The organism is Methanocaldococcus lauensis (assembly GCF_902827225.1).
GTDB lineage: Archaea > AGJL01 > Methanococci > Methanococcales > Methanocaldococcaceae > Methanocaldococcus > Methanocaldococcus lauensis.
Genome location: NZ_LR792632.1, coordinates 629,296 through 686,966, shown reverse-complemented (window position 1 = coordinate 686,966; position 57,671 = coordinate 629,296). Strand labels below are relative to the sequence as shown.

The following is a 57,671-nucleotide window of genomic DNA, read 5'->3' as shown; positions in this document are numbered from 1 at the left end:
GTTGAATTCCAATACTTCTTAACTCTTTAACGCTATGCTGTGTTGGCTTTGTTTTTAACTCACCAGCCGCTTTTATGTATGGCAAAAGAGAGACATGAATGTATAAAACATTTTCTTTGCCAACATCTTTTTTAAACTGTCTAATAGCCTCTAAGAAAGGCAAACTCTCAATATCTCCAACAGTTCCTCCAATCTCAACAATTGTAATGTCATAATTTTCTCCAAGTTTTTTAATCCAATCTTTTATTTCGTTAGTTATGTGAGGAATAACTTGAACAGTTTTCCCTAAATACTCTCCTCTTCTTTCTTTTGTTAAAACGCTCCAATAGATTTTACCCGTTGTTATATTATTATGTTTAGTTAAATTTTCATCAATAAACCTCTCATAATGTCCCAAATCTAAATCTGTCTCTCCACCATCTTCAGTTACAAAAACTTCTCCATGCTCATAAGGAGACATTGTTCCAGCGTCAATTTGTAAATAAGGATCTATCTTAACCATATTTACCTTAAAACCTCTTGCTTTCAACAATCTGCCCAAAGAAGCCGCTGTAATTCCCTTCCCCAAAGATGATATAACTCCCCCTGTGATAAATATAAACTTCATTTTTTCACCATACATAGTGTTATCATTTATAAACTACAAGGATGTATAAAGCCTCCTTTAATCATTAAATCAGCTAAGGTTATTGCCACTACAGATTCTGCAACTGGAATTATTCTTGGAACTATAATTGGGTCATGCCTTCCTTTAATTTCAATTTCAGTATTTTCTAATGTTTTTAAATTTATAGTTCTTTGCTTTTTACCTATTGAAGGAGTTGGTTTTACAGCAATCCTTATAACAATTGGGGTCCCACAACTAATTCCTCCTAATATTCCTCCACAGTTGTTAGTTCTAAATCTTATATTTTTGTCTTCATCAAAATACATCTCATCATTCATCTCACTTCCATACATCTCTGCAGATTCAAAACCTCTTCCAATCTCAACTCCTTTAACTGCATTTATACTCATTAAACCTCTTGCCAACTCTCCATTTAGCTTATTAAATACTGGATTTCCAACACCAGCAGGAACATTTACTACTATTATTTCTACAACTCCACCAACACTGTCTTTATTTTTCATGGCGTTTAAAACATATTCTTCCATCTCTTTTTCATTCATTGAAGGACATCTTAGTGGATTACCCTCAATTTTTTCTATCAAACTTTCAAGAGATTTTTCATCTTCAAATATATCTGGATTTTTGTAATAATTAAAATCTCCTTCTATTTTTCCAATTTTTATTGTATAACCAATGATTTTTATATTATATGTGTAAGAAAGTAATTTTTTTGCAATTGCTCCACCTATGACATGCCCAATTGTCACTCTTCCACTGGCTCTACCTCCTCCTCTATAATCATAATTTCTATATTTTAATCTATAGGTTAAATCTGCATGCCCAGGTCTTGGAGTGTCCTTTATCAATGAATAATCCTTTGGTCTTGCATTTTTATTATAGACAATTGCACATATTGGCGTTCCAGTAGTTTTTCCCTCAAAAATTCCAGATAAGATTTCCACAAGGTCTTTTTCTTTTCTTGGTGTTGAAAATATACTACTTCCTGGCTTTCTCCTATTAAGCTCTTTTTGAATATCTTCTTCAGATAATGGTAAATTTGCAGGACAGCCATCAACAACAGCTCCAACTGCCTTTCCGTGACTCTCGCCAAAAACTGTAACTCTAAACATATCTCCATAGGTGTTCATTAAAATCACCAAAATTTTAATAAAGACAAGATTTTTCCATAAAATATAAACTAACCTAACATAAAAATTTTAACATAAAAAATAAGTTAATTATGTATTTAAAATAAAAAATATTAAATTAAATACTAAACTAAATAAAAAATAAAAAAGTTTTATTTTATCTGTAAAGAACTGATAAATGACTTGGCTCCTCTTGAACTTTACCTTTTTTCTTTTCCATAATCTTTTCAACAGCTTTTTTAAAGTCCTCCATAGTTACATAATCTCTAAGTTCCCTTATAGCATTCATCCCTGCCTCTGTACAAATTGCCTTTAATTCAGCCCCTACACATCCTTCTGTCATTTTTGCTATCTCCTCTAAATTAACATCTTTAGCTAAATTCATTCTTCTTGTGTGTATCTTCAATATCTCTAACCTACCTTTTTCATCTGGTGGAGGAACTTCAATAATTCTATCAAATCTTCCAGGCCTTAATATTGCTGGGTCTAAAATGTCCAATCTATTTGTAGCTCCTATTATCTTAACATCTCCTCTTGCGTCAAAACCATCCATCTCTGCCAATAACTGCATTAAGGTTCTTTGAACTTCTCTATCTCCACCAGTTAAGGCATCAGTTCTCTTTGCGGCGATAGCATCTATTTCATCAATGAATATTATTGAAGGTGCCTTCTCTTTTGCTAATTTGAATATATCTTTAACTAATGAAGCTCCTTCTCCAATAAACTTTTTAACCAATTCAGAGCCAACAACTCTTATAAATGTTGCATTGGTTTCTGTTGCTACTGCCTTAGCCAATAATGTCTTACCAGTTCCAGGTGGTCCGTAAAGTAAAATACCTTTTGGTGGTTCAATTCCAACTTTTTCAAATAGTTCAGGATGTTTCATTGGAAGTTCTACAACTTCTCTAACTTCTTGTATTTGTTTATCTAAACCTCCAATATCTTCATATTTGACATTAGGTCTTTCATCAACTTCCATAGCCCTTGCTCTGTAATCTTTATTTTCTGGAAGAACATCAACGACAGTCAATGTCTGTTGATTTAGACATACTCTTTTTCCTGGAGTTATATCATCTGGATTTACGAAGTGTGAAACATTTACTAAGAAACTTGGACCTGTTGAACTTTTAACAATTACCTTTCTCTCTCCAACTTTATCAACTACAGTCCCAACTATTAATGGAGGAACTCTCATTCTGTCTAATTCTCTTCTTAAAATTTCATTTTCTTTCATTAACTGTAAATTCTCTCTTTCAAGTTCTTTTTTCTCTAATTCTAATTTTAAAATTTTACTCTCTAATTCAGCAACTGTTGCTTTATTTTTTAAATCACTTTCAATTATATTCTCACTTAATGGTTTTTCTTTGATTTTTTCTTCTTTAAATTCATCAAAAGATTTTTTTTCTTTATTTAATTCTAAAAATTCTTCAAAAACCATTATTATCACCAAATCAGAATAATCATTATTTTTAATATTTTTATTATTATTTTTGTAAATATAATTAATTATAATATGTATGGTATAATAATATTATATTTGTATGGGTTGTGATGCTATATATAATTACTTATATACTGTAGCTCCATATTTATATTTAAATCTATTGTATATATTAATTAATTTGATTGCTTGATGATATGACAACTCTTCACCTAAAGCGGAGGATTTAGGAGAGGGAGCTTAAGCTCATCTCTATGGGTAGCTAAGCCCACTATCCTTACCGTAGCGAAGCGAGGGCTACGAAATCCGTAAGGATTTCGTTTAATCCCCATTCGGGATTTGGGACTACGCTAAATAATATATTCCTCGCACCATTAACATCTGCATTAATAACCATTTTACATTCAGACAGAACAAAAATATAAACCTCTGTATTTCCTATTTGATTTCTTTATTACTTTACAAACACTGCATTTTTGAGATGTATAACTTTCATCCACCAACTCCACTGATATTCCTTCTTCTTCAGCTTTATAAGTTACTCTATGTATTAGTTTTCTGAACGGAATTTTATGAAATTTTTCGTTATTTTTTCTACCTATGTCTATATTTGGAAAATTATTCGTCAGATTTCCTATAACAATCCTTTGAAACATCCTTTTCTTTCGCTAAATTTACAACTGAATATAGTCATTAACATAATTCCTTTCCTTCACGGCTAACTTTGATAATCGCTTGCAAGTCTTCAAACCTTGTTCTGCAATTTGTGATTTAGACAACAAAATTTTTCCATCTAATGAAATCTAAAAGATCTCATCTGAATTCATTAAAGTAGAGTCCCTTAGCATCAATTTATAGTAATATAATTTATATAGTTTGACTTAAATATTTTTACGTATTAAATATAGTATAAACATCACGCAAGATTTAAATATCCAAAAAATATGGCGATATATTTAAATCTTCTTCAAATAAATATCAAACAAATAAAAATTTTTATTATAATGAGGTGGTATAAATGATTGTTATCTTAGACAACGGTGGGCAGTATGTTCATAGAATACATAGAAGTTTAAAATACATAGGAGTACCCTCAAAAATACTCCCAAATACAACGCCATTAGAGGAGATTGAACAAAATAAAGAAATAAAAGGAATTATATTGAGTGGAGGGCCAGATATTGAAAAGGCAAAGAATTGTATTGACATAGCGTTAAATGCAAAACTTCCCATTTTAGGAATCTGTTTAGGACATCAATTAATTGCTAAGGCATATGGTGGAGAAGTTGGGAGGGCTGAGGCTGAAGAATATGCATTAACAAAAGTTTATGTTGATAAGGAAAATGATTTATTTAAAAATGTTCCAAAAGAGTTCAATGCTTGGGCATCTCATAAAGATGACGTTAAAAAAATCCCAAAGGATTTTGAAATTTTAGCTCATTCTGATATATGTAAAGTTGAGGCAATGAAGCATAAATCAAAACCAATTTACGGAGTTCAATTTCATCCTGAAGTGGCACACACAGAATATGGCAGTGAAATTTTGAAAAACTTTTGTAGAGTTTGTGGCTATAAATTTTTATAAATTTTTATAACAAAATTTATATATTAACAATAACATAAAATTTAATAATTCAAATCTTTTTGGTGAAATTTATGTCATTATTACTAATTGTTGTTGGTTTAATCATAATATTGGTTATTTTGGGTATAATAATCTATAGTATCTTAATATATAACAGATTCCAGACGTTAAAAAATGGAGCTGAGGCTACATTAGGGCAGATAAGGGTATCTTTAAAAAAGAGATTGGATATGATTAACCAACTCGTTGAAAGTGTAAAAAGTTATGCAAGCTTTGAGAAGGAGACATTAACAAAAATAACTGAATTAAGGAGTAGTGTTTTGAAGGCAAATACAACAGAGGATATTCAAAATATTGAGAGAGAATCAAGAAATATTTTGGGAAATATTTTAGTTGCAGTAGAAAACTATCCAGAGTTAAAGACATCTGAGACAGTTAAAGAACTAATGAATGCTATAAGAGAGATAGAGGATGAAATTGCAAGACATAGATACACATACAACAATATAGTTCAAGAATACAATACAAAAATTGATTTATTCCCTTCAAATATTGTGGCAAATATATTTGGATTTAGAAAGATGGATTACTTACAGTTTGAAGAAGATATATATGAAAGACCTAAAATTAACTTTTAAATTTTTAATTTTGGGGGATTTTTATGAGTGAAGAAAAGAAAATGATTATTTTTTGTATTGTTATTTTTATTGTTGGAGTTTTAGGTGTCTTTTTAGTTAATTTAAATATAACGGGATATTCTGATGTTTATGTTAAGAATTATGAGGCAAATCTATATATTAGCAAAAATTTAACCTTAGAAGAAAAATATACTTATGAAATTTTGTCAAATGGAAAATATAGAATGCTATACAGAGATTGGAAAGTTCCATTAACTTATAATGAGAGCTTAGAGATTCCTTATGTAAGGGTTTTAAATCTTTCAGCATCGTCAAAAAATATGGTTGGATATGTTGTGGATTATAAAAGAGATGTTTTTGTATTTGGAAATGTGGATAGGTGGATAATTTCTAACCTATATAACCTTGTATATGAATATTATATTAGAAATGAAGTTGGATTTTACAACCCTAATTATTACAGTGTTGGAATTTATAAAACAAAGTATAAATTTTACATATATCCTCCAATTGAAACAGATAATAAAGTTTGTCATATAAATTTACTACTCGCAGATGAGCATCTACCATATAAAAATGTTAAAATAAACATAATTGATGAAAATAAAAGTATATTAAATTTATTTGTTTATCCTTCCACATACAATGTTTATAAAACAAGTTTTGGATATACAATTGAAGGTAGTAGCCCAAAAGATGAGCCAATTGAAGTTGAGTTCCTTTTAAAGCCATATTCCGTTAATGGATTCTTAAATTATATAGAAGGAGTTAAAGAAAAAACAATATCTGCATATAATAGATATTTAATGATATACAACATATCACTGGTTATAAAATATCTTTTAATTGCTTTAATATTAACCTTTCCTTTAATCGCCTATATTATCTATCAAAAATATGGAAAGGAGAAATTTTATGTTGTTCCAGAGTATTTAAGTTATGTTCCAAACAAAAATAGAAAGCCGTGGGTTGTTAATCTTATATTTAATGGAGAAGTAGGTAATTTTGATAAAAATGGTTTTTATGCTACATTGTTGGATTTGCATAATAGAGGATACATAAAAATAATGAAAGATGATGAAGATGTAAAAATAAAAATTCTAAATAAAAACTTAAATGACTTAGATGAGTATGAAAGAGTTGTTATGGGATTTTTAATTAAATATGCAAAAGATGATATATTCAATCCAAAAGAAATTGAAAAAATAGCAGAGAATATAGATGATAAAGATAGAATTAAAATGTTATGGAATGATGTTAATAGAGTTATGAAAAATCCTCCACTGTCATCAACTTTAACAAAACAGTTCTTGGATACTTCTGGAAAGGATATAATATGGATATTGTTGGGAGTTTTTGTATTATTAACAATAGTTCTATATTTGATTTCTATGCAGTTTTCTAAATATTATCCTGTATTTAGAGATATTCCTTACTTACCAATTATATTAATTATACAAACTATATTACTATTATTTACGCCAAAATCTCTATTTGGAAGGTGGAAAAATAATTACTATAAAGAAAAACTCGAATGGGATGCATTTAAAAAATTTTTATCTGACTTAGCAATGATTAAAAAGTATTCTCCAGAAGATATTTCAATCTGGAAAGAGTGGTTAATATATGGAACTGCTTTAGGGGTGGGGAATAAAGTTGTAGAGGCAATGAAATCATTAAATATAAATATTCCAGAAACAGAAATTGCTCCAGCGGTTTATATTGCCTATGGTTCAATGTATCATTCTGTAAATAGTGCTTATACTACAACTATTGCAAGTTCCTCTTCTGGTTCGTTTGGCGGTGGCTTTGGAGCTGGAGGAGGTTTTGGTGGCGGTGGAGGAGGAGCAAGATAAATAGAGGGAAATTATGGAAAAAAAGGTTATTATAGTTGGAGCAGGTCCAGGAGACCCAGAGTTGATAACAGTAAAAGGTAAAAAGGCCATAGAAGAGGCAGATGTTATTATCTATGCTGGCTCATTAGTTAATAAAGAACTTTTAAAATATAATAAAAAAAACGCTGAAATATATAATAGTGCAAATATGGATTTGGAGAATATTATTAATGTAATGGTTAAAGCAGTTGAACAAGGAAAAAAAGTTGTTAGATTGCATACTGGAGACCCATCTATTTATGGAGCTATAAAGGAGCAGATTGATGAACTATCAAAATATGGGATAGATGTTGAAATAATTCCAGGGGTTAGTTCCTTATTTGCAGCAACTGCATCATTGAAGGTTGAACTAACACTTCCTGAAGTTTCTCAAACTGTAATTATTACAAGACCAGAAGGAAGAACCCCAATGCCAGAAAAAGAAAAACTTAGAGATTTAGCTAAACATCAATCAACGATGGCTATTTTTTTAGGAGTTTCAATGATTGATAAAGTCGTTAAAGAGTTAATTGAGGGTGGTTATAAAGAAGATACTCCTGTAGCAGTAGTTTATCACGCATCGTGGGAGGATGAAAAGATTATTAGAGGAACTTTAAAAGATATTGCTGAAAAGGTAAAAAAAGAGGGAATTAATAAAACTGCCTTAATAATCGTTGGAGAAGTTTTAAATCCTAAATATTATGCTTATTCAAAACTCTACGATAAAGAATTTGAGCATGGTTATAGAAAGAAAAAATAATAAATTATTTTTGATATTTGTTTTTAAACTCTTCAATTTTTTCTAATAATATTTTTAAATCAGTTTTTTTAGTAATATCAGTTTCTTTTTCCAAGAGTTCTTTAACTTTTTTTTCAAGGTCTTCTAAACTATCACTACTTTCAATTAACTTTTTAATGAAATCTACATTTTCCATATAAGGTAGAGCGTCATAAATTAACGATAATTTAAAATCAATCTCTTCTCTTTGGCTCATATCTATCCCTTATGGCTATTTCTCTAACTAAGTATGTTATCTGTCTTTCTAATTTATCAATTTTGGCATAAATTCTATAAATTAGGTAAAATAGAACTACTATAGAAATATAGATAATAGCATCTACTCCTCTCCCTACTCCTAAAATCTCTGCAATATAACCAAAAAATTCTGGATATATTAACAATAGAATAATAAAACTCCAAACGAAAATCCAGAATAGCCCTTCATTGATATTAATATTTCTTCTTTTTAGTTGTAATATAACTCTTGATAAAGCGAACAATGCAAATACTATCCCAACTATTTGAATTAATTCCATATTACTTTTCCTCCAAAATATTTATAATTCTTTAATTATTTAAGTTATTGTTAAACCTTCTATATATAATATTAGGGATAAACATGAGGCACTTAATCTCAATGAGAGATATAGGTAAAAAAGAAATCTTAGAAATTTTAGATGAAGCAGAGAAAATGGAAGAGTTATTAAAGAAAAAAACCCCTTTAAAACTTTTAGAAGGGAAGATATTAGCAACTGTTTTTTATGAGCCATCAACAAGAACAAGGTTAAGTTTTGAAACGGCTATGAAAAGATTAGGAGGAGAAGTTATAACAATGACTGATTTAAAAAGTTCTTCTGTTGCTAAGGGAGAAAGTCTTATAGATACTATTAGAGTTATAAGTAGTTATGCAGATATTATTGTTTTAAGACATCCTAACGAAGGAGCGGCAAGATTGGCAAGTGAATATTCCTCTGTTCCAATTATAAACGCTGGAGATGGGAGTAATCAGCATCCTACACAGACGCTTTTAGATTTATACACAATAATGAGAGAGATTGGAAAAATAGATGGGATAAAAATAGCCTTTGTTGGAGATTTAAAGTATGGGAGAACAGTTCATTCATTAGTTTATGCTTTATCTTTATTTAAAAATGTTGAGATGTATTTCATCTCCCCAAAAGAGTTAAAGATGCCAAGAGATATAATTGAAGATTTGAAATCCAAAAATATAAAATTTTATGAAAAAGAAAATATTGAAGATATTGATGATAGTATAGATGTTTTATATGTAACAAGAATCCAAAAAGAGAGATTTCCTGATCCTAATGAATATGAAAAGGTTAAAGGTAGTTATAGAATTACAAAAGAATTTGTTGAAGGTAAAAAATTTATAATTATGCATCCATTACCAAGAGTTGATGAAATTGATTATGAAGTAGATAATCTACCACAGGCAAAGTATTTTAAGCAGAGTTTTTATGGAATCCCTGTGAGAATGGCTATTTTGAAGAAATTAATAGAATATTAAAATAAAAATCTTTTTAACTCAATAGCATTATAGGGGCATATCTCATGACAACAATAGCAGTTTATGCATTTTTTTCTATCTATTTTCAAATTAACTATTGCATTAGCTGGACAAACCTTTTCACAAATTCCACACTTTTTACAGTATTTTTTATTTATCTTTGGTTTTGGAGTCATAAGATTGAAAGGAGTCATAAGATTGAAAATTATTTTAATTATTTGAGGGGGCAATATAGAATTTAATAAAACTGTATCTGGTTTTTTAAATTTGATAGGTTTTATTTCATTGAGAGATTTTTTCTCATTTTTGTCTGCATCTATTACTTCAAAATCAACTTTAAGCAATCTATTTGTTAAAATCTCATCCATTTTATAACCAATATAATAGGAAGCAAATAAATCAACTGCAACAGGATTTGTTGAGGATATAACTATCTTTGAATGCTTTGGCTTTCCGTTACTTGGTCCGTTTCCTTCCATTCCCCAAATTCCGTCCATTATGGTTATAATTTCCCTATTCTTGGTTATAAATTTATAAAGCTCTACCAACAACTCCGCAAAATCTTCTTCCTTTGGAAAATGTCCATGAAGTTTTGGCTTTAAACCTCCAGGAATACAGCCGTATAAATTTTTAACAGCTCCAGTAAATTTCATTAAAATGTGAGTTTTTAATTTTGGGAGATTTATTATTAAATCACTCTCAATAACAGTTTTTGGAATTGGAATTTCTTTATTAAGAATTTTTGTTTTTACATATTTATCTTTCTCAAAAGAAATATAGTTTATTCCATATTTTATGCAAACATCTTCAATTCCAGAAACTCTAAAAGATTTTCTTGTTGAATATCCAGATGACTCTCCAACAACAATTTCTCCGTTAAAATTATTCTGCAAATATTTTATAATCCACTCTAAGAATTTTGGATGAGTTGTAACACATCTTTCAGGAGGATAAGGTCCAAGAATATTGGGCTTTATTAATATTTTATCAAAATTATTAAGGTTGTAAGATTTAAATGTTAAATTTAGGATGTTATTATCTAATGAGTCATAATTTTCCCTTATTATATAATAAACTTTTTCCATATTATCCCTCATTAAAATTATCTTATTATTATTAAGGTGGTTCTATGTTTTATGTTGATGCTCACTGTCATATAGAGGACAAAAATTTTAATAAAAATAGAGATGAAGTAATTGAGAGGGCTAAAAAAGAGAATGTTAAAATAGTAACAAGTGGAGCAAGCTTAGGAGGATGTTTAAGAGCATTAAAATTTAAGAAAAAATATAATATTTATTTAACTTTAGGTTATCATCCTTCAAGGGTTAAGGCAGATAATAAAATAATAAATAAAGTTTATAATTTAATTAGAAATAATGAGAATGAGATTTTAGCTGTTGGAGAGATTGGGATGGATATTAAAGATGAAAACTATGAAAGGCAAGAAGAGATATTTAAAAAATTTTTATCATTAGCAGAAGAGCTTGACAAACCAATTGTAGTTCATGCAAGAGGTTTTGAGAGGAAGATATTTGATATAGCTAAAGATAAAGTTGATATTATGTTTCACTGTTACAGTGGAGATTTAGAAACTGCAAAAAATATTTGTAGAGAGGGCAATTTAATTTCAATATCTACTCTATTATGTTTTTCAGAGCATCATAAAAAACTTGTAGAAAATTTAGACATTGATTACTTAATAACTGAAACTGACAGCCCTTATTTATCTCCAATTAAAGGAGCTAAAAATGAGCCAAAAAATGTTAAATTGGTTGTTGAAGAGATAGGTAAAATTAAAGAAATGGATGTTGATGAGGTAAAAAAAGTTATTTATAAAAATGCATGTAAGTTTTTTAAGAGGAGATTATAATGTTTTACTTAAAACCTATTGGAGTCGTAAAGCAGAATGAAAATTATACTATTTTAGAGATATTTGATGAATATATTGATGGATTAGAAGGTTTAAAAGAAGGAAATTATATTATTATTCTCCTCTGGTTTCACAAAAATGATGATGAGGAAAAAAGAAAAATTTTAAAGGTTCATCCAAAAAAGAATTTAAAGAATCCATTAAAGGGTGTGTTTGCCACTCGCTCTCCGTATAGACCTAATCCTATTGGAAAATACACAGTAAAAATCCACAAAATTAATAAAAATAAAATTATTATTGATAAAATTGATGCTTATGACAAAACACCAATAATTGACATAAAAATATTTTCAGAAGAGTTGGACTGTCCAAAATAATTATTTTTTATCTCCATAATATATTTTTAATGCTTCCTCTACGCTTTTACCTTCAATAGTTATTGCATATATTGCATTACACATTCTTACTGCCTGATCTAATGGTTTTTGATGTATATTCCTTCCAGTAGCATTTCCTCTTGCTCCACTAATGTTTATTTGCTCCCAAATTCTTTTTAAAAATATTTCTGGATCTACACTCTTTCCTCCTGCACATAAAACTCCTGTTCTTCCAGCGGCTAATACTGCCTCTTTAAATCTTTCAGCGGCATTTTCGCAGTGGGGATAATTAACTTTTACGAAATCTGCTCCTAAGCAACATGCAATTCCAGCGGCTCCGGCTATTAGATGAGGGTCTTTTTCATCTTTAACATTCTTACCTCTTGGATAACTCCAAATTATGGCAATTAATCCATGCCTATGAGCCTCTAATATAACTTTAGATGCCTCCTCAAACATTATATGCTCATATTCACTTCCTGGGTAGATAGTGTAGCCAACTCCTAAAATATTTAATCCAGAGTTTTCTTTAAAATTGACAACATCTCTAACTGTTACTAATGCCTTACTTATAGGATCTCTACTTTTAACAAGATGCGTTTTAGAATTAATCTTTACAATGTATGGAACTTTTTTATAATCCATTCCGTATCTTGCAATTAATCCAAGTTGAGTAGCAAATGCACAAATTTTTCCTTTACTCGCTATATTAAATAGATGCTCTGGAGATGCATCTTCCTTAGCAATCCCCTCCCCAAAGAAATCATCATTCATATGCTCAATTTTTTGATCTCCTGCAAATATCATAACATTTCCTGTCTTTTTAGTTAATTCTAAATAATTACTAATATATTCTTTTTTAACACTTTCTGGAACAGTTAATGGAACCCTTATATCTTTCTTTCTAAGTTTCTTTACCATAAAAACCCCCTAATTTAATTGAAATATTGGTTGCTGTAATCTATATATAACAACTTTGACAATATGATATATTAATTATAATTATGACATAATATTAATAAGTATCTATGTGGGAGAGGATGAAAGTAATGGAGATATTTAACATTTTAAAGGAGAAAATAAAAGAAAAAGATGTTATAACTCCAAAGGAAATGGCTATTATTGATGACAATGCAGAGTATTTAGGAGTTCAAAAGATACTGTTAATGGAAAATGCTGGAAAGGCAGTATATGATAAAATTAAAAATATTGAGGCAGAGGAATACATTTTTTTATGTGGAACTGGAAATAATGGTGGAGATGGCTTTGTTGCGGCGAGGCATTTAGGAAGAGGAATTGTTATATTAATTGGAAAAGAATCAGAGATAAAAACTTATGAGGCAAGAGAGAACTTTAAAATATTAAAAAATTTGGCAGAGTTTGGAAATATAAAAATTATGGAAATTAGAGGATTTGATGATATTGAGGATATTTTTGAAAGTTTAAAGGAGAAAAAGGCTGTTATTGTAGATGCTATGATAGGAACAGGAATTAAAGGAGAGTTGAGAGAGCCATATAGGACAATAGTTAATAAAATAAAGGAATTAAAGAAAATAAATAAAAATATTTTTGTTGTGAGCGTTGATGTAGAAACTGGAAACTTGGAAAGTGATTTAACTATAACATTCCATAAGAGAAAGACGATAAATAAAGGAAATGTAATTGTTGAAAAAATAGGAATACCTAAAGAGGCAGAGTATATAGTTGGATGGGGTGACTTAAAAGCATTAAAAAAGAGAGATAAAAATAGCCACAAAGGACAGAATGGGAAAGTATTAATTATAGGAGGTAGTAAAGATTTCTTTGGGGCTCCAATATTGGCTGGATTGGCCGCATTAAAAGTTGTTGATTTGGTGGGGATTCTTTCTGTTAATTGTGTAATAGACAAATTAAATCATCCAGAGTTTATTATGTATAAGGTTGAAGATAACTATTTAAGTGCTCAACATGTTGATTATGCTTTAAATATCGCTAAAAAGTATGATGTCGTTGTTTTAGGAAGTGGTTTATCTAATAACAATAAAACAAAGTCATTTGTAAATGAATTTTTATCAAAATATGATAAAAAGGTTATAATTGATGCTGATGCAATTAAAGTTATTGATTATGATAATATTGAATTCTCTGAAAGTTACATATTTACACCCCATAAAAAAGAGTTTGAATATATGAAAATAGACTTAAATAATATAGAGAAAGTAAAATCAACGATTGTATTAAAAGGAAAATATGACATAATATTTAATTCAAATAATTTAAAAATAAATAAGACAGGAAATGCAGGAATGACAGTTGGGGGTTCTGGGGATGTATTGGCAGGGTTAATTGGAGGATTATTTGCTACAAATGAGCCTTTTATTTCTGCGTGTTGTGGAGCTTTTATTAATGGCTATGCTGGGGATTTACTTTTAAAGGAAAAAGGTTATTACTACACGGCATTAGATTTAATTGAAAAAATTCCAAATGTTTTAAAACTCTTTGAATAAGGAGATAATATGAAGGCAGATTTACATATACATACTAAATATTCAGGTATAGGGAGATTTTGGAAGTTAAAATTTCCTGATTCCGTAGAAGAGCCAAGGAATATTTTAAAAATGGCTAAAAAAAGAGATATTGGAGTTATAGCAATAACTGACCACAATACAATAAGAGGGGGAATTGAAACTAAAAAATTAGAAAAAGAGTTTGATATTGAAGTTATAGTTGGTAGTGAAATTTTGACTACTGAGGGAGAAATTATTGGCTTATTTTTAAATGAAGAGATTCCTAAATATTTAACTCCCGAGGAGACAATAGAAAGAATTAAAGAACAGGGAGGATTGGCGATAGCACCACATCCATATAGCCCAATATGTAAATCTCTTGAAGATAGAATATTTGATTTAGATTTAGATGGAGTAGAAGTTTTTAACGCTTATCATAGAGATGGAATTGTAAATAATATAGCTTTAAAAAAGGTTATAGAAAATTATCATAAAAAGCCATTTGCATTTATTGGGAGTAGTGATGCACATATAGCAAGAATGGTTGGTAATGCATATACATTATTTGAAGGTAATTCATCAGATGATTTATATAAAGCAATAATTAAAAAAAGAACAACATTTGGGGGAAAGCCAACTCCTCTATATCAGGCTATTTTATGGAGTTATGATATAGTATTAGAATCAGAGAAAAAATTAATAAAATCTATGTTATTTAAAGTAGATGATGAAAAAATAAATTCAATAAAATTTTATAAAAAAATTTTAGGAGTTTTTGGAGGTTTTATGTATATCTTTACCCCTTTACCAATACTATCTGGATTTATAGGAAATTACTATCTTAAAAAGAAGGCTAAAGAAAAGTTGGAGGATATCTAAATATTTAATTTTATGAAAGAGGTGGTATTTTTGAAACAAATTGCCTTTTATGGTAAGGGTGGTATTGGTAAATCTACAACTGTGTGTAATATAGCCGCTTCCTTGGCTGATGAAGGGAAGAAGGTTATGGTTATAGGTTGTGACCCAAAACACGATTGTACTTCAAATTTAAGAGGTGGAAAGGAGATTCCAACGGTATTAGATACAATTAGAGAAAAAAATTTGGATAAACTTAACTTAGATGAGGCAATAGAAAAAGGAGTTATAAGTATAGATGATATTGTCTATAAAGGTTATAAGGGAATTTACTGCGTTGAGGCAGGAGGGCCTAAGCCTGGCTATGGATGTGCTGGGAGAGGGGTTATAGTGGCAATAGAGTTGTTAAAGAAGATGAATGTTTTTGAAACATTGGGAGTTGATGTTGTTTTATATGATGTTCTTGGAGATGTTGTTTGTGGTGGTTTTGCAATGCCTTTGAGAATGGGACTTGCCAATCAGATTTATATTGTAACTTCCTCTGACTATATGTCAATATATGCGGCAAACAATATTTGTAAAGGAATTAAAGAATTTGCAAAAACTGGAAGGATTAAGTTAGGAGGATTAATTTACAATGTTAGAGGTTCATTAGATGCAGAAGATATTGTTAAAGAGTTTGCCAAAAAATTGAGAACTGATATAGTTGGTAAAATTCCAAATTCTTTTTTAATAGCAGAGGCAGAAATTGAAGGTAAGACAGTTATAGAATACGCCCCAGACAGTGAAATTGCATCAATTTATAGAGATTTGGCTAAAAAAATTTATGAAAATAAAGGTGGGGTAATTCCAAAACCTTTAGAAAATGAGGAAATATTAATGATTGGTAGGAAGATTAAAGAGAGATTAAAGAGTTTTTATAAGTGATATTTATGAATGTGAAGGAAATTTTGGAGTTGATAGAAGAAGGATATAGTAGTGAAGATAGAGAATACAAAAAAAGAGTTTATTTTATATCTAATTTTATAAGTGCATTGGTATTTTTCTTACTTCATTTGGTATTATCTTTTTTTGAGAATATTACGGCATTAACTATTACGATGGTTTTAATTATTATAATGGGAGTAGTCTTAATAATAAGGCAGAAGCGATTATATAAAAAAGTCCATGGATATTTTGATAAAATCTTAGAAGAAATTATTGTTTATGGATTAGCATGTATCATAATATCTTCTATTTCTGTATTTGTAATATATCCTCCTCTTTTAGGTGTTTTTATAGCCTCAATTTATGGATTGTTGTTATGTGTAGACGGGATATTATTTAAATCAAAATATAGAAAGGTTTGTGGCTTATTATTAATATTTTCTACTATCTTAATGATATTATATTTAAATTATCAGTTTTTGATTTTGGGAACAATTCAAATGATTATTGCCTTTATCTTACTATTTTGTGATAATAAATAAGGGAGTGATTATGAGTAAAGTATTTAATTCTGAGATAAGAGTTAAGATATTGGCAATATTGTATGGAATGGAATACTGCGAATTTACATATTTACTTGAAAAACTTAAAACAACTGAGGGGAATTTATGGGCTCATTTAAAAAAATTGGAAAAAGAAGGTTATATAATTATTAAAAAATATCCTTTTAAAAAAAGAATAAAAACAATAGTTAAAATTACAGATGTAGGGAGAGAAAATTTTAAAAAATATTTAACTGAATTATTAAATTTATCAAATATTGGATAGATATACTTTGTAGAATAAAGTATGTGTAACATTTATATATAGGTTATAATTATATAAACATTTTGTGTAGATAATATATAAAAGGTGATAGAATGAAAATCTTAAAAAAATTGTTGTCAAAGAAAGGGCAGGTTTCAATGGAGATAGGAATTTTAATTGCTGCAGCTGTTGCAGTTGCCGCTATTGCAGCATACTTCTATGCTACAAATGTCAAAGGAGCTGCAAGTAGAGCAGGAGCTGCAGCAAACTCAACAATAGAAAACATGTCAAATGCAGCTAATAAATATGCAAATTTAATGAGTAATATTTAATTTATTAATATTTCAATGTAGTACTAATTATTAAATTTTTAAATTTTTTGGTGTTTTTATGCCAATTATTAAAAAACTTTTTTCTAAGAGAGGACAAATTTCTATGGAAATCGGTGTAATAATATTTGCTTCTATTATAATGGCAACTATTGCATCCTATTATTATCTTTCAGGTTATTTAGATTCAAACCCTGAAACTCCTGGAAAAACTGTAAATAAAACTATAGATGCATTAAATAATGTTTCAATAAGGTATAGTAACAGTTTAAAAAACATATAAATCTTTATGGTGATAATTATAGATTTATTTTATTTTTTAGTTTTGTTAATATTAATCTATTTTATAAATCCACTAAATAATGAGGAAAAGATATTAACAACACTATTTATAACTGTCTCCTATATAGTTATTTTCTCATATCTTTTATCAATTTCAAACAAACCAATGTATAAATATTTATATATAATTCCATTGTTGTTAATTTTACTGTTGATATACTTCAAAAATAAAAAACCTAATAAATTTATTAAATTTAAAAATTTTAAACAGTCACATATAATTCTTGCTATAATAACGATATATTCTCTTTTCATTGGCTACATTTTATTTCCACAAAATCCTGCGAATACAACTGATGTACAATTTCATTCCTATAAAGCAAAGGAAATTATTGAGGAAAAAACAATATTCTATAAGACAAATGAGGAACCATATAAATACTATGTAGATTATCCTTCTGGTTTTCATTCTATTATATATTTGTTATCATCATCTGTAAGTGATATACTTAATTCAATCCAATTTATGAAATTTTATATGCTAATTCTATTTATTTTTGGTTATTATTTAGTTGGTGAGGGAATAAAAAGAGGATTAGGTATTTTTATATCATTATTTTTTCCATTAACAAATGTTGTTTATAGAATTATTGGAACATTGCTTCCAAATACCTTAGGATATGCAATGATGCTCGTATGTATATTCTTTATATTAAAATATAGAATAACTAAGGATAATAGATACATATATTTATTCTCCTTCGTTATATTATCTTTGGTATATATACACACATTTCCATTGATAATATTAACATTATTCTTAATATCAGTATCTATTTACGATTTATATTCAAAACATTATAAAGATATTATAAAATATTGGAGTTCCTATATTTTGTCTATATCTTTGGCTGTTTTGTTAATATTACAAAAAATGGCTAAAAGTGTTATAAATTATGGAAAATCTACGAATTTTTCTCCTGAACCTATATTAAAAATAGTTCATAACATATTGGCAGGATTGGGAATATATTACATATACATTTGGACAAACACACTAAAAACAGGTATTTTAGATAATATAAATACCTTTATAATATCAATAGTATTTACTTTTTTATTAATTGTAGGACTTTATAATTTAAGCAGAATTAAATACAACGGAATCCCGTTTATTATATTGCTAATATTGTTAATTTTAAACATTATTAACATAAAATTTCTACATATATATATTCCATTTTTCAGTAACCAATATGACAGTGCAAGAATGGCTATGCATATCCAAATAATTATGCCAATATTCTACGGTTCAGGATTATATTTCCTATATAGGTTAATATCAATGAAAAAAAGAAAATATAATTTTTTAAAGATAATTTTCATAAGTTTTGTATTATTATTTTCATTATATGCTTCCTATACAAACTATAGTATATTATCAAATTTCCAAAAAAAGATATATGTGATACATCAAAACGACTTAAAAATCTTTGAATATATAAACAAAAATAATATAACAAATCAAACAATACTGAATTTTGGTGAAGACGCCGCTCAGTTTTTACCAATATACACAAAAAATAAACCAGTATTTTGTTATTACAATTTTTCATCAGGTAGAGATAAATTAGAGGGAAATATATCATTATTTGACATTGCAACAGCAATTGATAATAAAAACTATACTTTTATCGTAAATCTGTGCAAAAGAGAAAATATAAAATACATATATATCTCTGAATATTTGGGAAGATATGATAAAGGATTTTTTAACAACAGTAAATACTTTAAAATATTATATCAAATAGGAAATGCAAAATTAGTTGAAATTAAATGATGAATATTATGAAAAGTCAATTTTAGTACCTTCCACTAAGCCCAATAAAGATTTATAAATATTATTTATTTTATTTCCATTAAATATAATTCCCCTACATTTATTTTTCATAATTGTCTCTATTTTGTATCTCATTCCGCCAGTAACATCTATTTTATTAGATTCCTTTAAATATTCTAAGATTTGAGAAATGTTATTTTTGTCAATCCTTTTTATAGGTTTGTTGTTTATCAATACTCCATCAACATCAGTAGCGTAGAGTATTACATCAGTTTTTAACTCCTTAGATAAATACGGAACTATATCATCGCCAGATAGAATTTTATAGTTATTATTGTCATCAACTACTATATCTCCATGAACTACTGGAATTAAATCTCTTTTAATCATCTCCCTTATTGCTGAAGTGTCAAAAATCAATTTTTCTCCAAAGATGACAAATGAAGATGGCTGTATAGAAACTGCAGGAATGTCATAACTCTGTAAAGTGTCTATAATTATATTGTTAAATCTTCTCATAGCCCTTTGAATTTCCCAGAAACCTTTTTCCATATTTACAAATGTTTTTTTGTCATTCTCAATTTTTAAGTATTTTTTAGCAACAGGATGCCCAAAAGAGCCACCGCCATGGACTAATATTAACTTTATATCTTTATTATGTCTTTTGTAATAATCTAAGGCATTTTTTATTTCTCTCGATATTCTATCAAGATTATCCCAATTAACTGAGTAAGGAATATTTTTATTTGATAAAATACTTCCTCCCAATTTTAGTATAATTAACATTCTATCCCCTTTACTCTTTTATTCCTTTAATTACATATCTTAATCTATTTCCTGTTTTTATTTCATCAACTTCCACATCTAAGTTAATATTTTTCATTTTTTCAATTATTAACTCTCTCCTTTTCTCAGGTTTTTTTGGCATCATTAAAGAAATTACTCCTTTTTTATTTAAAAAATTAATACCTTCTTCAATTATTCTAAATGAAAATTCCTCTCCATACTTACCTCTACCTATCAATTCAACACTCTTTGCCTTAGCTCCTCCAAATTTTCTCCCACTACTTACAGAATTTTTTGAATAAAATGGAGGATAGGATATAATTAAATCAAATTTTTTACCTTTAATTTCTTCTATTCCATCAATAATTTTTCCCTTAGAATTTATAAGTTTTATATCTAATTTATTTTTTTCAATGTTTCTTTTAGCAAATTTTAAAAATTCTTCATCAACTTCTGTAGCATATACATCAGCATCGTAAAACTTTTTTATTAATAGAGAAATTATTGCTGAATGTCCTGTTCCTATCTCTAAAACTTTAGGTTTTTTTATTCCCAATCTATATAATGTTTCAAAAGTAGATTTTATAAAGTAATATCTGTTTATTGGTGTAGGAACTAAACCATTTTTATGAAATTCTACATCTAAATTAAATAAAACTTTTAAAATAGTTTTATTGTATTCTATTAAAGCATCTTTATTTTTAAAATCTATCCTAAGTTTATCCCCTTTTTTATAGACATATTTTTTTAGATTTTCATTGTATTTTAATGCTGTCTCAATTTTAAGTCCTAACATATCCACACCAAGTATTTTTAAATTTTAAGAAATTTAAGACAAAAATAAAATCTAAAAAATAATTTAATACTATAATCTTATCTTTTCTCCTAATTTTGGAACTATTGCATCAAATCCATGCTCCAAAGCCCAGTTTCTTAATACTGTTGCCTGAGTTTCCTCTCCATGCTGTATAATTAACAACTCTGGATTTACCTTTTTAATTATTTCATGTAGTTCATCCATTCCAGCGTGGCATGAGAAGTTATATAAACAAACCTCTAAGTTTGGTTTAACCTCATTTTCTCCAATATATATTTTTCCAGTTTCAATTAAATGTCTACCATTAGAATCTCTAACCTGATAACCTGTTAATAATAGAGCATTCCTTGGATCATGCATGAATAATTTTAAATAATATAGTATTGGTCCTCCATCTAACATTCCAGCAGTTGTTACAACAATTCCCCCATTTTTTGATAGATTTTCAATTGCTTTAACTCTATCTTCTGACTTTTCAATTAATTTAACATTTTTTAAACATTCTTCCATTTTATACCCTTCATTTAATAGCTCTTTATATTTAAGCATCAATTTGGTAACATCAACTGCCATTCCATCTAAGTAAATAGGAGCATCAATATTATAGTCATTCAATATTAATAAAATCTCTTGAGCCCTATCAACAGCAAATACTGGAATTAAGGCAATTCCTCCTTTAAATAATATTTCCTTAATTTTTTCTATAAATGACAACTCAACAGCCTTCCTATCTGGATGGATACTATTTCCATAGGTTGATTCTATAATTAAAATATCAATATCATCTTTTATATAACTTAAATCAGCCCCTTTTGATAATCTTGTATTTCTTAACTTTATATCTCCAGTATAAAGTATAGTTTTATTTTTCTCCTCATACTCTAACAAAATTGAGGCACTCCCAGGAATATGTCCAGCATTAAAAAATTCGTATGAAAAATCTTTATAGTATTTTTTATCTTTGTAATTTAAAGGAATTGTATGTCTTATAGTTTCCTTCACATCATGATTGTTAAATAAAATTTTTTTATTTTCAAATTCAGCAATTTTAACCATATCCTTTAACAAAATTTTAATTAATTTTTTTGTTAATTCTGTTGTTACTACTGGAACATCTATTTTTTTGTGAAATAGTATTGGCAAAGCCCCAGAATGATCCAAGTGAGCATGAGAGATAAAAACTTTATCAACATCTCTTATAGATTCATCTAATATTGGGTATTCAATAGTTTTTCCAAGTTTAACTCCGCAATCTAATAATATTTTACTTTTATCGGTTTTTATTTCAATGCAACTTCTACCAACCTCTAATGCCGCACCCCTAAAAATAATTTCCATAATTATCCCAACCTCTAATAATTTCTTTTTTTAATTTTATAAAAAAGTTAGAAAAGATAAAATTACTTTAAGCTTTGCAAATATTTAATAATATTTGCCATAGCAACACATCCATCTCCAACAGCCTTAGCTACTTGCATAACTCCTCCTCTAACATCCCCCACAGCATAAATTCCTTCTATATTCGTTTTGCAATTCTTATCTGTTATAATAAATCCTTTTTTATCTAATTTTATACCACTATCTTTTAAAAATTCAGTATTTGGAATGTGTCCTAAACTTATAAATATCCCATCAGCTTTTATAATCTCTTCTTTTTCATTGACTAATATTTTTACTCCCTCTGCCTTTTCATCTCCAATAATTTCTAAGGGTTTTGCATTGTATATTATTTCAATATTTTTTGCCTCTTTAAGTTTATCTAACATTATAGGCTCTGCTGCTTTTAACTCTGATTTATCAGTAATTACAGTAACTTTTTTAGCAATGTCTTTTAAATTTATAGCACTCATTATTGCTGGAGTATCCCTTCCAATAACAATTACCTCCTTATTTAAATAAAAAAAGGCATCACACATAGTGCAATAACTAACGCCCTTACCAATAAACTTATCCTCATTTAAACCTAACTTTTTAGGTCTTGTTCCTGTGGCTATGACGATAGTTTTAGTTTCGTAAGTTGAATTTTTTGTAATAACTTTGAAGGGTTTTTCTTTAATTTCTATTTTAATAACTTCGTCATATATTATAGGTAGTTTAAACTTTTCAGCGTGATTTTTAAATTTTTCTGCCAATTCAAATCCTCTAATTTCTTCAAATCCAGGATAATTCTCAACAATCCCCGCCTCTGCAATTCTACCTCCAGCATTTTCTTTTTCTATACATATAGCATTTAACTTACCTCTCATTGCGTATATTCCTGCTGTTAAACCTCCTGGACCAGCTCCTATAATTATTGTATCGTATGTCATTTTACTACCTCGTATTTTTATATCGTATTTTTATATAATCTTATTTTAATAGATTTTTAATAAATATTATTTAATTTAATATTTTTTTTATAGTTTCCTCCCAGCTAAAAATTGTTATTTCATAAGAGTTCGAAATAGTTTTTAATTTCTGTTTTCTGTAATATAACAATAATATAAAATATTTAAATATATTACAATGTTAATATATCTTTATAACTTTGATAAAAAACCTTCGAAGGTTGTATCCGTTCATCGAAGTTCAATGAACTCATAAGGGTTTGTAGCAGTTTCTAAATATCAGTGGAACAATATTGTTATATAACCGATGAGAGGACTCTGCCTTCGAGGTCAATATAAATTCCTTTTATGGGGCTGTCTCCGTTCTACCCAAGTCAATGAACCTATGGCAGAGATATTGGTATTCTCGATGAATCTGTGAGTTGATGACTGCCCATTTCCATAGCCGTAAGATATTATATGTTATAATATGCTATGGAAATGGGAAACGGTGGTACCTATGGGAATCTTCATCCCTTTAGGTGGAAGAGGATATCAGTCTTTAAAATCTTCATTTTCATAATTATCATAATTTTGATTCATTTTTTCATACAACTCATCAACTTCACTTCTCTTCCACAATTCAAATTTAGATCTCTTTATTTTCTGCCTCTCTCTTTCTAAGAATTTGAAAGTTTTTGCATGAGATGCTCCTCTTAAAAGCATTTCAACAGCCTCTTTTGCTATTTGTACAGAGTCATGCTCTCCAACAATTGAAACGGTTTTTCCATAGACAGATACATTTGATCCTGTTAATTCCTCAATATATCTTCTTGATTTTCCTTCTTTACCAATAACTCTTCCTTTTAGTCTTCTTAAACTCTTTTCTGAGCCTGCATAATTTTCTATATCTATAACTTCTAAAACATACTCATCACTAACTAATTTTAAAGCGATTTCTGGATTAAATCCCCTTCCAATTGCTCTAACAATATCCTTAGCTTTCCAAACAGCTAATGGATCTCTCTGATCATCAGTTCCGTAAATAGTTACAGTTCCATCTTCATCTATTTCCAATTTAACTCCCAACTCTTTTTCAATTGTTTTTTTAACACTTCCCTTTTTGCCGATTAAAACACCAACTCTTTCTTTTGGGATTTTTAAAATCTCAATATTTTTATCTTGGCCAATATTTTTAAACACCATTCTCTCACCAACACAAAAATAAATAATTTAAATAAATATTATTTTTTACAACTGCTTAATCATAGCCTCGTCAACTGGATTTATATCATTTCCTGTAATATACTTATATAACTCCTTATAATTACAATTAACTTTCTTTCTTCTAAAGAAATTACAGATGTTTATGCAATCTCTTATAAGTAAAGGATGAGCCAAAGGATGTTGAGTTATAACACTCTGAGAAAAATCTATAAAAACTGGCTCGTTATCTTTTACTAAAATATTATATTCGCTCAAATCTCCATGAACTAGCTCTCCCTCTTCGTAAAGTTTTTTCATACTATCTCTTATAATTTTATAGTATCTCTCCCAATCTAAATCTTGAAATTCTTTAAGTTTTGGAGCAGGAATTCCTCTATATCCAACAAAATCCATAATTAAAACATTCTCTCTCCTCAATCTCGCCTTAGGAGCATTTATAATTTCAGAAGCCCTTCTTAAATTTCTAAATTCTTTTTCTACCCACGCGTGTATAATTTGCCTCCTACTACTCTTTCTCAAATGAAATCTTGGATCACCTTGTATATACTTACTCATAGTTTTAAAATCACAGGTAGAAACTCTATAAACTTTAACAGCCCTATAAAACTTCCCTTTTCTGGCTTTAAATACAACAGCCTCTTTTCCTGAATTTACTATTCCTATATACTCTGTTAAATGTTTTCCTGCCAACAAACTAAATAATGTCATAAGAGTTCTTTTATCAAAAACTTCATTGACTGTTTTTAAATCTTCTAAAAACTTTCTTTCTTTTTCTAAGATTTCTTTTTGATATTCTCTATCTAATTGAAACTCTTCCTTTTCAGATAGTAATTTATTCAATTCATAAATTTCTTTGTCAATATCTTTAACTTTAAAATCTAAATCTTTAGATATATTCATCACCTTTTTATAATATCTCATCTAAGTAACCTTTTCTCTTAAGCCATTCAACTTGTGTTTTTGTGTATCTCCAAATTATGTCACATTTTTGGTCTCCTTGAACTACCCATGGTTTTACTATAACAATATCTCCCTCTCTAACCCAAATCTTTTTCTTTAATCTTCCGGGAATTCTACCCAATCTTGTTTTTCCATCTAAACATCTAACTCTTACTCTACTTGCTCCTAACATTTGCTCTATAATTCCTAATATTTCATTCTCTTCTTTTTTTGGTAATCTTACTCTAATTTGTTGTTCTTGTTGCTCTGCCATATTGTCTCACCTTTTTTATTTTTGTTTGTTATTTTTTGAAATTTTAATAGTGTTTCTTATAAATACTAAGTTTTTATTTATGCTTATTTAAACTCTATAGTGTTTTTTAATTTACTTTTAATATACTCAATTAACTTTTTACTGCAAATAGTTTTATATTACTCATTATATATATTGCTTTATGGTCGATATAAAATTATTAAAGGTTCAATTATTTAAATATAAGGGGATATGTATGATAAGTAGAGAGATGGCGATAAATTTTCTCAACTCTGCATCTGTTGATGATATATTGAATTATATAAATTTAATTAACAACAACTTCAAAAGAAAATATGTAACTTACTCAAAAAATGTATTTATTCCTCTTTCTAAGTGGTGTAGAAATAGATGTGGATACTGCATTTTTAGAGAAGATAACCCAAGTTTAATGAAACCTAATGAAGTTAAGGAAATCTTATTGAGAGGGGATAAGTTAGGTTGTAGAGAGGCGTTATTTACCTTTGGAGAGCGAGTAGATGAAAACAAAGAGATTAAAGAACAGTTAAAATCTTTGGGTTATAGCAATATATTAGAATATCTTTACGATTTAGAAGAATGGACATTAAACAATACTTCTCTATTACCACACACTAACTGTGGAATTTTAGATTATGAAGAGTTAAAGATGCTTAAAGATGTTAATGCCTCTATGGGGTTAATGTTAGAAAACGCCTCAGAGAGATTGATGAATACTATTGCCCATAAATACAGCCCGGGTAAAGATCCAAAGTTAAGGATAGAGATGATTAAAAATGCTGGAAAATTAAAAATTCCATTCACTACTGGATTATTAATTGGAATAGGAGAAACTAACAAGGAAATTGTTGATTCCCTCTTTAAAATAAAAGAAATCTATGATAAATATAAGCATATTCAAGAAGTTATAATTCAAAACTTCAAACCTAAGAAAGGCATTCCAATGGAAAATTTTAAGGAGCCAACACCTATAAAAATGTTGAAGGTTATAATCTTAGCAAAGTTAATTTTAAAAGATATCTCTATTCAGATTCCTCCAAATTTAAATAGAGAGACAGGACAGTTATTTTTATTGGCGGGAGTGGATGATTGGGGAGGAGTTTCTCCTTTAACAAAGGATTATGTAAATCCAGAAGCAGAGTGGCCAGAAATAGAGGAATTAAGAAATATGACTGAAGAGTTAGGATTAAAGTTAAAGATGAGATTGCCTGTCTATGATAAGTATATAAGTAGAGAGTGGTTGAGTGAAAAAGTTTATAACAAAATTATTGAGATGGGATGGTTAAAGGAATAGAGTTTTCAATTATAGATATTTGCCTTTTTAAAATGTCTTCGTATCTATTTTTTAATATTTGCAATGCTTTATATGTAGATTTTCCATCTAATGTTAAAATTTCCTCTTTTCCTCTTTCAATGTATTTAACATAGGCCATATTTTCATCAAAACTTACAGTCAAAGATATAAATTTATTTGAACTTAAAATGTCTTTTAACATCTCTTCATAAACATTATTTCCACAGAATAAATTTAACTTAGCAATTTCGTTTATATCTTCATCTTCAATAAGTTTTTCTATCTTTTCATATTCAATAACAATATGCTCTAAATTTTCTACTAATTTTTTAAAACTTTCTGCTCTCTCAATTAAACAGATAAATTTAATTTCAACCATTCCCTTACCTTTCCACCTCCATTCTCTATTTTTCCATTCATTAATTTTTTCTTTAATTTTATTAAGTTCCATACCTAACACCAAAAATATTTTTAATATGACTCTGTTAGGAAAAGTATTAATTATTCGTAAATTATTTATACGCATATGTGGAAAATAAATCTATAAATTTAAGAGGTGAAATTATGATTAAGATATTGGTTGATAACACAGGATATAAAAAATTTTTTGCTCAGCACGGCTTTTCTGCTTTAATTGAAATTAACAATAAAAGAATTCTGTTTGACGCTGGGCAAAACCCAATAGTTTTGAGAGAAAATTTAAAATTGTTCAATGAAAATGAAGGTTTTGATTATGTAGTTATATCTCACGGCCATTATGATCACACTGACGGTTTAAAATATATTATAGAGAACGATTTAATTTGTGGAAAGGTTATAATTCATAAGGACGCTTTTTTAGACAAATATTCTGGAAATAGATATATTGGAATAGATAAAGAAATAAAAGATTATCTTCTAAAAAAAGCAGACCTAAAGATTATAGAGAAGCCATACAAAATAGACAAAGATATTATCATCTCTGGATACATTCCAAGAGAGTATGAGTATGAGATGGAAGAATTTCATTGTATTAAGGATGGAAAAAAAGTAAAAGATGAAATAAATGACGATATGTTTTTAATTGCCAATGGAGTTTTAATTACTGGCTGTTCTCACAGTGGAATAATAAATGTAGTTGAATATGGAAAAAAGTTGAGTGAAATTAAAGAAGTTTTAGGTGGTTTTCACTTAGTATCTGTTTCTGATGAATACTTAAATAAAATTGTAGATTACTTCAAATCACAAGATTTTTGGATTATGCCAATGCATTGCACTGGATTTAAGGCATTAACAAAACTATCTCAATTAAACAACTTCATCTATGGACATGTTGGAAAAGTTCTCAAAGTTTAAAATTTAGTTTGGGATTTTTATGGATGAAAAAGAAAAGCCAATAATTGTGAGTATTGTTGGTAATATCTTTTTAGGAGTAATAAAAATAATAGTTGGTTATATATACTCAAGTATATCTTTAATCTCTGATGGAGTTCATTCTTTATCTGATGTTTTAACAAGTGTTTTAGGATATATTGGGATAAAACTTGCTTCAAAACCTGCTGATAAATCTCATCCATTAGGACATTCAAGATTTGAGCCATTAATAGCTTTTTTAATGGGTCTGGCATTATTTTTTACTGCCTGCGAGATTGGTAAATTTGCAATTGAAAGACTTTTCAGTAAGGAAGTAATTACTGTCAATATTATAATGCTCACAGTAGCTATAATTTCAATAGTATCTAAGGAGTTAATGACACAATATAGTTTATATGTAGGAAAAAAGTTAAATAGTCAAATATTAATTGCAGATGCCTATCACCATAGGAGTGATGTTTTAAGTAGTATAGTAGTTTTAATTGGTTTATTGTTGGAGAAATTTGGAGTAAGTTATGGTGATGCCATTGCTGGGATAATCGTTTCAATTATGATTGCTAAGGTTTCTATTGAAATAATTATAACTAACATAAATTATCTTACTGGAAGCTCTCCTCCAGAGGATTTTTATGAGATTGTAAAAAAAGAGGCATTAAGTGTAGATAGGGTTATAGGTGTCCATGATATAAAAGCTCATTATGTAGGACCTAAAATCTATGTTGAGTTACATGTTGAAGTGCCTTCAAATATATCTGCAAAGGAAATGCACGATATTGAGGTAGATGTTAAGAAAAGATTAGAAAAATTAGATAATGTTGAAAAGGCATATGTTCATGTTGATATTGTTGACTAATTAATTTTAATATTATTCTATATTAATTAATATTTTCCTAATTTAATCTATTTTTAATAAATTTAATAAAAAATTTGAATATAATAATTTATTTCTCTAAAAATAAAAATAACTATGCTCAAAATATACTATCTATTTAAGGATTGGTGGGTTTGAGGAGTCTCAAAGCATAGGGCTTCGCCCTATTGCTATACCCAAAATGCTCTGCCTATTTAAGGATTGGTGGGCTCGGGGAGATTCGAACTCCCGACCACCGCCGTGTCAGGGCGGCATCATAGCCAGCTAGACCACGAGCCCACAACAATCAGTCAGCGAGATTATAGTATGAATAACTCATATATAAATATTTCGGTTGTCCGGTTGAGAGAGACTGTCAAGATAAGAAAGATTTAAAAATATGGAAATAAAAAATATTATTCGTAAGAAGTATATTAAAATTTTGCTCGAATAAACCAAAAATTTTAGTGGATGGTATCCATGACCATTACAGAGATTAGGTTTAAAATTCAAAAGAGTTCGATTTTGATTAAGAAATTGTGTAGTAAGTTTCTTCTCCCTCCTTAAACGAAAAACTAAGTCCTTCTATAATAGATTCCCTAATAATTCCAAATTTAATACAATTATCTCTTGGCTTAATTCTTTCGCTTCCATCTATAACTTCCTCCTATCTTTATCTTGACAACCTCCAACCTCGTCCGGTTTATATTGTAGTTCTATGTTTATAAATCTTAGATTACAAAAATAGAAAAGTGAGATTATATTTATGATTATTAATAGTAATACCAAATAGTTTTATATTCTTCAATATTTTCTCCAATTTCCTTTAAACTATCTAAGTATTCTTTAATTGGCGTATCTTCGTAAGTGTATAACTTAGTTGGATATATTCCTTTTTCCCATGGATGCATTAGATAAACTCTACTTCCATTAGGTTTTATAGCTATCAATTCTCTATCCTGCCAACCTCTTAAATGATTCTTGCCCATTCTTGGAACATTAAATATTGGCTCATCTGTTCTAAATGATCCTGGCAATAATCTCGCTTCTTCTTTAACTTCTTGAACTACTCTTGCTATTGGAACTAAGTAATCTTTATGCTCTATCTTTCCTTTAGGATAGAATGTATAGTATGGAATTATTCCTGCTTTCTTTAAAGCTATTCTTAAAGCGACATTTTCAAATCTTCTGCTTACATATCTATGAAATACATGCTGATTATAAACCTTAATATTTTTCTCTCCTAATTTTCTAACAGCCTCTTTAACTTCTGGTGTAATTTCATAACAACTTTCAACATGTGTAGAAATCATTAAACTCTTTTCATAATTGTCTAATATCTCTACCAATTCATCTGTTATTCTCATAGGAACTGTGACTATTGTTCTCGTTCCAAATCGTACTCCAATAACATGATTAATTTCAGAGATTCTATTTAACATCTTTTCAATAGCCTTATCACTTAAACTGAATGGATCTCCACCGGTAATTAGTATCTCTATCATTGAGTCATGCTCAGCAAACCAATCTAATGCTTTTTCAACTTTATCCCAACCTTTAAATGCCTTTTCGTTAAAATCTTGAACCATCCAGTTTCTTTGACAATAGACACAAATTTGAGGACAAGATTCATAAGGTTTTATAATTGCAATTGTAACGTACCTCCTTGTTATTAAGTCACATGGAGAAGTGTCATGCTCCCCCATAAAGTCAAAGAATGTTGATCTATCCTCTTTATGTTCAATCATCTTTTCAACATACCATTTTGGAGGAATAACCTGCCTTCTAACTGGTAGATCTTCAACATAAGGATTTTCGAAGTCAAATAAATGTAAATAGTAAGGAGTTATTCCAAATGGTATTCCATTTTTCACACATTCTTCTATAATCTCCAAATCTTCATCAGATATTTTAAAGTTTGTCTCTTCTCTAAGTTCTTTTAAAATTTCTACTCCTTTTTTACCTTTTATTACATTTTTAAACTGCCACTTATAGTTAAACCATTCATCATCAGTAATTCCAAAGAAATCTTCTAAAATTTCCCTATTCTTTTTTCTTTTTAATATAATTCTCTTATCTAACCCGCTTGGATATTTACTAATGTATTCTCTCATAATTTCATAAACTTTATCTAAAAAGTTGGATCTCGCAATTCCTGCTTTTCTACCTTTTATCTTACTAAAATCTACAAATTCAACACCTTCATTTAATAATCTTTCTCCTAAGAAACCTAAGGAATAGTTCGCCTTTCCAGACATAGCCAAAAACAAATGTCTAAATTCTTCAATAAAACCCTCCCCTATTTCTTTTAAAGCATCTTCGTAACCTTTATATGCTTTCCATAAATATTCCAATGTGCTAAATCCAGATAATTTTTCGTTGTGTTTAGAGATTATATTTAAAAATATTTCAATAGATTTTAATGATAGCCATCTATCTATTTCATTTTTAAATTTTATCTTACCACTTCTAATTTTCCACTCTAACTCTTTACAAAATTCAAATAACTTTTCTCTTGCCTCTTCTATACTTTCACTCTTCTCTAAAATTTCTCCAATTTCTGGAACTTCAGAAAATATCTCCAAAAAAGACTTATAATTATTTATAACTTTGTATTCCTCGTTAATTGTTGAATTCGCTATCATATTCCCCCTCCATATCATTTTATTAATTTAAATTATTTAATATATTAATTACAGTTTTTTAAACAACTTTAAAGGTAAAGACAAAAATTTTAAATTAAACCTTGTCAAATAAAAATAGAAAATCCGCTAAAACAAGTTTTAGATGTTCGTAAATTATGTAAAAATTAAAATTATTTGGATTTATTATATTTATTAAAAAGATATTTATGATTATTTAATACAATATTTCCAAAAATAATTATATTGATAATCATATAAAAAGTTTTCGTATCAGGACTATTTTTATTATATAATATTATAATTTTAATTTAATAATTTTTATTAAAAAGTAAAAATAGTTTTATTCTAAATAAATTGCTGGTTTGCATGGAATTGCTACTCTCTTTTTATTACCTTTGTCTTCCCCATTGATAATAACTTCATCTACATTAAACTCTCTTTTTATAAATTCTTTGGCATTTTTTAGGATTTCTACTTCATTAATAATATCAGCATTAACTTTTAACAATTGATTAACCAACTTTGGAATTTCTTTACCATACTTTCTGAACTCTGAATTTTTCATAATAATTGGCATTAACTCTTTAATTGTCTTTCCTTCATTTTCCTTAATTATTTTTAAGACATCATATTTCCATTCATCGGCTGTATATAGATAAATTCTTTTTGGTTGGACTTTTGTAACATTTATTATTTCCTTTATGTCATCAATTACTGATTTTAAATATTCCTCTCCTTTTTCTATACTGTCATCAATAAACTCCTCTTTAACTTCTGGCAATTTAGATAAAGAAACAAATCCTTCTTTTCCTAACATTTCCCACATTTCTTCACATAGATGTGGAGTAAATGGAGCCATTAATTTTATTATAACTTCTAAGAACTCCCTCAATACATTTATATTATTTCCTCCCCTTCTTCTATACCATTTTAAGTCATCTAACAGTTGATAGAGTAATATTCCCGCTTTTCTAAGTTCAAAGTTCTCCATATATTCATCGTATAGCTTAACAGATCTATATAATCTACTTAATAACCATCTGTCAATGTAATTATATTCACTTCCTTCTTCATCCTTTCTTTCAGCAATGTCTTTTGCAAATAAATACAATCTTTCTAAAACTTTTTTAGTATTTTCCAATTCTTTAAATTTAATATCAGCATCTTGTGGTAATTCAGCACAGGTTGTTATATAAAACCTTCCAACATCTGCCCCATAATTTTCAGCCACTTCTATTATTGGAACTAATGGACCCTTTGACTTAGACAACTTTTGTCCTTCAATTGTAACATACCCATTGACTACAATGCCTCTTGGCCAATACTCTTCTGGAAAGATTGCTACGTGGTTAAAGATGTAGAATGTTAAATGATTAGGAATTAAATCCTTAGCAGAACATCTCCAATCAACTGGATAATAATAAACAAACTCTTTCCTCATACCTTCAATAATATCCTTTGGAATTCCTGTATCTTTGGAAATTTTCTCAATATCTCCTTTACCTAAGAATACATAGTCAAACAACTCTAAGGTTAGTTGTTCTGGTTTTATTTTATATTCATTTATATATTTTGCAATTGTATAGTATGCAGGATATATAGTTGAGTCAGATAAAGATTCAATAACCCATCCTTCCTCAAATGGAAACTTAGTTCCTAATCCTCTTCTTCTTACACAAGCCTTATCCTTCATCCAGTCAATTTTTTCGTGGAACACTTGTCTTAAATGTTCAGGGATAAACTTCATTTTATCTACACATTTGTGAGCCAATTCCTTCCATTTTTTATCAGAGTATTTTATAAACCATTGTCCTTTAACCATCTTCACTATACAAGGAGTTCCACATCTACAAATAACTTTTTCTTCACTAAATTCATACATAACCTCAGCAAGTCCTTTATCTATTAAATCCTTTGTTAATTTATCTTTAATTTCTCTAACTGGAATGCCTTTATAATCTAAACAATTTTCATTTAAAACTCCCTTGTGGAACTCATCTTTATAAATTTTTTTAGTAGCCTCCTCTAACTTATCAACATCTTCTTGGCTTTTAATACCCATTTTTTCTACAATTTCCTTTGCAGGATACTCTCCATATCCGGGAACATCAATTAATGGAATTAAATCTATTTCATCAACTAATCCTAAATCTCTTAATGCTATATAATCATAAGGTGCATGTGCTGGAACACTCATAACGCAACCAGTTCCTATATTAGTTTTTACAAATTTAGCAGGTAGTATAGGAACTTCCTTACCAGTTACTGGATTTATAACCTTTTTGTTAATAAGTAGTTCTCCTTTAAACTCCTCAAGAATCTCTATTCTTCTATTTTGATGTTTTAGTTTTTCAGCACATTCTTTTGACATTATCCAAATTCCATTATCAATTAATTCAACTCCATCCTCTTTTTCTATCTCTAAATAAACTTTTGCCTTTACATATGTAGCAGAAGGATTAATCCAAACATTTGTAACTCCAAAAACAGTTTCTGGTCTTAAAGTAGCCATAGGCATTATGTAGCCATCCTCTGTTCTAAATTTAATTAATATATACTCTACCAAAGTGGCATTTTCTCCAACTAATATGTCGTGATCTTCAACAGGGTTATCACATCTTGGACAGTATCTAACAGGATGAGAACCTTTAACAATTAAACCTTTTTCTTTTAATTTATGAAATTGCCATTCAATAAACTTATTGAAAACTTCATCATCCGTCTTAAAGTTTCTTCTCCAATCTAAACTGAATCCCATTCTTTTAAATGCCTCAGTTGCCTTTTTTGAGAAGTATTCTACAATTTTCTCTGGTGTTGTTAATTGTAAAAGGTCTTCTTCTGGTATTCCGTGTAAATTTGTATATGCCCAAATTGTTTTTTCATCTTTATTTTTTATCAACTCAGCCAAACCTAATATTGGAGTTCCAGTTACATGATAACCAAAAGTCCATAAGACATTTTTATTTTTCATCCTTTGAAATCTTGCAACAACTTCTGGAATTGTAAATGTTCTTAAATGCCCAGCGTGTAATACACCATTTAAGTAGGGAAATGCCGCAGTTATAAAGAACTTCTCCCTATCATCAGGATCTGCCTCAAAAATCTTTGCCTCTTCCCATCTTTTTTGCCATTTTTTTTCTATTTCCTTAAAGTCAATCATATCAATCACATCCTATTATTCTGTTAGATTTAATTTTTTTATACAGTTTATAAGAGTTTCTATCAATTTATCTCCAGATTCTATAACCTCCTTAGACATAGGACAAAAATCTATAATCTTAGGCTGGATTCCTATAATTATTACATCAAAATTTACAAAATTCTTTAAATATTTAATTATAAATGATATTGGTAATGTGTGAGTTGATAAACTGTAATTTATTATTTCATCTTCTTTTATAATTTTAACTTTGCCAGGAGGTTCATTCATCAAAGCACAGTCAATAATTATAAGATGAGTAGGCTTTATCTCTTTCAAAATATCAGTATAAAAATCAGGGACAGTTCCAGCATTTATTAAATATAGATTTTTTATTTTTAAAATTTCATTATTTAAATTATTATTTTCACTAAAGTAATTCATTAATTTTTTAGTTACATATACTCCTATACCATCATCTCCCTTTAATTCATTTCCTACTCCTATAATTACTAATTTTTTACAACCTTTTAAAAGTTTTATTAAATTGTTCATAACAATCTCCTTAATTACATTAGTTTTTTCTTAATAATAAACCCAATTATTAAGGCAATTATTGGAGCCACAACCCACCAAAAAATAATTTTTTTAAATACACTCCACTTTATTGTTTTTATTCCTTTGGTTAATCCAACCCCTAAAATACCCCCAACTATTGCCTGAGTTGTTGAAACAGGCATTCCCAATGCAGTAAATATAGTTACAGCCAAACCTCCAGATAGTTGGGCTATAAATGCAGATGTTACACTCAAATTGGTAATCATAGTAAATGTTTCTGAAATTTTGTTTCCATATAGATATGCTCCTAAGCACAAAAAAACTGCTCCAATAAGATAGATTGTTTGAGATGTTGTAAAAGTTCCTAAAATGGTTGGTAAATCGTTACTTCCTAAGTTAAATGCAATTATTCCAGAAGTTAGTAATAATAAAGTTCTAATTATAGATAATTTTTTAAAAATTGGAATCTTAATTCTTTCATAAGTTAAATAGAATATATAAGCAATAATAACTGCAATAGTTGGAGAAAAAATCCAACTTAATAATATTTTAAAAAACACTTTTAAATTTGAAGAACTAAAATTTAAGCCAATTAATGAGCATACTATAATAGTGTGTAAAGAAATAGGCACTTTTTTATATGTTGATATTGTCATAACTAAAGAAGAAATTATTAAGGAAATTAAAGCTTCTGAGGATATACTATTTACAGTATTACCAACATTTTTAGCAAATAAAGAACCAACAATAACGCTAACACTAAATAAAATTAATAAACTTTTATAAGATGCCGCTTTTGAAGCATATGCTGTGCCAATAGCATTTCCAACATTGTTAGCACCTAAGATAAACAATAAGTAAAAACTTACTATTAAATTTAAAATTTGGGAATTTATAATATCACCTTATTTAATATGGAAATACATTATCTGTAATTCATCTGCAACATCCTCTATGTAGTCGCTAATATCCACTATGTTATCAATAAAATCACATAGTATCTTCCCATCCCAAAAAGATATGATTTTTAAATTAATTAAATATTTATAAATTTTGTTTTGATAAATGTCGTCAATAAATTTCTCTTTATCTTTAATTTCTTTAATTATTGTATCTAAGTCTCCTCCATTTTCAATAACATCTAAAATTCTTTCTAAGTGTTTGAACATATCAACAGTTATCATTAAAACGAGATCGATTTCATCTTTTAAATAACTATCCAGTTCATATTTTAATAATTCATAAAGCATAGCAGCATGTTTTAAGCTATCTAAGGTTTCATCTAAAAGCTCAGCAGACCTCGATAGTTCTCTCTTCATATTTGGCAAAAATGCATTTTCTAAATTTATTCTTATATTTTTAGTTATTTCATCCCCTTCTTCCTCTATTTTTATAATTTCTTTCAATAGTTTTTCATCCTTAGAGTGCATATACTCCTTCAAAAGATTAATGCTATTTAAAGCCATTTTAATAAGTTGTCTAATATTGTTAATTACATTTTTTTCATTGTTCCTTTCAAATAAAAAAATAGACATAACAATCACGCAATATAGTTAATTTAAAAATTTTTAAAAATTAATGAAATTATTCATTTTTATTTTTAGTAGCTATCTTTACTTTATCTTTGTCAATAACAGCTACAGCACATGCTACTGGATGCTCAAATTCTTTGTAGTTTAAAATATACTCTGCTATCTCTTCTGCAGTGGTTCCTTCAATATCTATAACTTGATTTTCATCTATTTTACATGAGTTATATACTCCTAAATAATAACCTTTTCCTTCTTTTAATTCAACCTTTTTAACTCTAATATCTTCATGAGTAACATATCCCATATAGCATTCATTTTTATCTAATATTGCCGCTATTCTTGGAGTTTTGTAATCATCTTTCTCATAGTCCATAACGGTTAATACATAAGCTAATGCATCTCTTTTACCAAAATGTAATTTCTCACCTATAAAATCAGTATGAGAGCCATTAGTGACTATAACAGTATTATTAACTACTTTTATGCAGTTGTAAGTGATATAAGGATTTTTAAAAATTTCATTTAAGTCCTTTGGAATTATTGCCACTGTATTATCGTTTATTTTTTTAGCCACTCTATTTGGAAAACTTCTACTCGAAACTCTGTAAGCGGCAAAGAGTTTTCCATCCTTTGTCTTACCAACCACTAAAAACCTTCCTATATACATTTTTAAACCTCCTTATATCTTTACATTGTTATCTTTCTATTACATTATATTACTTTAGTTCGTTTTAATTTTTATTAGTTTATTTTTTATCGTTTTATTTGAATAAATTCATTTTTAGTCTATCACAATAGCATCAATTGGACAGTATTTTGCACATATACCACAATTTACACATTTATCATTATCTACAATCGCCACCCCATAGGTTTTTATTGCCTTTTTTGGACAAAATACAACACAATTACCACATCCAACACATTTATTTAATATTTCCATTCCTAACACCAAAAATAAAATTTATATAAAATTATTCAATTGGAATTAGCTTAGCTTTAACATTATCCTCAATATTTAATTTCATAATTGACTTAATAGGACACCTTGGAACCGTTGGAGAGCCGGGATTTAGTAATAAAACATCTCCACAGTCATCTATAAATGGTGTATGTGTATGTCCTGAGATTAATATATCTACTCCCATCTCCTTACCTAATAATCTTAATTTTAGTTTATCTCCTCTTGGATAAATAACATCTCCGTGAATAACTCCTATTTTAAAATTATTTATATTTAAAATTTGTTGTTTTGGAAGATTAAGATAATCCATATTTCCTCTAACCGCAATAACTTCTGCTAAATCACTCAATAAATTTAAAACATCTTTGTCAGTAACATCTCCACAGTGTATAATTAAATCAACATTAGAAAATTCATCAAAAACAGATTTTGGCAATTCATATGCTCTATCGTAAATATGAGTGTCAGATATTACACCAATAAGCATTATTTTCCCTCATATTTAAGTTTTTATCAATTAGAATATTTAGAAAATAAAATTTAAGATATATAAAAAATAGTGGTGTGCATGGCTTCCCTGGGGTGGGTATGTCCTCCAGCCCCCTCCTACCCACAGGTCTCTTCTCAACCCCGTTTACCCCGTGAGCGCCGACGTCCTGCCTACCGTTGCTCCCTTCCGGGCCTGGCGGGGTTCGGCAGGTAAAGGGGGTTACACCTTCCCTACAGAAGGTGCTCCCCCACCGCCGAGCCCCACGGGACGAGGCATCATCGAGAGACCTGTGGAGAGAAGACTGGAGGACATACCGCCCCCAGGTTTTCGGCCCCCGCATAAGGACGATTTCGGGTTACAGGGGACGCCCAACCCCCCGGCCTAGCCATGCACACCAACTTTATATTATAATATAATCAGGTTTATATAGTTTATGATGGTTAATGGTTACCGTTTCCCATTTCCATGGAGTATTATAACATATAATAACTTACGGCCATGGAAATGGGTGATATTCAACCCTGTTTCATTGGGAATACCATTCTCTCTGCTATAGGTTCATTGGACTTTGGGTAGAACGGAAACGGCCCTTCAAATGAAATTTATAAGCATTTATAATAACCTCGAAGGCAGAGCCCTCTCATCGGTTAATTAGTAATATAATTAAATTGAATATTTATATACTGTGATATGTTACAGAAATTAAGAAATTGCTATCTAACACTGTTTAAAAATATATAGGCATAGATAGACAAAGATACTCATTTATCGACAGTTAAAAAAGAAATCTTTTTATACTTTGTAAAATAATTCTTATACAAAAAGAGATAAAAATTTCGGTGATAAAATGAGGAATAAAATCCCCAACCAAATCGTTCTGGCATATAAAGTTTCTCACAATTATAATATAAATAATTTTCTAATCGATTTTTAAATCTATCTCAAACTGCTGTCGATATTATCTGGAACAATATCCAATGGAAAGAGAGAATAGTTAAACATCGGTATAAAGTTGGAAATAATTATAAATACTACTCTACCGTTTCGGTTAATCCCAGAAATTCCCAAAGATAAAGATTTTAAGAGGGTGTTAAGGAGAAGATTATTAAACGGTTGGAATTATGCTCTCCATTATGTCGATGCGACTATTAAAGTCGCTTATTCAACAATGGATTGTTGGAAATCCAATTATTTAAAGGGATTGAGAAAAAGAACTAAGGTGATATTTAAAAGACCATTCGTTAGAGTGAAAACAACCTTAATAAAATACAATAAAGAAAAAGGAGAAATTAAAATTACTATTAAGCCGAGAAAGGAATATTTAATTTTAAACATTAAAGATGAATGGTTTTTCGATAAGGTTAAAGATTGGGAGATTGGAGAAATTATTTTGAAGGAAAACTCTGCTTATCTAACTTTCAAACAATCTATAGACCATTCGATTATAGAAATAATTGTCGGAGTTTATAGCAATCTAAAATCTCTCGATATATATCATCCAATTGAAGGATGGATTAGAGTTGATTTATCCGAACTCCATAGAATTAAAGAGGTTTATGATATTATCATTGATAAATTAAAATCAATTTATAAAAAATCTCCTAAACGAATTATGCTACAAAAACTAAGTAACTGCTACAAACCCTCTAAGATTTATATAAAATACAATATACTTTATTTTTGTCTAACCTATTGTTTATTACCTCATTAATTAAGGTATTCTTATCACTAGTTATTGGTCCAAATATAATATAATAAAATTAGGTTCTTCCATTATAATTGATAAAATTTCCTTTATCTTATTCTCTATATTGAAGAGTTCATAACAATATCACTAAAGTTTTTTGCTTAATAATTATGTATTATCGTAAATAATGGTGATAAATTGACAAAAATTGCTGTTGTCGGCTCTGGACCAGCAGGGAGGACTTGTTCAATGTCCTTAGCAGATTATGGTTTTGATGTTGATTTATTTGAAAAAGATAAAATAGGAGGGACATGCTTAAATTACGGATGTACATATATAACTGGTCTTAGAGAAATGGCAGATATTCTCAACGATTTAAGTATTTTAAAGAATAAAAAGATAAGATTAGAAGAAATTATATCATTTAAAGAATTACAGGAGAAGATAAGTAAAATCCAAGATAAAATTAGAAACAAATTGGAGAAAGAAACCAAGGAAAAAGGAGTGAATATAAAATATAAAGAATTCAAGGAAAAATATGAAGATAACTATGATTATATTGTCTATGCAGTTGGAAAAAAATATCCCAAATCATACAATGGATATGAAAATGTATTAACCCACAGAGATATACCTAATCTAAAAGAGCTTCCTGAAAATATATTAATCATCGGTGGAGGGACTGTTGGAGTCGAATATGCATCAATATTTTCTGACTTTGGAAGCAATGTTATTTTATATACAAGATCTAAAATTTTAAAAGAAATTAAAGATGAAGATATTAGGAATTATATAATGAAAAATCTTGTTAATTTTAAAATTATAAATGATAAAGATAAGTTTGAGAAATTATTAAAAGATGATAATTATACAAAAATCTTAGCCATTGGAGGAAAAGGATTATTTGAGACAGATGAATATTTGAGGATAAAAAATAAAAACAAAACTTATGCATGTGGAGATTGTTTAATAAATGGAGGAGGAAATACTCCAATTTCAAGAATGGAAGGAAGAATTGTAGCTCAAAATATATACAATGAAATAAACAACAGAGAATTAAAAAAGCCAAACTATGATTTAGTTCCAAAAACTGTTAGAATGTCTTTAACTATTGCCTATGTGGGAAAACAAACTAATAAATACAAAATATTAAAAAGCCACATAGGTAAAGGAAACTTTTACAAGGTTTTAAAGAGCGTTGGCTTAAATAAAATATATTACGAAAATGGGAAGGTTGTTGGAGCAATAATAATGACTCCATGCCCTGAGATTCTTCCATACTTTGCTCAATTAATTAGAGGAATTGATGTATATAACAACTTTATAGAGGTTCATCCATCAACAGACATATTTTATAAGGAGTTTAGAACTTAATCAAAAACAGGATATCTTCCCAAAATATTAATAAAAGTCGTATGTTTTTTTAGTGATTTTATAATTTCCTCTAAATCCTCTTTAGAATCTTCAAAGTCGATATAAAAAATATATGTTCCCAATCTCTTTTTTGAAGGTCTTGATTCAATCCTTGTTAAATTTATATTTCTTTCTGCAAATTCCTTCAAAATATGATATAACGCCCCCGGCTTATCTTCTTTTAACTCAAAAACAATTGAAACTTTATATTTTTTTGGAAGTGTTTTAAATTTCACATTTTTACCAATTAAAATAAATCTTGTTTTATTATTTTTGTAATCTTCAATATTTTTATCTAATATTTTTAAATTATAATATTCTGCTGATTCTTTTGAACCAATAGCCCCTAAATTTTCGTCCTTACTTTCAGCGACAATTTTTACAGCCTTTGCCGTGCTTTCTACTGCCTTAACTTCCCAACCATGCCTTTTTATGTAATTTCTGCATTGAGCCAACGCCTGGGGATGAGATATAATAATTTTTATTTTATCTTTATCATAACCTATCAAATTGTGATGTATATCTAAGGATAACTCTCCTAATATTTTAATATTCTTAAATTGTAATAATAAATCTTGTGTTAATGATACAGAGCCCTCAATAGAATTTTCTATTGGAACTACTCCTAAACCTCCATTACTTACACTTTCAAATATGTCGTATATTGAATTACAGTATTTTATATTATAATCTCCATCTATATACTCTAAAAATTTTTTTGTAGCCTTTTCACTGTAAGTTCCTTTTGGTAAGGTATAAATATTCATTCTTTCACCATATTAAGAACTAAAAACTGCCCTCTATTTTTAAAAATCTTTGATAATCTTTTATCCAAAGGTTTCCAATATTTTAGAATTATTTTTAAAAATACTGGTGGGAATATTTTAAAAATTGGTGGCAAATAATATAATGAACTTAAATAAACGATTTTAAAGTTTATATTTGTTTCTTCAAAATCTTTGTAAGATAAAGGTTTATGAAAAATTTTAAAATCGTTAAAAATTTCTTCTTTAATTAAGCTATCTCTATTTACAACAACTACAATTAAATGTCCATTATTTTTTAAAACTCTATGTATTTCATTCAAAGATTTTAAATAATCTACATGCTCTAAAACATTTATACATAGAACTAAATCAAAAGTGTTGTCTTTGAATGGTAGATTTAATATATTGCCACAAACTTTTCGCTCTTTGATTTTGAATTTTTTTAGTAAATTTAATGAAATATCCAAATATATAGTATTAAAGTCTTTTGTTAAATTATAAAAGGCCCCATAACCGCATCCACAATCTAAAACTAAAAAATCTTTATTATCCTTATTTTCATTATTTACAATAGTTTTTATTAATTTCTTTAGTTCTTCAAAGATTAACTTATCTGCGAAATTTATAATACACTTCATGTATTTTGGAAAGTTATTAGGATTCCAACTGTCGTAAAAATCTTTAACTTCTTTCATAATATTTCACATGTTAATGTATAAATTATCTCATTTTCAAACAATTTTTTAATTTTTTCTTTAATTTCATCAATTTCTTCTCTACTAAGTTCTCTATCTAATTTTTTGTCAATCATAAATCCGCATCTGTAATAATACCCCTCTTCCGAAATTAAAGCCAACTCTGGATATTCGACAGATAAAATTTTTACATCCTCTCCTAAAATTTTCAAAACTTCTTTAAATGCTTTTTCAAAATTAAAACCCTCCCTTACATAAAAAACAGCATCAACTGCTAATTTCATAAAAATCACCTAAAATAAAGTTTAAAAATTAACATCCGCAAATGAATTCTTTTTCAAAGTCAAAGACAATTTCTTTGTTAGTTCCATCAGTAATGTATAACTTTCTTTCTGGGATTACTTCCCCACAAACTTCAGCAGTCATTTCTACATCTTCAAAAATATTTTTAATCTCTTTGAAGTTTTCTTCCTTAGCTGTTAGAACATATCCACTTCCCGGATAAACTTTAAGCCAATGAATTAAATCAATCTCCTCTGGTTTTGGAATTTTTGTAATATCAACAATTCCTCCTTTTCTTGAAACTTCTAATAACATTCCCAAAGTTCCTATAGCTCCAGGATTGCTTATATCTTTGCATGAATTAGCCAATTTATTTTCAGCAATTTGAACTAATGCATCCATCTGAGCTTTAACTAACTTCTTAGGCTTCATTGTAGTAGTATCCCAATTTAACGAGAATGATTTATATATTTGTCCAACCAAGTCATAGGCAAATATTATTTTATCGCCAACTTTTGCATTGTCACTTCTCAATATGCAATCCTTTTTGGCTATACCAGTTATAGAAACATCTAAGACATTACACATGGCATCAGGATGTGTATGCCCTCCAACCATAGGAACTCCAAATTTCTTTACACCATCTTTAACTCCTTTTAAAACTTTTCTACAAACATCTTTGTCTTTTATGCTTATTATATTTGTCATTCCTATGCACTTTCCACCCATTGCCGCTATATCTTTACAATTAACTAAAACTGAACAGTAGCCAGCCCACCAAGGATCAGCCTCTAATAGTTTTTCCCATATTCCATCAGCGGCTAACAAAATAGCGTTATCCCCATCAATGCCAATTACTGCCGCATCATCACCAAAATCTACTATAATTTCAAATTCATAATCTTCATCATTAAATTTAAAATTCTCCACAACATCTTTAATAGCTATTTTCCTCAAAATCCCTTCAAAATTTCTTATTTCATAAACTATTTTTTTTAAATTCATACAATCCCCTTTTTATTTATATAGTAATACAACCAAAGCAAAAATTAAGATAAAGTAATAAATAGTTTAATAAAAAGTAATTATGTTTTATGTATTTAAAGTTAATTGTTAGTTCTTTCTTTTATATTTCTTGTAAGATTCCTTTAACATTTCTATTACTGGCAACTTTTCTCCACCTAAAAACTCTAATGTTGCTCCTCCTCCTGTACTAATGTGATCTATCTTATTAGCAAATCCAAACAACTCTGCCGCGGCTGATAAATGACCTCCTCCAATAACTGAAAATCCATCTGAGTTTGCTATCGCCTTTAACAATTCCTTAGTCCCTTTTGCAAATAATTCTTTTTCAAAAACCCCAGCAGGACCATTTGCTACAATAGTTTTTGCCTCTTTTATAATCTCACTATAAAGTTCAATGGTTTTTTCTCCAATATCGTTAATTAAACCTTCTATTTTTTTGTCTTTTTGTAAATCTGTCTCTTCTCTATTTTCATTTATATTTAAAGCTACATCTACTGGAACAACAATTTTATCTTTAAACTTATCTAACAACTCTTTTGCAATCTCTATTTGATTAGTTAATCCAAGATTCTCTATAACTTTTATATTAACTCCTAAATCGTATCCCATAGCTATTAAAAATATATTGGCAACGATTCCAGATGTTAAAACTTTATCTGCCACTCCTTTTTTTAGGACATTTTTCATAACTTTTATTGAATCATCTGCCTTTGCTCCTCCTAAAACATAAACACAAGGTCTCTCTGGATTTTCTAAAACTTTTGATAAAATACTAACTTCTTTTTCCATTAATCTTCCAGCAATCATTGGCATATAATAAGAAAAACCAACTAATGAGGGTTGAGCTCTATGTGCCGCCGCAAAGGCGTCATTAACAAAATAGTCAAATAATGGGTATAGTTTTTTAATTATATTTGTCTCTGCCTGTTTTTTTGGAGTTATTCCTTCCCACTTTTTCCAATCACTCAAAACCTCTTCAGAATAAAATCTAATATTTTCCAATAAAATGACATCACCACACTTCATATTAATTATAGACTCTCTTGCCGTATAGCCAATTACTTCATCAATAAACTCTACATCTTTACCAATAACATTAGATAAAACTTTTGCATGATTTTTTAATGTTGTAAAATCTTTTTTTCCTGGCCTACTCTGATGTGCCAATATTACAACTTTGGCATTTTTATTTATCAACTCTTTAATTGTATCTTTTATTTCTCTAATCCTTTTATCGTCTAAAATCTCTCCAGTATTTGGGTCTATTGGACAGTTTATATCTACTCTCAAAACTACTCTTTTATCTTCAAAGTCAAAGTCGTCCAATGTTAGAAACATACTCATCCCTCATAATGTATTTTATATAGTTAGGAATAATTTTATTTTAAATAAGGTTTATAAATTTTATCAAACACTATATAACAACTATAATCTAATTTAAGATGAAAATATTCAAAAAGATTAATCTTATTTTTATATCTATAAATTCGAATAACTAAATACCTAAAAATATAAATATAACTAAATACCTAAAAATATAAATATAACTAAATACCTAAAAATATAAATATAACTAAATACCTAAAAATATATTGAATAAAATCTATAATTAGGAGGGAAATTATGGCAATTAAAGATGTATTAAAAGTAGGAGTAGGGCATTCGGAAGACCCAAAAGAGGCAATAAAAATGGCATTAGAGAAAACTGGGGGTAATCCGGATTTAACAATAGTTTTTTCTTCCTCTAATTTAAATCCAGAGGAAGTTTATAATGCAATTAAGGAGGAAGTTGGTAATTCAGCGATAATTGGAGGAACTACTGCTGGAGAAATTACCAATATAAGGGAAAAACCTACAACCAACACAGTTGCAGTTATGACATTAAAGAGTCCCTATTTAAAGGTTGGAGTAGGAGTTGGAAAAAATTTATCTGAAAAACCTTTTGAGAGTGGTAAAGAGGCAATACATAATGCATATGCTTCTTTAAAAAATAATCCAACAGCATCTGCCATAATATCAGTTGCTTTTATGAATAAAAAAAGTACAGACATCATTAGAATGAAACCTTTTGTAAATATAGTAATTCCAGATGGTTTGTCTGGTAAAGAGGAGGAGTTTTTAAGAGGGATAGTTTCAGAAGTAGGATGTAATGTTCCTATTGTAGGAGGTTCCACAGGGGATGATTTAAAATTTGAGAAAACTTTTCAGTTTGCCAATGGTGTATATTCAAATACAGGAATCGTTGCTACATTAAGTAGTGCATTAAAAATTGGAGTAGGTTATAGCCATCCATATTTCCCAACGAAAAAAGGTGCAATTATTACAAAATCAGAGGGTAGAACTGTTTATGAACTCAACCATAGACCAGCAGTTGAGGTTATGAAAGAACTTCTTGAAGTGGATGAACTTACACCAGAAATATTTGCTCAAAAACCTATGGGAGTTAAATCCTCAGATGTCTTTGGAGAATATACAATAAAAAGTGCTATGAAAGCCAATGACGATGGAAGTATTACATTCTATTCTGAGGTTAATGAAGGGCAGTATTTAACGGTAATGGATACAAATAGAGAATACGCTATTGAGGCATTTAAAAAGGCATTAAATAATGCCATAATTAATGCAGGTTCTCCAAAAAGGATAGGGGCAATTATAATATTCAACTGTATATTGAGACATCTATTGAATGAGAGATTAAATAATAACGACCTTGATATAATAAAGGAAGTTATTGGAGATGTTCCAGTAATTGGATTTAATACCTATGGGGAACAGGGGACAACATTGGGAGGTTCAATTGGACATTACAATCAGACATCAACTATTTTAGTAATTGGAAATGAAACTATATCTCAATAAATCGATAAATCTTTTTTTAATTTTTATTTTATAAGAATAGTTAAATAATATTTTATTATGAGTTATTAGGAACTTTACATATGTAAAGTATATATATTTTTTTAGTTAATATCTATTTTATGGTAAGTTCTGATTGTGATATTATCATACTAATAATAAGTAATAATAAGTAATAATAAGTCGAAAATTATATAAAGGTAAGATACACAAAATAAATATATAATTAAATTTTTTGTGATGTAAAGAGGTTGAGAATATGAAAGTATCAGTATATGGGGCTGGAAATCAGAAGTTGTATATAGAACAGTTAAATTTGCCAGAAAAATTTGGGGGAGAGCCTCCTTATGGAGGCTCAAGAATGGCGATGGAATTTGCTGAGGCAGGACATGATGTAGTTTTAGCAGAACCAAATAAAAATATAATGAGTGACGATTTATGGAAAAAGGTTGAAGATGCAGGAGTTAAAGTTGTTACTGATGATATAGAAGCGGCAAAGCATGGAGAAGTCCATATTTTATTCACTCCATTCGGTAAAATAACTTTTAATATTGTTAAGAATATAATTGAACATGTCCCTAAAAATGCTGTTATATGTAATACTTGCACTGTTTCACCAATAGTTTTATATCTATCATTAGAACGAGAATTAAGATTTAATAGAAAGGATGTAGGAATTAGTTCAATGCACCCTGCAAGTGTTCCAGGGACTCCTCAACATAAACATTATGTAATTAGTAGTAAGACTCTTGATGGCGAAGAATTAGCAACCGATGAACAAATAAATAAACTTGTAGAACTTACTAAGAGTGTTAATAAAAAACCTTATGTAGTTCCTGCAGATGTATCTTCAGTTGTAGCAGATATGGGTTCATTAGTTACTGCTGTAGCTTTAGGGGGTGTATTAGATTACTATACTGTTGGTAGAAAAATTATAAATGCCCCTAAGAAAATGATAGAACATCAAGTAATTATGACATTACAATGTATGTCGTCAATCGTTGAAACTTCAGGAATTGAAGGTCTATTAAAAGCATTAAATCCAGAATTATTGATAAATAGTGCTATATCAATGAAATTGTGTGACGAACAGAAGGATTTAGATATAGCTTTAGAAATACTTAGAAACTTAGGTGAATCATTAAGAAAAGAAAGTGAAAATGCTGAAATAAAGCCTACAACTCTTGTAGCAGCACAGTCTTTAGTTAAAGAATTAAAAACATTAATGGGAGAAAAAGCTTCTGAAGGAGCAATAAAAAGAAGTAGAAAAAGACTATTTGAATATTAAAATTTTGTTAAATATTATTAATATAAATTTTGACATAAATTTCATAATTCTAAATATTAAGTTTTAATTATTTTTAAACCTTATGCTAAAAGTTAAGTTTATATATTACTATTTATAAAAGTAAAGCAAATAACTCATGGGTGAAAAAAATGATAGATAGAGTATTAGTAGAATTAAATAAGACAGAAGGGATTAAAGGTTCAATGGTTGTAGGAAAAGATGGTTTAGTTATAGCCTCACAATTGCCAGGAAATGTCGATGCTGAACTTGTAGGGGCTATGGCATCTGCGGCATTTGGGGCTTCTGAAAGAACAATATCAGAAATAGGGATGGGTAATTTAGAGCAGGCAATGGTTGAAGGAGAGCATGGAAAAATTTTAATGATTGATGCAGGAGAGGGGATTTTAGTCGTTTTAACAGATGCAAAAGTTAATTTAGGTTTAATTAGAATTAACATGAAAAGAGCCGCTGAAAAGATAAAGGCTATGATTTAATCTTATCTAAAATAGAATTTAATATATCAACAATTTCATATATAGTTTCACTGTTTAACTCTGAAATTTCAATTTTTTTTGTTTCAAATACTATTCCTTTTTTTAAAATTCTGTCATAATTTGGGCATATAGTTGTTATTGACTTCCTATTATCTAATTTTATTAGGCTGTTAATTTCCTTAGAAATAGCTTTTGGATTTTCACATTCAATAAATGTAGAAATTCCTTCGTATTCTTTAAAATAAGCATTCTTAAGATTTTTTTTAATTATTTTATTAACTTCAACATACTTTTTATAAGTTTTTTTAGCATTTAATAATTCTTCTTTTAAAAGACCAAAATAGTTTATAGTTTTATATGTTCTATAGATTAATTTAATTTCATTTAAAATATCTTTTAATTTTTCCTCAACTTCATAACTTATTCCTAAAAATCCACCATACTCACAGTTCAATATTTTTGGACTACCTGTTGAGCATACAATTATATCTCCATAGCCACAATCTCCTCCAATTTTGCCAGATATATCTTCAATAAATAGAATTTCTTTTTCTTCACATACTTTTTTTATGTCTTTCAATGGTTGAGGGGCTAAATAACCTGCTAAAGATGTTAAAATTATTGATGATTTATTATTTACTTCTTCTAAATTTTTTATATCTATAATTCCTAAATTAGTTTTTATTTCTTTAGTTTTAATATCTAAAATTTTTGGAAATTTTAAAAATCCATACCATCCTCCCATATCTGGAATCAAAAGTTCGTTACTATAAGATTTTGCTATCCACATTGATAGAAATACTGCTGAACTTCCAGAGGGTAGAAATATTATTTTATAGTCATTATTTAAAAGTTCATTTATAATTATCTCAACTTCTTCTTTATCTCCTTCTTTTTTCATTAGTCCATATAAATTTGGTCGTCTATGCCTTAATATCATTTTATCTCACCATATTGATTAACATAAAAAAATATACATTTTAAATACTCAAGATTTTTGTTTCCTATTGATATTGGATGGTCTGGAGATTGTCCTTTATAATCAATCATTATTAATTCCTTTTTTGCTCTAAATGCAGATGATATAACTGTTCTTTTAAACAACTCTCTGTCTATGTGATGAGAACATGAACAGGTAACAAATATTCTTTTACACAGATTTATTCCTAAGTAGTTTAATGTTGAATAAGCCCTTAAAGCATTTTTTATATCTTTTTCAGTTTGTGTAAATGCGGGAGGGTCTAAAATAACAATATCAAATTTCTCTCCATCCTCTATAAACTCCTCTAAAACTTTAAATGCATTTCCTTCTATAAAAGTGTATTTCTCCTTAGGAATATTATTTAATTCCATATTTTCCTCAGCAACTTTTAACGCCTTTTTAGATAAATCTACTCCTACAACCTCTGCTCCTTTAATAGCACAATGGACTGAAAATCCTCCAGTATAGCAACAGACATCTAAAACCCTATCCCCCTCTTTTACAAATTTCTCTATAGCCAATCTATTCTCTCTTTGGTCTAAGAAAAAACCTGTTTTATGCCCTTTTAAATTCACTTTAAATTTTGCCTCCCCTTCTTTAATAATAGTTTCATATTTTTTCTTTTCTCCAAAAATTTTATCTTTAATTTTTTCTCCTTTTTTTCCTCTTTTCACATATACTGTTTCTAAGTCAGATAATTCAAATAAAATGTCAATAATATCCTTTAAATACTCCTTCTCAATAAGTTTTGACATTAACTGCATAGCCCCTATATTATTATATTTGTCAAATATTATTGTTGGTAAATTATCTCCTTCAGCGTAAATCCATCTGTAAGTATCTTTGTAATTTAAAATTTCCTCTCTATAAATTTTTGCCTTTAATATTCTTTTATAAAAAAAATTGTAATCAATATCCTCATTTTCAGTAGTTAAAACTTTTAATATTACTGATTTTGGATTATATAATGCCTTGGCAACAAATTTTCCATTATATGTTAGAGTAACAATTTCTTCCTTTTTAGGCAAATCTTCCAAATTTTTTATTGCCTTAGTATATACCAATTTTGAAAAATTTTTTGTTATAGAGTTGTATGCCCTTTTGTCAATTTCTAATTTAATCATTTAATTCACCTTATTATCTTACTTTTTATTTTTATCTTCCTTAACTTTATTTACTAAATAAGGAACTCCTTCTTTTTTAAGTATTTTAACTTTATCACCCTCTTTTACTTCAATATCTCCAATGTTGTCAAACTCATAAACTTCATAATTTTTATCGTCCATAACCATAATATTTGGCGTAGTGGCTATAACAGTTGCAGTATCTAACTCTTCATTTTTCTTAACCATTTTAGTTTCTTTCTCTGCCACATGCCAAGATAAGCCAATTTTTTCTCTTCTGTAGTCAATAGATTTCATATATACTTTATCTTCTGTTATACTTGTTACTTGATAATATCTATCCTTATATTCAACGACATCTCCTACTTTGTATTCAGGAATTCTTACAGAGACTGTAACTCTATATAAATCCTTTCCAGTGTTTCTATCTACTCCTACCAATGTAGCGGTTTCTGTAATTTTTCCTCCATATCTCTCTTTAATTTTTTGTGCTACATTTCTTGCCGCCCCTACTGAACCAAGTTGATAGTCTAAACCCTCTTTTTGAGGAATAAACTTTGCTATAAAAGCCATTCTGTCTTTTTTTAATCTTTTAGCTAACTCTTCCCTAACAAAATTATCTAATTCTTCTCTTTCTTCTTCAGTAAGATACCTATTCATAGCCCTAACTTGCAATGTAGCCTCGTAATAATTAGACATAAATCTCGAACATCTTGGACACTGAACCATTTGTAAATGAACCTCTATATCCTTTTCATAAGTTCTGTCTTCTTTTTCTCCAGGTAATCTACCCTTTGCTACAATATGAACAGGAATTATTAACTTACTTCTCTTACCTCCAGGAAGTTGGGTAATTTTAGGATATATTTCAAAATCAACCATAACACTTTTCTTTTTAATAGCATCTTTTGTAGCATAGTATGCAATTTCATACAATATTTCATAAGCATCTTCACTCTTTGGAGTTTGCCATATTTTCCTCTTGTATGAACCACACATATGACAAACTTCAATCTCTACTCTTTCAGGCACTTCAATTAGTGGATGCTCTTGAGCATAGCAAATTGGACAGAGTCCATCTATAAGTTCATCCTCAGCACCACATCTGTAACATATCCCTCTGATTTTCATAATCTCACCTCAATATTACAATAATCTATATATATAATTAATAAAAAACATACTTATAATAGATTTATATTGGTGAAAATATGGACATTATGGAAGGTTTAAAATTTCCTATGAATGATAAAGATTGGACTAAAAAAGTCCTCATTGGAGGTTTATTAAATATTATTCCAATTGTAAATTTTATAAGCACTGGTTATTCATTGGAGACTATGAAGTTAATTATAAATAATACAGAAAAACTTCCAGAATGGGATAATTTTGGTTCTAAATTTGTAAAAGGATTGGTAAGTATAATAATATCAATGATATATTTAATAATTCCGTTCATCATTATGTTAGTGTTATTATACCTGAATAAAATAGCAGGATTGATAATTGGATTTATATTAACAATGATATTTGGATTTATTATTCCAATGGCTATAGCTAATTTCGTTGCTAAAGATAGTTTTGGAGCCGCTTTTGAATTTGGAGAAATAATTAATAGAATAAAATCCGTATTTGGAGAATATGTTATTTGTTATTTAATAATAATAGGTTTATATATAATTGTAAGTATAGTAATGTTGATACCAATAATAGGATGGATATTAGGTTCAATATTTATCTTTTATATTCAATTGGTTTATGCATATTACTTTGGAACTCTATATGCTAAAAGTAGTCCATAAAGAATATTTTAATTAATAATCTCTACCTCATCTAAGTAATCTACGCCCAATAATTTTGAGGTATTGTCCATAAACTTAGATATTTCTAAGAATCCTTCACTATTTATTAAACATATAAAGTTATCTCCTCCTTCAAAATATGATTTAACAAATTTGCATTTAATTATTTTATCTCCATTTTTTGTTTTTATCTTAATTAAAACATCCTCATAAATATTAAATTTAACTTCAGAAGCTTTAATATTTGTTATTATGTTTCCAAACCTATCTATGTGAATAACTCTCTTTTTTTCATTGTCCAATGTAACTATACTTTTTAATTTCTCTCCCTCATAATCGTTATTTATTAATATCTCTGCTCCAACTACTGCATATACATCTCTGCCATGAAAGGTTGAAGACGGGTTATATTTACTTTCATCAATTTTTATAATCCTCTCTATTCCTAATCTTTCAACAACATAAGTAAATAACCCATTGTCTGGACCTACTAAGTAGTGACCATTTTTCGTTTCAACAACAATTGAATTCCTTTCACTACCTACAGTTGGATCTATTACAGCAACGTGAACTGATGGTGGAAAGTAAGGGATAGATGTTAATAAGACATAGGCTCCATGATATATATTAAATGGCTTTACTTCATGAGAGATATCAACTATTTTTGCATCTTTATTATGTTTTTTTAAAATTTCTAAAATTCTGCCCTTCATTGCTCCTACATATCCTTCACTAAATCCAAAGTCAGTTGTTAATGTTATAATATCCATCTCATCACCAAATTTATATAGTTCGTATATTTACTTTAAACTTTAAATTAAATTTTTAGTTATCCTTATATATTAACATAAATTAGTAGATTAAGCATATGGTGATATTATGATTTTAAGCGATAAAGATATAATTAAGTTGATAAATGAAAATAAATTAGTTATAGAACCTTTTAACAGAGAGTATTTAGGCCCGTCATCTTATGATGTAACATTGAGCGATGAATTTATAATATATGATGATGAAATTTATGATTTATCAAAAGAATTAAAATATAAAAAGATAAAAATAAAAAGATCTATATTAGTTTGCCCTATAAATTATACTCTAAATAAAGAAAAAATAGAATACTTTAAAGAAAAATATAATGTTGATTATGTAGTTAAAGGAGGAATATTGGGCTCTACAAATGAGTATATAGAACTACCTAAGGAAATTACATCTTTTTATCAAGGTAGAAGTAGCTTAGGAAGGGTATTTTTAACATCACATCAAACTGCTGGATTTATTGACGCAGGTTTTAAAGGAAAGATTACCTTAGAGATAGTAGCTCATGATAAACCAGTTATATTATATTCTGGAATGAGAATAGGACAGTTAATATTTTTCAAATTAAATACTCCAGCAGAAATTGGCTATTGTGAGAAAAAAGGCTCAAAATATGCATATCAAAAGACTGTCATGCCTTCATTGATACATAATGATTTTAAAGGATTCTAAAAATAATTGCATATATTACTAAAATTTCAACTAAAATAAGTAATAATACCATACCTATTAAAACTGCTATTGATATATATTAACCTATTTGATTTCGAGATTAATATAATAACAATAAGAAACTAATAAGATTCCTAAAATTACTGAATACACTAATAAAAAATATGGATTATCAAATATCTATCTTACATAAATTAATATACAAAAAAATTTATATACTATATCTTGCTATTTTAACCTAATTTTTATACTTGCGAATAGGCATTAAAATCTTTTTTAAAACTTTCTTTATTTTATAAAACACTATATTTATATTTCACATGGAGAGATACTATGAAAACATTAAGATTCAAAAAAGATAAAGTTATAAAGATAAGTGAAGAGATGTTTCCAGATGAATTATGTGAAAGATGTGGAAGATGTTGTATATTACATGCATACAAAACAGAGAAAGGTTTAGAACTTATCTACTGCCCACACCTTGATAAAAAAACAAAATTATGCAAAGTATATAATAATAGATTTGAACATGGATGTTTAACAGTTATGGAAGGCATTATGGCTGGAGTTTTCCCAAAAGATTGTCCTTATGTTAAAGATTTAAAAAATTATGAAGAACCTTGGTTCTATAGATTACTTAGAGAAGAAGAAAATAAAAAAGAATAATTTAACTAAATTTTTCTTTTTAATCTATTTTAATTTTTCAACAACAAGATATCATTAATATTGATATAACCTTTTTATATTTAAGATAAGATATGATTATGATAATTAATCAGATAATTATTGTTACTAAGATAACAAGGTGATAGTATGGGAATGACAATTGTTGAGAAAATTTTAGCAAAAGCTTCTGGAAAGAAAGAGGTTAGCCCAGGAGATATTGTAATGGCAAACATTGATGTGGCAATGGTTCATGATATTACAGGACCTTTAACAGTCAATACATTAAAAGAGTATGGAATTGAGAAAGTTTGGAATCCTGAAAAAATTGTTATCTTATTTGACCACCAAGTTCCTGCTGATAGTATAAAAGCAGCTGAAAACCATATATTAATGAGAAAGTTTGTTAAAGAACAAGGTATTAAATACTTCTATGATATAAGAGAAGGTGTTTGCCACCAAGTATTGCCAGAAAAAGGACATATAGCCCCTGGAGAAGTTGTTGTTGGTGCTGATAGCCATACATGCACACATGGAGCTTTTGGAGCTTTCGCAACTGGTATAGGTTCAACAGACATGGCTCATGTGTTTGCTACTGGTAAATTATGGTTTAAAGTTCCTGAAACAATTTACTTCAACATTACTGGAGATTTACAACCTTACGTTACTTCAAAGGATGTTATTTTATCAATTATAGGAGAAGTTGGAGTTGATGGAGCTACATATAAGGCTTGTCAGTTTGGAGGAGAAACTGTAAAGAAGATGAGTATTGCCTCAAGAATGACCATGACTAACATGGCTATTGAAATGGGAGGTAAAACTGGAATTATTGAGCCAGATGAAAAAACAATACAATATGTAAAAGAGGCTATGAAAAAACATGGAACTGAAAGACCCTTTGAAATTGTAAAAGGAGATGAAGATGCAGAATTTGCTGAAGTTTATGAGATTGAGGCTGACAAAATAGAGCCTGTTTTTGCTTGCCCACACAATGTAGATAATGTTAAACCAGCAAGAGAAGTTGCAGGAAAACCTATAGATCAAGTATTTATAGGAAGTTGTACAAATGGAAGATTAGAAGACTTAAGGATGGCTATTGAAATTATTGATAAACATGGAGGAATAGCAGATGATGTTAGAGTTATAGTTACCCCTGCATCAAGAGAGGAGTATTTAAAAGCTTTAAAAGAGGGAATAATTGAGAAATTCTTAAAGTATGGTTGTGTAGTTACAAATCCATCTTGCTCTGCATGTATGGGTTCATTGTATGGAGTTTTAGGACCAGGAGAGGTTTGTGTTTCAACATCAAATAGAAACTTTAGAGGAAGGCAAGGTTCCTTAGAGGCAGAGATTTATTTAGCATCACCAATAACTGCTGCAGCTTGTGCTGTTAAAGGAGAATTAGTAGATCCAAGGGATTTAGAATAAAGACCAAAAATATTAAATAACAGTTAAGATGAACATAACATAAAAATAATAAAATAATAAAAAATCATTCTAACCCTACCTCAAAGTAGGTAGGGTGTATATTTTAACTGCACCCCATAGTGGGTGCAGTGCATTTTTTATTATAAAATTTAAAAATTACTTATTCTTCGTCTTCTGAACTCTTTTCACCACTATATATACTCCATAAAGCTATTAATGCAGATGGAATGGCATGTTCTGTAGCAAATGTCATATGTGGGGCTAAGTCAATTACATAATCAGCAAATCTAAACAATCCTATTGGTATTCCCTCTCTTGAACCACAAAATACTACTATTTCCTTCTTTTTTCTTAAATCATAGGATAATTTATCTTTTATTTTTGAAATTTCCTCTCCTTTTGGGTCAGTTATTATTATTAATCTATTATTCCTTTTTTTATCTCTAATAACTTGATATAGATCCTGAACAGTTACAGGAACTAAAGAAATTTCAAATGGATATGCTCTCTTTTGAATCTCATATCTTGAATGTTGCCCAATTTTAACCCCTTTTATGAATTCCATTAACTCGTAGGCATCTACTTTCTCTTTTGGAGCTATAATTAATTCCTTAACTTCAAATCCTTGAGCGGCTCTACCTATTGCCTCTCCAAACCTTTTACAAACTATCTTTTCTCCTAAATAAGGCATTTGAACAATAACAACTTTTTTAAATAATTCTCTTGCATTTCTTTTATCTTTTGTGTATTTTTTATATCTATCTTTATTAGTTATACAGATGTATGCCTTATCTTTAAAGATTTCAACATTAATAACTTTATCAGGTCTCTCTAAATCAACACTTGCATTAGTTAAATCTTTAATCTTAGCTCCCAAGACGATATTTACATCAATTGAATTAAAATCGTGTTTTCCTCTTTTTTTAGTCTCTACTGCAAATGTTTCTCCTTCTTGTATATAATCTTTAATTTTTTCAGCCATATTAACTATTTTTTCAAATTCTGCCTCAGTTTCAAAATAAACCTTTAAACATCTTTCAACTTCTGGAATTTGTAAAATTTTATCTTCAATATCTTCCTCACTTTCAATTATTACAACTCCA

Annotated in this window: 60 protein-coding genes, 1 tRNA gene, 1 other RNA gene and 2 pseudogenes (2 of these 64 only partly in view); 28 read left to right on the top strand and 36 right to left on the bottom strand. The window is 28.5% G+C overall.

The features are described from left to right. The 4 genes from pyrG to KMP69_RS03885 all read right to left on the bottom strand — a co-directional run. Positions 1-607: the start of a glutamine hydrolyzing CTP synthase gene (gene pyrG, locus KMP69_RS03900; protein ID WP_214400624.1), read on the bottom strand. Its footprint begins 1,004 nt before the window's first position; only the first 607 of its 1,611 coding nucleotides appear in the window; it begins with the start codon at positions 605-607; its stop codon lies off the left edge, out of view. Between the two features lie 26 nt (positions 608-633). Further along, on the bottom strand, positions 634-1,758 hold the full coding sequence (gene aroC / locus KMP69_RS03895; protein ID WP_214400623.1) for a chorismate synthase: 1,125 nt from the start codon (positions 1,756-1,758) through the stop codon (positions 634-636). 157 nt (positions 1,759-1,915) lie between these two features. Beyond that, the gene (locus KMP69_RS03890) at positions 1,916-3,196 is read right to left on the bottom strand and encodes a proteasome-activating nucleotidase (RefSeq protein WP_214400622.1); all 1,281 of its coding nucleotides are present in this window, start codon (positions 3,194-3,196) and stop codon (positions 1,916-1,918) included. A 407-nt stretch (positions 3,197-3,603) separates the two neighbouring features. After that, positions 3,604-3,855: an IS200/IS605 family accessory protein TnpB-related protein gene (locus KMP69_RS03885; RefSeq protein WP_214400621.1), complete on the bottom strand. Its 252-nt coding sequence runs from the start codon at positions 3,853-3,855 to the stop codon at positions 3,604-3,606. Between the two features lie 362 nt (positions 3,856-4,217). Between KMP69_RS03885 and KMP69_RS03880 the strand changes: the two genes are divergently transcribed. The 4 genes from KMP69_RS03880 (at position 4,218) to cobM (ending at position 8,056) form a co-directional block, all read left to right on the top strand. Then, complete coding sequence (locus KMP69_RS03880; RefSeq protein ID WP_214400620.1) at positions 4,218-4,784, top strand: GMP synthase subunit A; 567 nt, start codon at positions 4,218-4,220, stop codon at positions 4,782-4,784. 71 nt (positions 4,785-4,855) lie between these two features. Then, complete coding sequence (locus KMP69_RS03875; RefSeq protein ID WP_214400619.1) at positions 4,856-5,422, top strand: LemA family protein; 567 nt, start codon at positions 4,856-4,858, stop codon at positions 5,420-5,422. A gap of 23 nt (positions 5,423-5,445) precedes the next feature. Further along, positions 5,446-7,278: a DUF2207 family protein gene (locus KMP69_RS03870; RefSeq protein WP_214400618.1), complete on the top strand. Its 1,833-nt coding sequence runs from the start codon at positions 5,446-5,448 to the stop codon at positions 7,276-7,278. Positions 7,279-7,291: 13 nt separating this feature from the next. Beyond that, positions 7,292-8,056 (top strand): precorrin-4 C(11)-methyltransferase, encoded by a 765-nt coding sequence (gene cobM / locus KMP69_RS03865; RefSeq protein WP_214400617.1) that lies wholly within the window; start codon positions 7,292-7,294, stop codon positions 8,054-8,056. Between the two features lie 4 nt (positions 8,057-8,060). Here the strand turns inward: cobM and KMP69_RS03860 are convergent, their stop codons facing one another. Then, on the bottom strand, positions 8,061-8,291 hold the full coding sequence (locus KMP69_RS03860; RefSeq protein WP_214400616.1) for a hypothetical protein: 231 nt from the start codon (positions 8,289-8,291) through the stop codon (positions 8,061-8,063). Next, the gene (locus KMP69_RS03855; RefSeq protein ID WP_214400615.1) at positions 8,269-8,613 is read right to left on the bottom strand and encodes a DUF2304 domain-containing protein; all 345 of its coding nucleotides are present in this window, start codon (positions 8,611-8,613) and stop codon (positions 8,269-8,271) included. Before KMP69_RS03855 ends, KMP69_RS03860 begins: the two co-directional genes overlap by 23 nt. Positions 8,614-8,696: 83 nt before the next feature. Between KMP69_RS03855 and pyrB the strand changes: the two genes are divergently transcribed. Further along, positions 8,697-9,605, top strand: coding sequence for an aspartate carbamoyltransferase (gene pyrB, locus KMP69_RS03850; RefSeq protein WP_214400614.1), 909 nt, complete (start codon positions 8,697-8,699; stop codon positions 9,603-9,605). Here pyrB and KMP69_RS03845 read toward each other — a convergent pair. Further along, positions 9,602-10,690, bottom strand: coding sequence for a DUF362 domain-containing protein (locus KMP69_RS03845; RefSeq protein WP_214400613.1), 1,089 nt, complete (start codon positions 10,688-10,690; stop codon positions 9,602-9,604). The two genes, pyrB and KMP69_RS03845, sit on opposite strands and share 4 nt — an antisense overlap. A gap of 44 nt (positions 10,691-10,734) precedes the next feature. Between KMP69_RS03845 and KMP69_RS03840 the strand changes: the two genes are divergently transcribed. Continuing rightward, on the top strand, positions 10,735-11,475 hold the full coding sequence (locus tag KMP69_RS03840; RefSeq protein WP_214400612.1) for a TatD family hydrolase: 741 nt from the start codon (positions 10,735-10,737) through the stop codon (positions 11,473-11,475). Continuing rightward, positions 11,475-11,852, top strand: coding sequence for a tRNA (N6-threonylcarbamoyladenosine(37)-N6)-methyltransferase TrmO (tsaA, locus tag KMP69_RS03835; RefSeq protein WP_214400611.1), 378 nt, complete (start codon positions 11,475-11,477; stop codon positions 11,850-11,852). The genes KMP69_RS03840 and tsaA overlap by 1 nt, the downstream gene beginning before the upstream one ends. Here tsaA and KMP69_RS03830 read toward each other — a convergent pair whose 3' ends face one another. After that, a complete protein-coding gene (locus tag KMP69_RS03830; protein WP_214400610.1) occupies positions 11,853-12,773 on the bottom strand; it encodes a beta/alpha barrel domain-containing protein in 921 nt (306 codons plus the stop codon). 128 nt (positions 12,774-12,901) lie between these two features. On the opposite strand from KMP69_RS03830, the gene KMP69_RS03825 reads away from it, so the two are divergent. From KMP69_RS03825 to KMP69_RS03790, 8 genes are all read left to right on the top strand, one after another. Then, positions 12,902-14,338: an NAD(P)H-hydrate dehydratase gene (locus KMP69_RS03825; protein WP_214400746.1), complete on the top strand. Its 1,437-nt coding sequence runs from the start codon at positions 12,902-12,904 to the stop codon at positions 14,336-14,338. Positions 14,339-14,347: 9 nt separating this feature from the next. Beyond that, positions 14,348-15,217 carry a PHP domain-containing protein gene (locus tag KMP69_RS03820; protein WP_214400609.1) on the top strand — a complete coding sequence of 290 codons (870 nt, stop codon included), beginning with the start codon at positions 14,348-14,350 and terminating at the stop codon, positions 15,215-15,217. Between the two features lie 30 nt (positions 15,218-15,247). Next, a complete protein-coding gene (nifH, locus tag KMP69_RS03815) occupies positions 15,248-16,120 on the top strand; it encodes a nitrogenase iron protein (protein WP_214400608.1) in 873 nt (290 codons plus the stop codon). A gap of 5 nt (positions 16,121-16,125) precedes the next feature. After that, complete coding sequence (locus KMP69_RS03810) at positions 16,126-16,662, top strand: hypothetical protein (RefSeq protein ID WP_214400607.1); 537 nt, start codon at positions 16,126-16,128, stop codon at positions 16,660-16,662. Positions 16,663-16,672: 10 nt separating this feature from the next. Beyond that, a complete protein-coding gene (locus KMP69_RS03805) occupies positions 16,673-16,948 on the top strand; it encodes a transcriptional regulator (protein ID WP_214400606.1) in 276 nt (91 codons plus the stop codon). A 92-nt stretch (positions 16,949-17,040) separates the two neighbouring features. After that, the gene (locus KMP69_RS03800; protein WP_214400605.1) at positions 17,041-17,259 is read left to right on the top strand and encodes a class III signal peptide-containing protein; all 219 of its coding nucleotides are present in this window, start codon (positions 17,041-17,043) and stop codon (positions 17,257-17,259) included. 58 nt (positions 17,260-17,317) lie between these two features. After that, complete coding sequence (locus KMP69_RS03795) at positions 17,318-17,539, top strand: class III signal peptide-containing protein (RefSeq protein ID WP_214400604.1); 222 nt, start codon at positions 17,318-17,320, stop codon at positions 17,537-17,539. A gap of 6 nt (positions 17,540-17,545) precedes the next feature. Then, positions 17,546-19,378 (top strand): DUF6541 family protein, encoded by a 1,833-nt coding sequence (locus tag KMP69_RS03790; RefSeq protein ID WP_250543634.1) that lies wholly within the window; start codon positions 17,546-17,548, stop codon positions 19,376-19,378. A 6-nt stretch (positions 19,379-19,384) separates the two neighbouring features. Here the strand turns inward: KMP69_RS03790 and KMP69_RS03785 are convergent, their stop codons facing one another. From KMP69_RS03785 to eif1A, 7 genes are all read right to left on the bottom strand, one after another. Continuing rightward, the gene (locus KMP69_RS03785; protein ID WP_214400603.1) at positions 19,385-20,164 is read right to left on the bottom strand and encodes an isopentenyl phosphate kinase; all 780 of its coding nucleotides are present in this window, start codon (positions 20,162-20,164) and stop codon (positions 19,385-19,387) included. A gap of 10 nt (positions 20,165-20,174) precedes the next feature. Beyond that, positions 20,175-20,960, bottom strand: coding sequence for an RlmF-related methyltransferase (locus tag KMP69_RS03780; protein ID WP_214400602.1), 786 nt, complete (start codon positions 20,958-20,960; stop codon positions 20,175-20,177). Between the two features lie 69 nt (positions 20,961-21,029). Further along, a complete protein-coding gene (locus KMP69_RS03775; RefSeq protein WP_214400601.1) occupies positions 21,030-22,319 on the bottom strand; it encodes an MBL fold metallo-hydrolase in 1,290 nt (429 codons plus the stop codon). A gap of 62 nt (positions 22,320-22,381) precedes the next feature. Continuing rightward, the gene (gene trxR, locus KMP69_RS03770) at positions 22,382-23,290 is read right to left on the bottom strand and encodes a F420-dependent thioredoxin reductase (RefSeq protein WP_214400600.1); all 909 of its coding nucleotides are present in this window, start codon (positions 23,288-23,290) and stop codon (positions 22,382-22,384) included. A 552-nt stretch (positions 23,291-23,842) separates the two neighbouring features. Further along, complete coding sequence (locus tag KMP69_RS03765) at positions 23,843-24,493, bottom strand: KH domain-containing protein (protein ID WP_214400599.1); 651 nt, start codon at positions 24,491-24,493, stop codon at positions 23,843-23,845. A 45-nt stretch (positions 24,494-24,538) separates the two neighbouring features. Beyond that, positions 24,539-25,435 (bottom strand): serine protein kinase RIO, encoded by an 897-nt coding sequence (locus KMP69_RS03760; protein WP_214400598.1) that lies wholly within the window; start codon positions 25,433-25,435, stop codon positions 24,539-24,541. Beyond that, positions 25,422-25,727 (bottom strand): translation initiation factor eIF-1A, encoded by a 306-nt coding sequence (gene eif1A, locus KMP69_RS03755; RefSeq protein ID WP_214400597.1) that lies wholly within the window; start codon positions 25,725-25,727, stop codon positions 25,422-25,424. The genes KMP69_RS03760 and eif1A overlap by 14 nt, the downstream gene beginning before the upstream one ends. A gap of 235 nt (positions 25,728-25,962) precedes the next feature. On the opposite strand from eif1A, the gene cofG reads away from it, so the two are divergent. After that, positions 25,963-27,039: a 7,8-didemethyl-8-hydroxy-5-deazariboflavin synthase subunit CofG gene (gene cofG / locus KMP69_RS03750; RefSeq protein WP_214400596.1), complete on the top strand. Its 1,077-nt coding sequence runs from the start codon at positions 25,963-25,965 to the stop codon at positions 27,037-27,039. On the opposite strand, the gene KMP69_RS03745 is transcribed toward cofG, so the two are convergent. Further along, positions 27,011-27,490: a hypothetical protein gene (locus tag KMP69_RS03745; RefSeq protein WP_214400595.1), complete on the bottom strand. Its 480-nt coding sequence runs from the start codon at positions 27,488-27,490 to the stop codon at positions 27,011-27,013. The genes cofG and KMP69_RS03745 overlap by 29 nt on opposite strands. Before the next feature lie 113 nt (positions 27,491-27,603). Between KMP69_RS03745 and KMP69_RS03740 the strand changes: the two genes are divergently transcribed. Continuing rightward, positions 27,604-28,374 carry an MBL fold metallo-hydrolase gene (locus KMP69_RS03740; RefSeq protein ID WP_214400594.1) on the top strand — a complete coding sequence of 257 codons (771 nt, stop codon included), beginning with the start codon at positions 27,604-27,606 and terminating at the stop codon, positions 28,372-28,374. Positions 28,375-28,393: 19 nt separating this feature from the next. After that, a complete protein-coding gene (locus KMP69_RS03735) occupies positions 28,394-29,245 on the top strand; it encodes a cation diffusion facilitator family transporter (RefSeq protein ID WP_214400593.1) in 852 nt (283 codons plus the stop codon). A gap of 220 nt (positions 29,246-29,465) precedes the next feature. Here the strand turns inward: KMP69_RS03735 and KMP69_RS03730 are convergent. Then, positions 29,466-29,542: transfer RNA gene (locus KMP69_RS03730), tRNA-Val, on the bottom strand. Positions 29,543-29,655: 113 nt separating this feature from the next. Between KMP69_RS03730 and KMP69_RS03725 the strand changes: the two are divergent. Continuing rightward, positions 29,656-29,924, top strand: a pseudogene (locus tag KMP69_RS03725) (IS6 family transposase); the annotation flags it as partial. A gap of 91 nt (positions 29,925-30,015) precedes the next feature. Here KMP69_RS03725 and KMP69_RS03720 read toward each other — a convergent pair. The 9 genes from KMP69_RS03720 to ffs form a co-directional block, all read right to left on the bottom strand. Then, complete coding sequence (locus KMP69_RS03720; RefSeq protein WP_214400592.1) at positions 30,016-31,887, bottom strand: KamA family radical SAM protein; 1,872 nt, start codon at positions 31,885-31,887, stop codon at positions 30,016-30,018. 340 nt (positions 31,888-32,227) lie between these two features. Beyond that, positions 32,228-35,047 carry a leucine--tRNA ligase gene (gene leuS / locus KMP69_RS03715; RefSeq protein ID WP_214400591.1) on the bottom strand — a complete coding sequence of 940 codons (2,820 nt, stop codon included), beginning with the start codon at positions 35,045-35,047 and terminating at the stop codon, positions 32,228-32,230. A gap of 15 nt (positions 35,048-35,062) precedes the next feature. Continuing rightward, complete coding sequence (gene hycI, locus KMP69_RS03710) at positions 35,063-35,581, bottom strand: hydrogenase maturation peptidase HycI (RefSeq protein ID WP_250543633.1); 519 nt, start codon at positions 35,579-35,581, stop codon at positions 35,063-35,065. Positions 35,582-35,595: 14 nt separating this feature from the next. Next, positions 35,596-36,438 carry an inorganic phosphate transporter gene (locus tag KMP69_RS03705; RefSeq protein WP_250543632.1) on the bottom strand — a complete coding sequence of 281 codons (843 nt, stop codon included), beginning with the start codon at positions 36,436-36,438 and terminating at the stop codon, positions 35,596-35,598. 51 nt (positions 36,439-36,489) lie between these two features. Beyond that, complete coding sequence (locus KMP69_RS03700) at positions 36,490-37,119, bottom strand: TIGR00153 family protein (RefSeq protein ID WP_214400590.1); 630 nt, start codon at positions 37,117-37,119, stop codon at positions 36,490-36,492. Positions 37,120-37,168: 49 nt separating this feature from the next. Next, positions 37,169-37,783 (bottom strand): IMP cyclohydrolase, encoded by a 615-nt coding sequence (gene purO, locus KMP69_RS03695; protein WP_214400589.1) that lies wholly within the window; start codon positions 37,781-37,783, stop codon positions 37,169-37,171. A 114-nt stretch (positions 37,784-37,897) separates the two neighbouring features. Beyond that, a complete protein-coding gene (locus KMP69_RS03690; protein WP_214400588.1) occupies positions 37,898-38,059 on the bottom strand; it encodes a 4Fe-4S binding protein in 162 nt (53 codons plus the stop codon). Between the two features lie 31 nt (positions 38,060-38,090). Further along, positions 38,091-38,567: a metallophosphoesterase gene (locus tag KMP69_RS03685; RefSeq protein WP_214400587.1), complete on the bottom strand. Its 477-nt coding sequence runs from the start codon at positions 38,565-38,567 to the stop codon at positions 38,091-38,093. A gap of 78 nt (positions 38,568-38,645) precedes the next feature. Then, an RNA gene (gene ffs / locus KMP69_RS03680) (signal recognition particle sRNA) lies at positions 38,646-38,962 on the bottom strand. Between the two features lie 455 nt (positions 38,963-39,417). Between ffs and KMP69_RS03675 the strand changes: the two are divergent. Together KMP69_RS03675 and KMP69_RS03670 are read left to right on the top strand one after the other, a co-directional pair. Beyond that, positions 39,418-40,203, top strand: a pseudogene (locus tag KMP69_RS03675) (RNA-guided endonuclease TnpB family protein); the annotation flags it as partial. A 303-nt stretch (positions 40,204-40,506) separates the two neighbouring features. Next, entirely contained in the window at positions 40,507-41,631 is a 1,125-nt protein-coding gene (locus KMP69_RS03670) for an FAD-dependent oxidoreductase (protein ID WP_250543642.1), read from the top strand. On the opposite strand, the gene pheA is transcribed toward KMP69_RS03670, so the two are convergent. The 5 genes from pheA to KMP69_RS03645 form a co-directional block, all read right to left on the bottom strand. Beyond that, positions 41,628-42,437: a prephenate dehydratase gene (pheA, locus tag KMP69_RS03665; RefSeq protein ID WP_214400585.1), complete on the bottom strand. Its 810-nt coding sequence runs from the start codon at positions 42,435-42,437 to the stop codon at positions 41,628-41,630. The two genes, KMP69_RS03670 and pheA, sit on opposite strands and share 4 nt — an antisense overlap. Then, positions 42,434-43,132, bottom strand: coding sequence for a class I SAM-dependent methyltransferase (locus KMP69_RS03660; protein ID WP_214400584.1), 699 nt, complete (start codon positions 43,130-43,132; stop codon positions 42,434-42,436). Before KMP69_RS03660 ends, pheA begins: the two co-directional genes overlap by 4 nt. Further along, positions 43,129-43,416: a hypothetical protein gene (locus KMP69_RS03655; protein ID WP_214400583.1), complete on the bottom strand. Its 288-nt coding sequence runs from the start codon at positions 43,414-43,416 to the stop codon at positions 43,129-43,131. Before KMP69_RS03655 ends, KMP69_RS03660 begins: the two co-directional genes overlap by 4 nt. Positions 43,417-43,444: 28 nt before the next feature. After that, complete coding sequence (locus KMP69_RS03650; RefSeq protein ID WP_214400582.1) at positions 43,445-44,419, bottom strand: methanogenesis marker 2 protein; 975 nt, start codon at positions 44,417-44,419, stop codon at positions 43,445-43,447. 108 nt (positions 44,420-44,527) lie between these two features. Then, positions 44,528-45,778, bottom strand: a complete 1,251-nt coding sequence (locus KMP69_RS03645; RefSeq protein ID WP_214400581.1) for a phosphoglycerate kinase — start codon at positions 45,776-45,778, stop codon at positions 44,528-44,530. A gap of 285 nt (positions 45,779-46,063) precedes the next feature. Here KMP69_RS03645 and KMP69_RS03640 point away from each other — a divergent pair, with 285 nt between their 5' ends. The 3 genes from KMP69_RS03640 to KMP69_RS03630 all read left to right on the top strand — a co-directional run bounded on the left by KMP69_RS03640 (position 46,064) and on the right by KMP69_RS03630 (position 49,078). Next, positions 46,064-47,299 carry an FIST signal transduction protein gene (locus KMP69_RS03640; protein WP_214400580.1) on the top strand — a complete coding sequence of 412 codons (1,236 nt, stop codon included), beginning with the start codon at positions 46,064-46,066 and terminating at the stop codon, positions 47,297-47,299. Positions 47,300-47,555: 256 nt separating this feature from the next. Next, a complete protein-coding gene (locus tag KMP69_RS03635) occupies positions 47,556-48,584 on the top strand; it encodes a H(2)-dependent methylenetetrahydromethanopterin dehydrogenase-related protein (protein ID WP_214400579.1) in 1,029 nt (342 codons plus the stop codon). 149 nt (positions 48,585-48,733) lie between these two features. Further along, on the top strand, positions 48,734-49,078 hold the full coding sequence (locus tag KMP69_RS03630; protein WP_214399291.1) for a roadblock/LC7 domain-containing protein: 345 nt from the start codon (positions 48,734-48,736) through the stop codon (positions 49,076-49,078). Here the strand turns inward: KMP69_RS03630 and KMP69_RS03625 are convergent. Genes KMP69_RS03625 through KMP69_RS03615 form a run of 3 tightly spaced genes read right to left on the bottom strand, consistent with a single transcriptional unit; the run spans position 49,068 to position 52,315 of the window. Then, on the bottom strand, positions 49,068-50,018 hold the full coding sequence (locus tag KMP69_RS03625; protein ID WP_214400578.1) for a PLP-dependent aminotransferase family protein: 951 nt from the start codon (positions 50,016-50,018) through the stop codon (positions 49,068-49,070). The two genes, KMP69_RS03630 and KMP69_RS03625, sit on opposite strands and share 11 nt — an antisense overlap. Further along, the gene (locus tag KMP69_RS03620) at positions 50,015-51,184 is read right to left on the bottom strand and encodes a class I SAM-dependent rRNA methyltransferase (RefSeq protein ID WP_214400577.1); all 1,170 of its coding nucleotides are present in this window, start codon (positions 51,182-51,184) and stop codon (positions 50,015-50,017) included. Before KMP69_RS03620 ends, KMP69_RS03625 begins: the two co-directional genes overlap by 4 nt. Positions 51,185-51,202: 18 nt before the next feature. Further along, entirely contained in the window at positions 51,203-52,315 is a 1,113-nt protein-coding gene (locus KMP69_RS03615) for a 60S ribosomal export protein NMD3 (protein WP_214400576.1), read from the bottom strand. A gap of 80 nt (positions 52,316-52,395) precedes the next feature. Here KMP69_RS03615 and KMP69_RS03610 point away from each other — a divergent pair, with 80 nt between their 5' ends. Then, a complete protein-coding gene (locus KMP69_RS03610; RefSeq protein ID WP_214400575.1) occupies positions 52,396-52,986 on the top strand; it encodes a DUF4013 domain-containing protein in 591 nt (196 codons plus the stop codon). 8 nt (positions 52,987-52,994) lie between these two features. Here KMP69_RS03610 and KMP69_RS03605 read toward each other — a convergent pair whose 3' ends face one another. After that, a complete protein-coding gene (locus KMP69_RS03605) occupies positions 52,995-53,756 on the bottom strand; it encodes an SAM hydrolase/SAM-dependent halogenase family protein (protein ID WP_214400574.1) in 762 nt (253 codons plus the stop codon). 109 nt (positions 53,757-53,865) lie between these two features. On the opposite strand from KMP69_RS03605, the gene dcd reads away from it, so the two are divergent. The 3 genes from dcd to leuC all read left to right on the top strand — a co-directional run bounded on the left by dcd (position 53,866) and on the right by leuC (position 56,568). Further along, positions 53,866-54,477: a dCTP deaminase gene (dcd, locus tag KMP69_RS03600; protein ID WP_214400573.1), complete on the top strand. Its 612-nt coding sequence runs from the start codon at positions 53,866-53,868 to the stop codon at positions 54,475-54,477. Positions 54,478-54,810: 333 nt separating this feature from the next. Then, the gene (locus KMP69_RS03595) at positions 54,811-55,143 is read left to right on the top strand and encodes a CxxCxxCC domain-containing protein (protein ID WP_214400572.1); all 333 of its coding nucleotides are present in this window, start codon (positions 54,811-54,813) and stop codon (positions 55,141-55,143) included. A 147-nt stretch (positions 55,144-55,290) separates the two neighbouring features. After that, positions 55,291-56,568: an isopropylmalate/citramalate isomerase large subunit gene (gene leuC / locus KMP69_RS03590; RefSeq protein ID WP_214400571.1), complete on the top strand. Its 1,278-nt coding sequence runs from the start codon at positions 55,291-55,293 to the stop codon at positions 56,566-56,568. Positions 56,569-56,728: 160 nt separating this feature from the next. Here the strand turns inward: leuC and KMP69_RS03585 are convergent, their stop codons facing one another. Next, positions 56,729-57,671, bottom strand: the 3' portion of a protein-coding gene (locus tag KMP69_RS03585; protein ID WP_214400570.1) for an SPOUT family RNA methylase. 110 nt of this gene lie beyond the right edge of the window; 943 of the gene's 1,053 nt are visible here — the last part of the coding sequence; the start codon falls outside the window, past its right edge — the gene reads right to left on this strand; its stop codon occupies positions 56,729-56,731.

Bases quoted from the DNA above. Each gene is read 5' to 3' on its own strand.
- aroC (WP_214400623.1), bottom strand. From the start codon at position 1,758: ATGAACACCTATGGAGATATGTTTAGAGTTACAGTTTTTGGCGAGAGT.
- KMP69_RS03890 (WP_214400622.1), bottom strand. From the start codon at position 3,196: ATGGTTTTTGAAGAATTTTTAGAATTAAATAAAGAAAAAAAATCTTTT.
- KMP69_RS03885 (WP_214400621.1), bottom strand. From the start codon at position 3,855: ATGTTTCAAAGGATTGTTATAGGAAATCTGACGAATAATTTTCCAAAT.
- KMP69_RS03880 (WP_214400620.1), top strand. From the start codon at position 4,218: ATGATTGTTATCTTAGACAACGGTGGGCAGTATGTTCATAGAATACAT.
- KMP69_RS03875 (WP_214400619.1), top strand. From the start codon at position 4,856: ATGTCATTATTACTAATTGTTGTTGGTTTAATCATAATATTGGTTATT.
- KMP69_RS03870 (WP_214400618.1), top strand. From the start codon at position 5,446: ATGAGTGAAGAAAAGAAAATGATTATTTTTTGTATTGTTATTTTTATT.
- cobM (WP_214400617.1), top strand. From the start codon at position 7,292: ATGGAAAAAAAGGTTATTATAGTTGGAGCAGGTCCAGGAGACCCAGAG.
- KMP69_RS03860 (WP_214400616.1), bottom strand. From the start codon at position 8,291: ATGAGCCAAAGAGAAGAGATTGATTTTAAATTATCGTTAATTTATGAC.
- KMP69_RS03855 (WP_214400615.1), bottom strand. From the start codon at position 8,613: ATGGAATTAATTCAAATAGTTGGGATAGTATTTGCATTGTTCGCTTTA.
- pyrB (WP_214400614.1), top strand. From the start codon at position 8,697: ATGAGGCACTTAATCTCAATGAGAGATATAGGTAAAAAAGAAATCTTA.
- KMP69_RS03845 (WP_214400613.1), bottom strand. From the start codon at position 10,690: ATGGAAAAAGTTTATTATATAATAAGGGAAAATTATGACTCATTAGAT.
- KMP69_RS03840 (WP_214400612.1), top strand. From the start codon at position 10,735: ATGTTTTATGTTGATGCTCACTGTCATATAGAGGACAAAAATTTTAAT.
- tsaA (WP_214400611.1), top strand. From the start codon at position 11,475: ATGTTTTACTTAAAACCTATTGGAGTCGTAAAGCAGAATGAAAATTAT.
- KMP69_RS03830 (WP_214400610.1), bottom strand. From the start codon at position 12,773: ATGGTAAAGAAACTTAGAAAGAAAGATATAAGGGTTCCATTAACTGTT.
- KMP69_RS03825 (WP_214400746.1), top strand. From the start codon at position 12,902: ATGGAGATATTTAACATTTTAAAGGAGAAAATAAAAGAAAAAGATGTT.
- KMP69_RS03820 (WP_214400609.1), top strand. From the start codon at position 14,348: ATGAAGGCAGATTTACATATACATACTAAATATTCAGGTATAGGGAGA.
- KMP69_RS03810 (WP_214400607.1), top strand. From the start codon at position 16,126: ATGAATGTGAAGGAAATTTTGGAGTTGATAGAAGAAGGATATAGTAGT.
- KMP69_RS03805 (WP_214400606.1), top strand. From the start codon at position 16,673: ATGAGTAAAGTATTTAATTCTGAGATAAGAGTTAAGATATTGGCAATA.
- KMP69_RS03800 (WP_214400605.1), top strand. From the start codon at position 17,041: ATGAAAATCTTAAAAAAATTGTTGTCAAAGAAAGGGCAGGTTTCAATG.
- KMP69_RS03795 (WP_214400604.1), top strand. From the start codon at position 17,318: ATGCCAATTATTAAAAAACTTTTTTCTAAGAGAGGACAAATTTCTATG.
- KMP69_RS03790 (WP_250543634.1), top strand. From the start codon at position 17,546: ATGGTGATAATTATAGATTTATTTTATTTTTTAGTTTTGTTAATATTA.
- KMP69_RS03785 (WP_214400603.1), bottom strand. From the start codon at position 20,164: ATGTTAATTATACTAAAATTGGGAGGAAGTATTTTATCAAATAAAAAT.
- KMP69_RS03780 (WP_214400602.1), bottom strand. From the start codon at position 20,960: ATGTTAGGACTTAAAATTGAGACAGCATTAAAATACAATGAAAATCTA.
- KMP69_RS03775 (WP_214400601.1), bottom strand. From the start codon at position 22,319: ATGGAAATTATTTTTAGGGGTGCGGCATTAGAGGTTGGTAGAAGTTGC.
- trxR (WP_214400600.1), bottom strand. From the start codon at position 23,290: ATGACATACGATACAATAATTATAGGAGCTGGTCCAGGAGGTTTAACA.
- KMP69_RS03765 (WP_214400599.1), bottom strand. From the start codon at position 24,493: ATGGTGTTTAAAAATATTGGCCAAGATAAAAATATTGAGATTTTAAAA.
- KMP69_RS03760 (WP_214400598.1), bottom strand. From the start codon at position 25,435: ATGAGATATTATAAAAAGGTGATGAATATATCTAAAGATTTAGATTTT.
- eif1A (WP_214400597.1), bottom strand. From the start codon at position 25,727: ATGGCAGAGCAACAAGAACAACAAATTAGAGTAAGATTACCAAAAAAA.
- cofG (WP_214400596.1), top strand. From the start codon at position 25,963: ATGATAAGTAGAGAGATGGCGATAAATTTTCTCAACTCTGCATCTGTT.
- KMP69_RS03745 (WP_214400595.1), bottom strand. From the start codon at position 27,490: ATGGAACTTAATAAAATTAAAGAAAAAATTAATGAATGGAAAAATAGA.
- KMP69_RS03740 (WP_214400594.1), top strand. From the start codon at position 27,604: ATGATTAAGATATTGGTTGATAACACAGGATATAAAAAATTTTTTGCT.
- KMP69_RS03735 (WP_214400593.1), top strand. From the start codon at position 28,394: ATGGATGAAAAAGAAAAGCCAATAATTGTGAGTATTGTTGGTAATATC.
- KMP69_RS03720 (WP_214400592.1), bottom strand. From the start codon at position 31,887: ATGATAGCGAATTCAACAATTAACGAGGAATACAAAGTTATAAATAAT.
- leuS (WP_214400591.1), bottom strand. From the start codon at position 35,047: ATGATTGACTTTAAGGAAATAGAAAAAAAATGGCAAAAAAGATGGGAA.
- hycI (WP_250543633.1), bottom strand. From the start codon at position 35,581: ATGAACAATTTAATAAAACTTTTAAAAGGTTGTAAAAAATTAGTAATT.
- KMP69_RS03700 (WP_214400590.1), bottom strand. From the start codon at position 37,119: ATGTCTATTTTTTTATTTGAAAGGAACAATGAAAAAAATGTAATTAAC.
- purO (WP_214400589.1), bottom strand. From the start codon at position 37,783: ATGTATATAGGAAGGTTTTTAGTGGTTGGTAAGACAAAGGATGGAAAA.
- KMP69_RS03690 (WP_214400588.1), bottom strand. From the start codon at position 38,059: ATGGAAATATTAAATAAATGTGTTGGATGTGGTAATTGTGTTGTATTT.
- KMP69_RS03685 (WP_214400587.1), bottom strand. From the start codon at position 38,567: ATGCTTATTGGTGTAATATCTGACACTCATATTTACGATAGAGCATAT.
- KMP69_RS03670 (WP_250543642.1), top strand. From the start codon at position 40,507: ATGTCCTTAGCAGATTATGGTTTTGATGTTGATTTATTTGAAAAAGAT.
- pheA (WP_214400585.1), bottom strand. From the start codon at position 42,437: ATGAATATTTATACCTTACCAAAAGGAACTTACAGTGAAAAGGCTACA.
- KMP69_RS03660 (WP_214400584.1), bottom strand. From the start codon at position 43,132: ATGAAAGAAGTTAAAGATTTTTACGACAGTTGGAATCCTAATAACTTT.
- KMP69_RS03655 (WP_214400583.1), bottom strand. From the start codon at position 43,416: ATGAAATTAGCAGTTGATGCTGTTTTTTATGTAAGGGAGGGTTTTAAT.
- KMP69_RS03650 (WP_214400582.1), bottom strand. From the start codon at position 44,419: ATGAATTTAAAAAAAATAGTTTATGAAATAAGAAATTTTGAAGGGATT.
- KMP69_RS03645 (WP_214400581.1), bottom strand. From the start codon at position 45,778: ATGTTTCTAACATTGGACGACTTTGACTTTGAAGATAAAAGAGTAGTT.
- KMP69_RS03640 (WP_214400580.1), top strand. From the start codon at position 46,064: ATGGCAATTAAAGATGTATTAAAAGTAGGAGTAGGGCATTCGGAAGAC.
- KMP69_RS03635 (WP_214400579.1), top strand. From the start codon at position 47,556: ATGAAAGTATCAGTATATGGGGCTGGAAATCAGAAGTTGTATATAGAA.
- KMP69_RS03630 (WP_214399291.1), top strand. From the start codon at position 48,734: ATGATAGATAGAGTATTAGTAGAATTAAATAAGACAGAAGGGATTAAA.
- KMP69_RS03625 (WP_214400578.1), bottom strand. From the start codon at position 50,018: ATGATATTAAGGCATAGACGACCAAATTTATATGGACTAATGAAAAAA.
- KMP69_RS03620 (WP_214400577.1), bottom strand. From the start codon at position 51,184: ATGATTAAATTAGAAATTGACAAAAGGGCATACAACTCTATAACAAAA.
- KMP69_RS03615 (WP_214400576.1), bottom strand. From the start codon at position 52,315: ATGAAAATCAGAGGGATATGTTACAGATGTGGTGCTGAGGATGAACTT.
- KMP69_RS03610 (WP_214400575.1), top strand. From the start codon at position 52,396: ATGGACATTATGGAAGGTTTAAAATTTCCTATGAATGATAAAGATTGG.
- KMP69_RS03605 (WP_214400574.1), bottom strand. From the start codon at position 53,756: ATGGATATTATAACATTAACAACTGACTTTGGATTTAGTGAAGGATAT.
- dcd (WP_214400573.1), top strand. From the start codon at position 53,866: ATGATTTTAAGCGATAAAGATATAATTAAGTTGATAAATGAAAATAAA.
- KMP69_RS03595 (WP_214400572.1), top strand. From the start codon at position 54,811: ATGAAAACATTAAGATTCAAAAAAGATAAAGTTATAAAGATAAGTGAA.
- leuC (WP_214400571.1), top strand. From the start codon at position 55,291: ATGGGAATGACAATTGTTGAGAAAATTTTAGCAAAAGCTTCTGGAAAG.